General features: G+C 52.3%; 49 protein-coding genes (2 of these 49 only partly in view). 29 read left to right on the forward strand and 20 right to left on the reverse strand.

The window, feature by feature from the left end:
* Nucleotides 1–3,302, reverse strand: the 5' portion of a protein-coding gene (locus BQ6873_RS07085) for a trifunctional serine/threonine-protein kinase/ATP-binding protein/sensor histidine kinase (RefSeq protein WP_231949293.1). Its footprint begins 1,708 nt before the window's first position; only the first 3,302 of its 5,010 coding nucleotides appear in the window; its start codon is at nucleotides 3,300–3,302; its stop codon lies beyond the left edge, outside the window.
* A 247-nt stretch (nucleotides 3,303–3,549) separates the two neighbouring features.
* On the opposite strand from BQ6873_RS07085, the gene BQ6873_RS07090 reads away from it, so the two are divergent.
* On the forward strand, nucleotides 3,550–4,560 hold the full coding sequence (locus BQ6873_RS07090; protein WP_076593995.1) for a catalase family protein: 1,011 nt from the start codon (nucleotides 3,550–3,552) through the stop codon (nucleotides 4,558–4,560).
* 75 nt (nucleotides 4,561–4,635) lie between these two features.
* Here the strand turns inward: BQ6873_RS07090 and BQ6873_RS07095 are convergent, their stop codons facing one another.
* From BQ6873_RS07095 to BQ6873_RS07105, 3 genes are read right to left on the reverse strand one after another with little or no spacing between them, the layout of a single operon-like run.
* Entirely contained in the window at nucleotides 4,636–6,168 is a 1,533-nt protein-coding gene (locus tag BQ6873_RS07095) for a Dyp-type peroxidase (protein WP_083664412.1), read from the reverse strand.
* A gap of 12 nt (nucleotides 6,169–6,180) precedes the next feature.
* Nucleotides 6,181–6,876 (reverse strand): hypothetical protein, encoded by a 696-nt coding sequence (locus BQ6873_RS07100; protein WP_076592021.1) that lies wholly within the window; start codon nucleotides 6,874–6,876, stop codon nucleotides 6,181–6,183.
* A gap of 2 nt (nucleotides 6,877–6,878) precedes the next feature.
* Nucleotides 6,879–7,499 carry a hypothetical protein gene (locus BQ6873_RS07105; protein WP_076592022.1) on the reverse strand — a complete coding sequence of 207 codons (621 nt, stop codon included), beginning with the start codon at nucleotides 7,497–7,499 and terminating at the stop codon, nucleotides 6,879–6,881.
* A 348-nt stretch (nucleotides 7,500–7,847) separates the two neighbouring features.
* Between BQ6873_RS07105 and BQ6873_RS07110 the strand changes: the two genes are divergently transcribed.
* Together BQ6873_RS07110 and BQ6873_RS07115 are read left to right on the forward strand one after the other, a co-directional pair.
* Nucleotides 7,848–9,419 (forward strand): ATP-binding response regulator, encoded by a 1,572-nt coding sequence (locus BQ6873_RS07110; protein ID WP_231949294.1) that lies wholly within the window; start codon nucleotides 7,848–7,850, stop codon nucleotides 9,417–9,419.
* Between the two features lie 105 nt (nucleotides 9,420–9,524).
* Nucleotides 9,525–9,890 carry a hypothetical protein gene (locus BQ6873_RS07115; protein WP_076592023.1) on the forward strand — a complete coding sequence of 122 codons (366 nt, stop codon included), beginning with the start codon at nucleotides 9,525–9,527 and terminating at the stop codon, nucleotides 9,888–9,890.
* A gap of 98 nt (nucleotides 9,891–9,988) precedes the next feature.
* Here BQ6873_RS07115 and BQ6873_RS07120 read toward each other — a convergent pair whose 3' ends face one another.
* From BQ6873_RS07120 to BQ6873_RS07130, 3 genes are all read right to left on the reverse strand, one after another.
* Nucleotides 9,989–11,062: a GGDEF domain-containing protein gene (locus BQ6873_RS07120; RefSeq protein ID WP_076592024.1), complete on the reverse strand. Its 1,074-nt coding sequence runs from the start codon at nucleotides 11,060–11,062 to the stop codon at nucleotides 9,989–9,991.
* 16 nt (nucleotides 11,063–11,078) lie between these two features.
* The gene (locus BQ6873_RS07125; RefSeq protein WP_076593997.1) at nucleotides 11,079–11,822 is read right to left on the reverse strand and encodes a sulfite exporter TauE/SafE family protein; all 744 of its coding nucleotides are present in this window, start codon (nucleotides 11,820–11,822) and stop codon (nucleotides 11,079–11,081) included.
* A gap of 79 nt (nucleotides 11,823–11,901) precedes the next feature.
* Nucleotides 11,902–12,894, reverse strand: coding sequence for a serine/threonine protein kinase (locus BQ6873_RS07130; protein WP_076593998.1), 993 nt, complete (start codon nucleotides 12,892–12,894; stop codon nucleotides 11,902–11,904).
* 131 nt (nucleotides 12,895–13,025) lie between these two features.
* On the opposite strand from BQ6873_RS07130, the gene BQ6873_RS07135 reads away from it, so the two are divergent.
* Nucleotides 13,026–13,724, forward strand: coding sequence for a UPF0149 family protein (locus BQ6873_RS07135; protein ID WP_076592025.1), 699 nt, complete (start codon nucleotides 13,026–13,028; stop codon nucleotides 13,722–13,724).
* Between the two features lie 67 nt (nucleotides 13,725–13,791).
* Here BQ6873_RS07135 and orn read toward each other — a convergent pair whose 3' ends face one another.
* Nucleotides 13,792–14,379, reverse strand: coding sequence for an oligoribonuclease (gene orn, locus BQ6873_RS07140; RefSeq protein WP_076592026.1), 588 nt, complete (start codon nucleotides 14,377–14,379; stop codon nucleotides 13,792–13,794).
* 50 nt (nucleotides 14,380–14,429) lie between these two features.
* Here orn and BQ6873_RS07145 point away from each other — a divergent pair, with 50 nt between their 5' ends.
* From BQ6873_RS07145 to BQ6873_RS07180, 8 genes are all read left to right on the forward strand, one after another.
* The gene (locus BQ6873_RS07145; protein ID WP_076592027.1) at nucleotides 14,430–15,689 is read left to right on the forward strand and encodes a M48 family metallopeptidase; all 1,260 of its coding nucleotides are present in this window, start codon (nucleotides 14,430–14,432) and stop codon (nucleotides 15,687–15,689) included.
* Nucleotides 15,690–15,700: 11 nt separating this feature from the next.
* On the forward strand, nucleotides 15,701–16,051 hold the full coding sequence (locus tag BQ6873_RS07150; protein ID WP_076592028.1) for a 4a-hydroxytetrahydrobiopterin dehydratase: 351 nt from the start codon (nucleotides 15,701–15,703) through the stop codon (nucleotides 16,049–16,051).
* A gap of 3 nt (nucleotides 16,052–16,054) precedes the next feature.
* Nucleotides 16,055–16,945 carry a ribosome small subunit-dependent GTPase A gene (gene rsgA / locus BQ6873_RS07155; RefSeq protein WP_076592029.1) on the forward strand — a complete coding sequence of 297 codons (891 nt, stop codon included), beginning with the start codon at nucleotides 16,055–16,057 and terminating at the stop codon, nucleotides 16,943–16,945.
* Nucleotides 16,946–17,054: 109 nt separating this feature from the next.
* The gene (gene argF / locus BQ6873_RS07160) at nucleotides 17,055–17,969 is read left to right on the forward strand and encodes an ornithine carbamoyltransferase (protein WP_076592030.1); all 915 of its coding nucleotides are present in this window, start codon (nucleotides 17,055–17,057) and stop codon (nucleotides 17,967–17,969) included.
* 85 nt (nucleotides 17,970–18,054) lie between these two features.
* A complete protein-coding gene (gene argG, locus BQ6873_RS07165) occupies nucleotides 18,055–19,392 on the forward strand; it encodes an argininosuccinate synthase (RefSeq protein WP_076592031.1) in 1,338 nt (445 codons plus the stop codon).
* A gap of 26 nt (nucleotides 19,393–19,418) precedes the next feature.
* Complete coding sequence (gene ppnP / locus BQ6873_RS07170; RefSeq protein WP_076592032.1) at nucleotides 19,419–19,733, forward strand: pyrimidine/purine nucleoside phosphorylase; 315 nt, start codon at nucleotides 19,419–19,421, stop codon at nucleotides 19,731–19,733.
* Nucleotides 19,734–19,962: 229 nt separating this feature from the next.
* The gene (locus BQ6873_RS07175) at nucleotides 19,963–21,633 is read left to right on the forward strand and encodes a hydantoinase/oxoprolinase family protein (RefSeq protein ID WP_076592033.1); all 1,671 of its coding nucleotides are present in this window, start codon (nucleotides 19,963–19,965) and stop codon (nucleotides 21,631–21,633) included.
* Nucleotides 21,634–21,653: 20 nt separating this feature from the next.
* On the forward strand, nucleotides 21,654–22,958 hold the full coding sequence (locus BQ6873_RS07180) for a histone deacetylase family protein (protein ID WP_076593999.1): 1,305 nt from the start codon (nucleotides 21,654–21,656) through the stop codon (nucleotides 22,956–22,958).
* Nucleotides 22,959–23,033: 75 nt separating this feature from the next.
* Here BQ6873_RS07180 and BQ6873_RS07185 read toward each other — a convergent pair whose 3' ends face one another.
* The gene (locus BQ6873_RS07185) at nucleotides 23,034–23,351 is read right to left on the reverse strand and encodes a DUF1294 domain-containing protein (RefSeq protein ID WP_076592034.1); all 318 of its coding nucleotides are present in this window, start codon (nucleotides 23,349–23,351) and stop codon (nucleotides 23,034–23,036) included.
* A gap of 55 nt (nucleotides 23,352–23,406) precedes the next feature.
* Nucleotides 23,407–24,435 (reverse strand): UDP-N-acetylmuramate dehydrogenase, encoded by a 1,029-nt coding sequence (gene murB, locus BQ6873_RS07190; RefSeq protein ID WP_076592035.1) that lies wholly within the window; start codon nucleotides 24,433–24,435, stop codon nucleotides 23,407–23,409.
* A gap of 124 nt (nucleotides 24,436–24,559) precedes the next feature.
* Between murB and BQ6873_RS07195 the strand changes: the two genes are divergently transcribed.
* Nucleotides 24,560–25,045 (forward strand): YajQ family cyclic di-GMP-binding protein, encoded by a 486-nt coding sequence (locus tag BQ6873_RS07195; protein ID WP_076592036.1) that lies wholly within the window; start codon nucleotides 24,560–24,562, stop codon nucleotides 25,043–25,045.
* Between the two features lie 43 nt (nucleotides 25,046–25,088).
* Nucleotides 25,089–25,721, forward strand: a complete 633-nt coding sequence (locus tag BQ6873_RS07200) for a TIGR02281 family clan AA aspartic protease (RefSeq protein ID WP_076592037.1) — start codon at nucleotides 25,089–25,091, stop codon at nucleotides 25,719–25,721.
* A gap of 63 nt (nucleotides 25,722–25,784) precedes the next feature.
* On the opposite strand, the gene aroG is transcribed toward BQ6873_RS07200, so the two are convergent.
* The 4 genes from aroG to BQ6873_RS07220 form a co-directional block, all read right to left on the reverse strand.
* Nucleotides 25,785–26,852: a 3-deoxy-7-phosphoheptulonate synthase AroG gene (aroG, locus tag BQ6873_RS07205; RefSeq protein WP_076592038.1), complete on the reverse strand. Its 1,068-nt coding sequence runs from the start codon at nucleotides 26,850–26,852 to the stop codon at nucleotides 25,785–25,787.
* Nucleotides 26,853–27,142: 290 nt separating this feature from the next.
* The gene (gene tldD / locus BQ6873_RS07210) at nucleotides 27,143–28,603 is read right to left on the reverse strand and encodes a metalloprotease TldD (RefSeq protein ID WP_076592039.1); all 1,461 of its coding nucleotides are present in this window, start codon (nucleotides 28,601–28,603) and stop codon (nucleotides 27,143–27,145) included.
* Nucleotides 28,604–28,714: 111 nt separating this feature from the next.
* Nucleotides 28,715–29,524: a carbon-nitrogen hydrolase family protein gene (locus tag BQ6873_RS07215; RefSeq protein ID WP_076592040.1), complete on the reverse strand. Its 810-nt coding sequence runs from the start codon at nucleotides 29,522–29,524 to the stop codon at nucleotides 28,715–28,717.
* 3 nt (nucleotides 29,525–29,527) lie between these two features.
* Nucleotides 29,528–33,733: a YhdP family protein gene (locus BQ6873_RS07220; protein WP_076592041.1), complete on the reverse strand. Its 4,206-nt coding sequence runs from the start codon at nucleotides 33,731–33,733 to the stop codon at nucleotides 29,528–29,530.
* A gap of 132 nt (nucleotides 33,734–33,865) precedes the next feature.
* On the opposite strand from BQ6873_RS07220, the gene glnE reads away from it, so the two are divergent.
* Nucleotides 33,866–36,586: a bifunctional [glutamate--ammonia ligase]-adenylyl-L-tyrosine phosphorylase/[glutamate--ammonia-ligase] adenylyltransferase gene (gene glnE / locus BQ6873_RS07225; RefSeq protein ID WP_076592042.1), complete on the forward strand. Its 2,721-nt coding sequence runs from the start codon at nucleotides 33,866–33,868 to the stop codon at nucleotides 36,584–36,586.
* A gap of 77 nt (nucleotides 36,587–36,663) precedes the next feature.
* Here the strand turns inward: glnE and gap are convergent, their stop codons facing one another.
* The 3 genes from gap to tkt are packed head-to-tail and all read right to left on the reverse strand — an operon-like array spanning nucleotide 36,664 to nucleotide 40,247.
* Complete coding sequence (gap, locus tag BQ6873_RS07230) at nucleotides 36,664–37,674, reverse strand: type I glyceraldehyde-3-phosphate dehydrogenase (protein ID WP_076592043.1); 1,011 nt, start codon at nucleotides 37,672–37,674, stop codon at nucleotides 36,664–36,666.
* A 39-nt stretch (nucleotides 37,675–37,713) separates the two neighbouring features.
* Nucleotides 37,714–38,256, reverse strand: coding sequence for a GNAT family N-acetyltransferase (locus BQ6873_RS07235; protein WP_076592044.1), 543 nt, complete (start codon nucleotides 38,254–38,256; stop codon nucleotides 37,714–37,716).
* Complete coding sequence (tkt, locus tag BQ6873_RS07240; RefSeq protein ID WP_076592045.1) at nucleotides 38,253–40,247, reverse strand: transketolase; 1,995 nt, start codon at nucleotides 40,245–40,247, stop codon at nucleotides 38,253–38,255. The genes BQ6873_RS07235 and tkt overlap by 4 nt, the downstream gene beginning before the upstream one ends.
* A gap of 206 nt (nucleotides 40,248–40,453) precedes the next feature.
* Between tkt and BQ6873_RS07245 the strand changes: the two genes are divergently transcribed.
* From BQ6873_RS07245 to BQ6873_RS07275, 7 genes are all read left to right on the forward strand, one after another.
* Nucleotides 40,454–41,179 carry a 16S rRNA (uracil(1498)-N(3))-methyltransferase gene (locus tag BQ6873_RS07245; protein WP_076592046.1) on the forward strand — a complete coding sequence of 242 codons (726 nt, stop codon included), beginning with the start codon at nucleotides 40,454–40,456 and terminating at the stop codon, nucleotides 41,177–41,179.
* Nucleotides 41,180–41,333: 154 nt separating this feature from the next.
* Complete coding sequence (locus BQ6873_RS07250; RefSeq protein WP_076592047.1) at nucleotides 41,334–42,311, forward strand: bifunctional riboflavin kinase/FAD synthetase; 978 nt, start codon at nucleotides 41,334–41,336, stop codon at nucleotides 42,309–42,311.
* A gap of 58 nt (nucleotides 42,312–42,369) precedes the next feature.
* Complete coding sequence (gene ileS / locus BQ6873_RS07255) at nucleotides 42,370–45,246, forward strand: isoleucine--tRNA ligase (protein WP_076592048.1); 2,877 nt, start codon at nucleotides 42,370–42,372, stop codon at nucleotides 45,244–45,246.
* Nucleotides 45,247–45,339: 93 nt separating this feature from the next.
* Nucleotides 45,340–45,840, forward strand: a complete 501-nt coding sequence (gene lspA, locus BQ6873_RS07260; protein WP_076592049.1) for a signal peptidase II — start codon at nucleotides 45,340–45,342, stop codon at nucleotides 45,838–45,840.
* Between the two features lie 65 nt (nucleotides 45,841–45,905).
* On the forward strand, nucleotides 45,906–47,102 hold the full coding sequence (coaBC, locus tag BQ6873_RS07265) for a bifunctional phosphopantothenoylcysteine decarboxylase/phosphopantothenate--cysteine ligase CoaBC (RefSeq protein WP_076592050.1): 1,197 nt from the start codon (nucleotides 45,906–45,908) through the stop codon (nucleotides 47,100–47,102).
* Between the two features lie 48 nt (nucleotides 47,103–47,150).
* Complete coding sequence (dut, locus tag BQ6873_RS07270) at nucleotides 47,151–47,600, forward strand: dUTP diphosphatase (protein ID WP_076592051.1); 450 nt, start codon at nucleotides 47,151–47,153, stop codon at nucleotides 47,598–47,600.
* An 18-nt stretch (nucleotides 47,601–47,618) separates the two neighbouring features.
* Nucleotides 47,619–48,701, forward strand: coding sequence for a M48 family metallopeptidase (locus BQ6873_RS07275; protein WP_076592052.1), 1,083 nt, complete (start codon nucleotides 47,619–47,621; stop codon nucleotides 48,699–48,701).
* A gap of 104 nt (nucleotides 48,702–48,805) precedes the next feature.
* On the opposite strand, the gene cynR is transcribed toward BQ6873_RS07275, so the two are convergent.
* Complete coding sequence (gene cynR / locus BQ6873_RS07280) at nucleotides 48,806–49,675, reverse strand: transcriptional regulator CynR (RefSeq protein WP_076592053.1); 870 nt, start codon at nucleotides 49,673–49,675, stop codon at nucleotides 48,806–48,808.
* Between the two features lie 223 nt (nucleotides 49,676–49,898).
* Between cynR and BQ6873_RS07285 the strand changes: the two genes are divergently transcribed.
* From BQ6873_RS07285 to BQ6873_RS07315, 7 genes are all read left to right on the forward strand, one after another.
* The gene (locus tag BQ6873_RS07285) at nucleotides 49,899–50,873 is read left to right on the forward strand and encodes a Bug family tripartite tricarboxylate transporter substrate binding protein (protein ID WP_076592054.1); all 975 of its coding nucleotides are present in this window, start codon (nucleotides 49,899–49,901) and stop codon (nucleotides 50,871–50,873) included.
* Nucleotides 50,874–50,923: 50 nt separating this feature from the next.
* Nucleotides 50,924–51,355, forward strand: a complete 432-nt coding sequence (locus BQ6873_RS07290) for a GlcG/HbpS family heme-binding protein (protein ID WP_076592055.1) — start codon at nucleotides 50,924–50,926, stop codon at nucleotides 51,353–51,355.
* A 54-nt stretch (nucleotides 51,356–51,409) separates the two neighbouring features.
* Nucleotides 51,410–51,853, forward strand: a complete 444-nt coding sequence (locus BQ6873_RS07295; RefSeq protein ID WP_076592056.1) for a cupin domain-containing protein — start codon at nucleotides 51,410–51,412, stop codon at nucleotides 51,851–51,853.
* Nucleotides 51,854–51,914: 61 nt separating this feature from the next.
* Nucleotides 51,915–52,811 carry an NAD(P)-dependent oxidoreductase gene (locus BQ6873_RS07300; RefSeq protein ID WP_076592057.1) on the forward strand — a complete coding sequence of 299 codons (897 nt, stop codon included), beginning with the start codon at nucleotides 51,915–51,917 and terminating at the stop codon, nucleotides 52,809–52,811.
* A gap of 62 nt (nucleotides 52,812–52,873) precedes the next feature.
* Nucleotides 52,874–53,812: an alpha/beta hydrolase gene (locus BQ6873_RS07305; protein WP_076592058.1), complete on the forward strand. Its 939-nt coding sequence runs from the start codon at nucleotides 52,874–52,876 to the stop codon at nucleotides 53,810–53,812.
* Between the two features lie 64 nt (nucleotides 53,813–53,876).
* Complete coding sequence (locus BQ6873_RS07310; RefSeq protein WP_076592059.1) at nucleotides 53,877–54,344, forward strand: tripartite tricarboxylate transporter TctB family protein; 468 nt, start codon at nucleotides 53,877–53,879, stop codon at nucleotides 54,342–54,344.
* A 3-nt stretch (nucleotides 54,345–54,347) separates the two neighbouring features.
* Entirely contained in the window at nucleotides 54,348–55,889 is a 1,542-nt protein-coding gene (locus BQ6873_RS07315; RefSeq protein ID WP_076592060.1) for a tripartite tricarboxylate transporter permease, read from the forward strand.
* Nucleotides 55,890–55,990: 101 nt separating this feature from the next.
* Here the strand turns inward: BQ6873_RS07315 and BQ6873_RS07320 are convergent, their stop codons facing one another.
* Nucleotides 55,991–56,917: a CysB family HTH-type transcriptional regulator gene (locus BQ6873_RS07320; RefSeq protein WP_076592061.1), complete on the reverse strand. Its 927-nt coding sequence runs from the start codon at nucleotides 56,915–56,917 to the stop codon at nucleotides 55,991–55,993.
* A gap of 61 nt (nucleotides 56,918–56,978) precedes the next feature.
* Nucleotides 56,979–57,671: the 3' portion of a sulfate/molybdate ABC transporter ATP-binding protein gene (locus tag BQ6873_RS07325; protein ID WP_076592062.1), read on the reverse strand. The gene runs 375 nt beyond the window's last position; the window shows 693 of its 1,068 coding nt (coding positions 376–1,068); the start codon falls outside the window, past its right edge; it ends in the stop codon at nucleotides 56,979–56,981.

The following is a 57,671-nucleotide window of genomic DNA, read 5'->3' on the forward strand; positions in this document are numbered from 1 at the left end:
GCAACACGGAATGATTCAGCTTCGATCAATTGCCATTTATGGCGATAATTCATAGGCGCGTGATCGGCCCATGGTTTGAACTTTCTTTGCATGGCTCTGACTTTGGCCAGCGTATTCGAGGCATGCGAATCATACGGACGGCATAGCGCCAACTCAGAGAGTGAATATACCCACATCAAGAAACCGGACGAAGGTGTACCGAAGTGGAAGCCTGGCAAATCCATCGCTTCTTCCGCATGCAAGCGTGCATTAGCGAATTCACCAAAATAATATTCACCGATAGATTGGATCGTGCGCACGTAAAAAATACCCCACGGATCTATCGCATTTTTACGCGCCTTGACGTAGTCTTCCTGATCCCTGCCTTGTGTAATGTCGCCGATAGGCTCGCCTACCAAACGCGAGAAGAGCAATGCCCACGGAATCATGACACCGAGTAAAGCGGCGTAATCCATCTTCCGATAAATATCCAGATCCTTGCGTATGGTTGCCAAGGCATCCTGCACATTACCGCCGGATTGAAAGCGGATCGCGTCCGAGAACGAAAGTGCCACCATCGCACCTGGCCGGTCACCGATTTCCATGGCCTTGACATAGATGTCCATCAAGGGCTCCAGCGACAAGCGCAAATGCTCTCGATGATGTCGGATAATGCCGTGAAAAATACCAGCGGCACCTAGCGATTGCTTGTCACCACCCAGTTGTGCTGCGACCTTGCCAAACTTGTAGCCTTCAGCAATCCGTCCAAATTTACCAACCAGCGTACGTCCCCACACCGCGTATGCATACGCGCAATTCGGCGACGAACCATAACGAATCGAGCGTCGCACCATTTCCAGCGCGACCCACAGGACAACCGGAGAACCGGCTAAATACGTAAATCCATAACCAAGAAAAGCCATGGTGGCATGCAATTGCAGCAAATACTGAGGATCCGTAGCCGGAGGCAAATGCTCCAGTTCCAAAGGATCTCTACCGCGCAAGGCAATCTTCAATTTCAGACGCGATAGCAGAATATCTTTTTCACTCAAATTTTCTGGCACCTTGATACCGGAAATTTCCAGCATTTCAATGCCGGTTTGCATCAATTCCTGCGGCTTGTAAATCGCACCGTAGCAACGGATCAGATAATTTTTTGCCGCAATCATTTCGTGCGGCGTTTCGCTTCTATCGCAAACGATCTGACACAGACTTTCCATTTCCTTATAGTCGGCGCGAGCGAAAGCAGCATTAATGCGTTCCATGTACAGATCGTGCATGAAGGCCTGCTTATCACGCCAGATATGGACACTGCCGAACGTGCCCGCAATATCGATGCAATCGCGATGCACATCGAAGGCTGCCGACTTACGTGCCTTTTTTGCTGCCTGCAAATTCAACTCAGCCAGTTCATCTTTCTCTATCTGCGACGTCATTAATGCACGTCCCTGATTCAGATGATCGACCAATTCAAAAATGGACTCTTCCTTTTCCTCTTCGCTCAGACTATTGAGCAGAAGACGACCGATCTCCAGATGGATGGCATCGGTTTCATGCTTGGCTATGCCCTCGTATGCAGCTTGCTGTACTTTGTCGTGCTGGAATTGATACACATAAGACACTAGCGCCGCTGCTGCCACCGTATGTTCTGCCGGCAGAATCAATCCCGTTTGTATCGCGTCATGCAATAACTCGCCGATTTCCTGCTTGGATTTTTGGCTGACCGTTTCCAGTGTCTGAATATCGAAACGACTGCCTATACATGCAGCAATCGTGAGCAGACGCTGTGTAGGCTCAGGCAAACGACGCAACTCTTTCATCAGCAGATCAACCACGTTGTCCGTGATGTTCAATGCCTCTATCTCTGCAAAACTCCATTGCCAGCGACCATTCTCAAACTTCAAGTATCCATCGCTGTTCAAACTCTTGATGAACTGGCCTATGAAAAATGGATTGCCCAAGGTTTTGCGATAGATCAGGCTCGCCAGCGAGATCGCTTCAGGCACTGAACACTTCAGCGTATCTGCGACCAATTCGACGATACTTACTTCCGACAAGGGACTGACTTCTATCGTCGTGATAGTCGTCTCTTTGCGGATCAAATCGATGGTCAAATTCAGTGGATGCGTAATATCGACTTCGTTATTGCGATAGGCACCGATCAGCAACAAACATGGCTCATCCAGATTCCGCATCAACAATGTGATGAGCTTCAGCGATGCCGCATCAGCCCATTGCAAATCGTCGAGAAAGAGCACAATAGGATGATCAGCATGGGTAAACACGCTGACGAAATTTTGCATCACATAGTTGAAGCTATTACGCGTGGCACTCGGCAATGGCACTGGCAATTGCTTGCCGATGATGAATTCCAGCTCGGGAATCGCATCAATAATCAGCTGCCCATTCGGCCCCAGCGCTTTCAACAATTTCACACGCCACTCGGCGATCCTGCTTTCGCTCTCGGTCAGAATTTGCCGCATCAATTCACGGAACGCCTGATTGAATGCAGAGTAAGGAATCGTGCGTTTGAACTGGTCGAACTTCCCTGAAATGAAATAGCCACCTTGCGCCACGACCGGTTTATGGATTTCATTTACCAGCGACGATTTTCCAATACCGGAATAACCAGTCACCAGCAACAGCTCTACACCGCCGTCGGTAACGCTCTTGAATGCATTCAGCAGACGCGCATATTCACAATCACGGCCGTACAGCTTTTGAGAAATTTGCAGACGATCGTAGACATCATGCTGAGCCAACGTAAATGGCTCAATCGCACCGACTTCCATCAATCCATGCTGGCATTGCTCAATATCGCTCAGCAAACCATCCAGGCTCTGATAGCGATCCTCTGCATTCTTCGCCAGCAACTTGAGGACGATATTGCCAACGGCCTCTGGGATCGCAGGATTAAAACGGCTAGGCGGTAATGGTTTTTTCGCGATGTGGCTATACACCAGCTCCATCACGTTATCCGACTCGAACGGAAGATGACCACTCAGCAATTCATAGAACACGATACCTAGCGAGTAATAGTCGCTGCGGTAATCGACCTGCCGATTCATACGGCCAGTTTGTTCCGGTGAACTATATGCGAGTGGAATCGTAGCATCACTGCGGAACTCAACCGAGTCGTCTGGTAATAAACGTAAGTTGGCAAGACATATCGCCTGATGCAGATCGATGCGCTTATGTACTTCGCTCAAGCCGCGTATCGTCGCGGCAAATAAAGTGAGAGCGCCGACCAGATCGTAATTGGATACACCGGTACGATCCTGCTCTGGCTCATCCAACGTGGCCGGCAAGTGAAAAAACATCATGCGATGCAAGCCGGTTTTCGCCAGACTCGATCGCTTCAGTAGTGGTGTCCAACCCGGTTGCTGTGGGAATTTGATTTGATGCTCCGGTTTTAATCACAGTCTGACGATTATATGCGTCAGTTTTTCTTGCAAAAAAGTTAATTGCAGTTAATGATAGACAACTATTATCCGGTCACCTGCCCCGCGTAATATAGCTCGAAATGCCAGTTGCGCGGCCATGATGTGGTATCAAATCTACAATAAATTTATGCCCAACAATTTGCTCGCTCAAGAAACCATTCCCGCTCACGAAATCGAATACACCCGCGACCTCGCTGCACGCTTGCAAGCCAAAATCATTCGCGACAATCCTACCGGCATCATGCGCCGCGATGCCCATCCAAAAATGCACGGCGTCGTCAAGGCAGAATTCACTGTCACAGCCGATTTGCCACCTGAATTACGCATCGGAATTTTCGCCGAACCACGTACTTATCAGGCATGGATACGCTACTCCAATCAAGACGGCACGATACAGGCAGATACTGCGCGCGACATTCGCGGCATGGCCATCAAATTGATGGGCGTACCCGGTGACAAGTTACTGGAAGATCAACTCCATGAGCAGACACAAGACTTCATCGTCATCAGTACCAATGTGTTTGTTACCAAGGATGTCGAAGAATTCGACGCGATGATCAAGGCGATGACCAGCAACACGCTGGCAAAAATTCTGTTCTTTGCCACGCATTGGCGTGTCATCTGGAATTTGATCAAATCGCTGAAGAAGTTCGCCAATCCACTACAAATGCGCTACTGGAGCACCACACCTTATTTGTTCGGTGACACTGCGGTCAAATATTCCGCCATCCCGCACGTCACGAATGCTGACGCCATTCCATCCAATCCTGGCCCTGACTATCTACGTCAGGCCATGGTGCGTCAATTGGCACAAGGCGAAGCGATATTCGACTTCACGGTACAACTACAAATCGATCCCGACAGCATGCCGATAGAAGATCCAGGCAAGGAATGGAAAGAAAGTGCATCGCCTTTTCGCAAAGTTGCGACGATTCGTATTCCACAGCAGGAATTTGATAGTGAAGCGCAACGCGTGTTTGGTGAAAATCTGTCTTTCACGCCTTGGCATAGCCTGCCAGCGCATCGCCCGCTCGGCGGCATCAATCGCGCACGTAAAATAGTCTACGATGCGATTTCAAAATTCCGCCACGAATACAACAAAGTGGCGCGCAAAGAACCGACCAGTTGGGAAATCTGACCCGTCGCGCCATCTGTAGGCTGAAATAAAAAAGGGAAGCCAGTTTGGCTTCCCTTTTACTTTCCGGAACCCGTATCAGGTCGGATCGACAATGCCCTTCGCAATCATGCGCAAGGCCGTCATGCTCGGAATAAAGAAGTAATCACCGCCACGTGTTTCCACCAAGCGTGGAATCTTCGATAGAAAATACGGCGCTTCATCCCCATTCGGATCAACTTGCAGCACCGCTTTGCTCGGATATTCATCATCGTGATTGCCGAGGATGATTTCCTTTTCATTGGCAGCCTTGAAATCGTTGCCGTAATTGATCCATTGCTGCTGCACGAATTCAAATTGTCGATTGATGCTGGCGTTGAGCATCATGATGATGATGCCGTGATTGCCGTCATCGCGTGTCGGATCTTTCACCTCACCGTAAGGCAAACCGCGCCGTATCACACGACGTCGATTGGCCAGTGCACCCGGCGTATCGAAAGCGTTGGGCGTCAATTCCAGTGAAGCGCGCGGATTGATGCGACGCATGTGCGAACTGAACGGACACTTCGCACCATCCATATCGCTATCGAAGGTAAAGTCGCTCAGCATCTTGTCGCGCTCGGCCGACGACGTCGCTGCAGCGAACTTGGCATCCCATTCCGCCTTGCTTGCTGCATCCGGTGCCGATACCAAAGGTGCGCCATTGTCACGCCAGCGTCCGACGAATTTGGCTGCCAACAATTCTTTACCGCCCGGATATTTCTGCCCTTCCTGCTCCAGATAGGCATTGAAGGTGCCGACGTTTTCATGCAATTTGCGATATACCATGAAGGTACCGTTGCGTGACAATAGTTGCGGCGCCGGTGCTATCGGATATTCCTCGGCTTCATCTCTATGACCGAGTATGAATTCCCCGGTTGCCAGCGGTGCCCACTTGCCGCCCTTGAGTTGCTTGCCGCGACCGAGGACACGCTCTGCTCTGTCGGGCAAACCTTCAAAATACGGATCGCCGATACCATCGGTGTAACCGAAATGTTCCTTGCTGGTTGCCTTGCCGTTTTCAAACACGGCATGCACATCCTGGAACTCCAGATGTTCTTCGCCATTGTCACCACGATGACCGGACAATATAGCCACGCCGCCAGCAGTGTCGTGCACGATCTTTTGCAGCCACTCATACGTCTCTTGTATGGCTTCACGTGTCTGGCCATTGATCGAGATCCATGCATGCACATCTTTATGGCGATCACGCTCCCGACTTTCTTGCCAGATCGGGTCCCAATGTTCAGGCGCACTGCGCTTATCGTCGCCCAGAATATCGACACGATTTTTCATCCCCATCACGAATTCCATCGGGAAGCCGATCAAGGAAGCACGCGGTAATTCCAGCGTTTTCAAACCGGGATAGGTAAAAGCGATATTCACCGTCGACATCGGCTTTTCAATCGGATTGGGACCTTCGCCCCAATTCACTGCAGTCGTTACCTGCTCGGTCACGCGACGGACGAACTCGCGACCACGCGCACCATCCCGAATATTAAAAAACACGTAACGTGCAAATGGAAAATTGTAGCGACCATAGGCACGGATCACGTTGCCCTGTATATCCATCAAGTCTAGAACTTTGCTCACAAGAAGATCCTTCTACGATAGTTTTTGCACAGTGGATTGTCCGGCAAGCCAAGTCGGCTCTTGCAGATTCGTCGGATCAACACGCTGTATGAATGCCTGATATGCCTGCTGCAATTGCGCCGCAGGCAAGCCTTGATGTTCGGCCACGAAACGCGAGAACTCTTGCTTCAGATAGAGTCCCTTCAATTGTTCTGGCAAGGGTTCGTCGTTGGAGCCGACAAAGAACAAGGCAGCGTTCAATTGGCATTTCTTGATGTAAGCGACAAAGCTGTCGGCATCGGAGACTTGCTCGAAACCGTAGCAAAACGCCCACAGCTGGCGTATGTCGTCACTGATGGCTGCCCACATCCCGCGCAGATAACTGTCGAGATCACCGTGCACATTGCAGCACCACACCAGATACTTGGATTGCAGATGATCTTCTTCCGGTAAGGCGGCACGACGGAAACGGTCGGAGAAGATAGACAGGAAGTCATACCAGGTACCACCGAAGTCGGTGCCAGGCAGCGATTCGTAATACACATCGTCGAGGACGAAAAAGCGGCACAGATAAGTCTGCGGCACCTTCGCCATCGGACTCATCTCGTTCAAGCCCCAATCTTGCAAGCGGCGGCGGACTTCATCACTGTAAGCAGTACCGCCGATATGGCCCTTCTTGATCGGCGACAAACAGGTAAGTGCATAAGCACTGTTGCTGACGTTACCCATGATTATTCTCCCCTCGCCTGATCGGCCAAACTGACAATCGGCGTTGGTTGCATATCGCCGAGATCATGCTGTAGAAAGCGCAACAATGTGTTGTATTGCTTGAGAAATTGCTCGGGCTCTGCGTTACCGAACTTTGTATCGAAAGCGATCAATTCCTCTTTCAATTTTTTCGCAGCTTTCACATCATTAGCGGCCGCCATCGGATAGGCGTTGTAATAGTGATCCGTCTGGATTTGATTGAATTGAATGTAGGAATGGAAAGGCGTCAGTGGAACCGACTTCGGATAACGAATATTCCATTTCCAGAACAGGTCCAAGCCGCTGGGAATGGCAAACGTGAAGGAATCGACGTACTGCGCCCAACTACCGTTGAAATTACTGAAAAACATCATGTAAGCGTAGTTCAGCTTTTCCTTCGGCTGTTCTGCAGACAGATGCGGAAACTGATTCTTGCCGATGATGACCCAACGCGCATAATGAATCAGAGAGAGAGTAATCAAACCCTTGAGAGTGGCGGGCTTCTTCAGTGCTACCCAGAAAATCACCTTATTGATCCAAGTCATATACCAACGGATCGGCGTGATCACGTTCATGGCATATGCTTTTCCAGCAATGTTCGACATGCATTTCCCCTTGTTGCAGCAGCTAAAATAAAAGCGCAGCGGTACGACAATCGCACCGAATGCGCTCGCTTTCCCTTACAAGTTTGTGCATCCGTCGGCGACGGGCTACTTTGGCCCACTCCCCCATGCCTGAATCACGACATGAGTACCGATCCGACACAAACGTTTGCTATCTTTTCCCTCAATAGCATTTCCTCGCGGAAAATAACATTCGCAAGACTACATGAAAAAATGTATTTTTAGCAATTGCTAAAGGTTTATCCTTACCGTGTCGCTTTGATATATTCTTTCATTGCGTCAGCCAGTCCAAGCATTCCACAGAAGATGCAGAACAACACTAGGGAAGCCATGCCTTCATATCTGCCGTTCACCGTAAAAACACTCACCGCTGCACAACGTGCGCGTATCGTGCGACGTCGAGAACATCAGAGCAGCACCATGAGCAACGCACAACTGGATGAGCGCCTCCTTGGTGATCTACAGCGCGCAGTCAATACACAAATGAATGGCATCGTCGGTGCGCTGGAAATGATTCGGCAAAACGATTTAGCACCCGATCAGCGGGAAATGATCCATCTGGCGCAAAGCAGCGCAGACAGCCTTTTGATGAATATCGAGCAGTTGCTGGAATCCAACAGTGATCTAGGTATCGGCGAGGGGTTCAACAGCACACATCATGCGCTGACCGATATACGCATGTTGTTTATCAATACCAATCCTGAGACACGTGCTCACGTTGAAAGAGAACTGAAACAACGCGGCGCGCGTATAGACTGCTTCGACATACCCAAAACTGCCTTAGCCGCATTAGAGAACGCAGCAATCGCCGGCGACCCATATCGTATTGCGCTACTCGACCAAAAAATTCCCGGCATGGATGGCGAAACGCTGGGCACTGCCATCGGCAACTCCCCTTTGTATCGCGATACGCTGGTTGTGCTTATCAGTAGCGAGCACAGCAGAGACGATGCTGATCGTCTGGCGCAAGCAGGATTTTCCGCATGGTTACCCAAACCACTACAACAAACAATGCTGCTCAATACGCTATCGATGTTGTGCAGTTGTATCGCCAAGAAAGATGCGCCCCGCTTTGTCTGCGCAGGCGTGCGTGTGAACGCAGAACATATCATCTCGGATAGCTCCCATGCCTTTGCGCATTGCCGTGTTCTGGCGGTGGACGATAATCCAGTCAATCTGCAAATCGCGGAACACATGCTGGCGCGCTTCGGTTGCCAGGTCGATACGGCATCCGATGGACAACAGGCTTTACGCCTGGTCAATGAACAACATTACGATCTGATTCTGATGGATTGTCAGATGCCACAAATGGATGGTTACCACACCACTGCCTTGCTACGCGCAGCAGAAACTGACGGGTCGCACATGCCCATCATCGGCTGGTCATCCGGCATTAATCGCAGTGAACGGGACACTTGCCTTGCTATCGGCATGGATGATTTCATTTTCAAGCCTATACGCATGCGACCATTAAATGACATGCTGACGCGCTGGCTGAAGCCAGTCGCCAACGACAAGGTACTTATGCCACAAGATGATGAACTGGATGCCACCCAAGAAATGTTTGGCGACGATTTTGCCGAGTTGGTCGATCTTTTCCTGACTGATAGCCCGAAACGTTTTGTACTGTTGCATGAGGCTATCCTGGCAAAAGATGCGCTGACCGTTGCGAAATTTGCACACGTCTTATGCGGCAGCACGGCATCGATAGGCGCCACCACTCTGGCCTCTTTATGCCGGGAACTGGAAATTCGCGCAAAGAACAATATGCTGGACGATGCACCATCGCGTCTGACTGCGATAGAACTTGAGTACGTGAGAATAGACAACAAATTGCGCAGCATGTTGTCACACACAACACCGGACATTGAATCGCCACCTGATTTGCACGATAAGCATTGATGTAAAAATATGAGAAATACGGCGACAATAGCGATTACAGCAACGCGTCATTTCTTGTGACTTGGCGCAAATCATCCTTACCCAACAATACGTCTACCACCCACCATGAACCAAGCTGAAAAGTATCAGGACACGAATCAAATTCCCGAATCGAAAAAGAATCATCTATGGCGCAAAACCATTTGGTACACAGACCCGGAAGAATTTCCGCTCGGCCCGCATCATTCAGTGGAAGTGTATTGCTGTGAAGAGTCGAACGGCTACGCCGTCTGGTATGCGCGTCGCCTGGCTAAAGATGATCCTCGCAATACGCCGCACAGTGAGAACGGTGATTACCTACTGGCTTATTTTGCCCGGACCAAACGCGATGATGCAATTGAACACGCAGTGCTCATTGCCAATAGCGATGCATCGGTCGATAAGGTAATTGTTGCGCTGGATGGTTTGGCGCAGAGTGCGCAAAAGGTATGATTTTTCAGTGAGAACTAATAAATCTCGGAGCTGATCCGAGGATTGATCAGTCGGACCCTCGCTTGTTTCAAGCAAGAAATCGTTGATTGAATCGAAGGCTAAGCTGCAAGACTCCGGAACTGGTGTTTTCCAGCAGCCTTCGCTTCGTACATCAAGCGATCAGCAGCTTTTAATACATCATCATAAGTGTGCAAATCAGGATCTGGCAGCACACAGATGCCGATGCTGGCACCAAGTCGCAAATCATGGCGAGGCACGGCGATCTCTCTCATCGCATTCAATATTTTTTCTGCGACCAATTCGACATTTTTCTCATTGGTAACGTGTCGCAGCAATATGCCAAACTCGTCTCCACCCAAGCGCGCCACTTTGTCCGATATACGTACACAAGCAGATAAGGACATCGCAACTGCCTTTAATATCTCGTCACCCGCAGCATGTCCACAACCGTCGTTAATCGCCTTGAAACCATCCAGATCGAGTAGTAATACAGCGCTCATTTCGCGCTGTTCGGCACCCGACTTGAATAACTCATCAAACACATCGGCAAACCCTGCCCGGTTCAACAAACCAGTCAGATGATCATGTTTGGTTGCTTCTTCAAAATGTGCCGCACGCTGTTCGAAAGCCTGCTTATCCTGTTCCATCCGTTTGACCAGCACGACCACATACAGCGGCACCAGTACATTGATCAGTACGATGCCCGTCGCTACTCCCGGTATGGTTTGCCAATCAGGAGAAAAATAGAACGCCGCGCCCATCAAGGGGCCGCACACTGCTGATGACAACCAGGTATAACGCGTGCCGAAGCGCAGACCATTGCCGATCGCTCCCAAGGTCGGCACCCATGCCACCAAGCCCGCCAGAAATCCTGCCAGATACATGCCCAAGGCTGGTAAAGCCTGATCCAGTATGGTGGCCAAGGTGCGGCGCAAGGTGGTATTCAAAATGGAAAAACGAACGACAGCAACCCAGATCACCGCATAGGCGATATATCCCACGGCACCGATAACGACGCTGACAGGAACTGCTTGCCATTTGAAATACCAGGCCAGAACAAGGTACAAGCAAAAAGGAGTGACGTTAATGACGCGAAACTTGGCCTGACCAAGTTCGGTACCGATCGCGGATGCCTGGGGTGAGAGACTGGATAACCAACTAAAGCTACGCATAGATCAAACAGTCTTTTTACAATAGTTTTGGGAGAGAGGAACTCAATAGTGCAATGCCAGAGAGTGTGAGCAAGCTCAACACCAGCCGCCGGAAAGCCACATCGGAGATGCGATGATACAGCCTAGTTCCCAAGATGGTAGGTATTAACATCGCCGGAACAAGCACGCCAAAATAAGGAAGCATAGAGACCGTGATGATGCCTTTGTACAGATAAGCAAGCATCGTGAATATCAAGGCACCTAAATTAAAGTTTTGAATGATGACGCGCTGCTTGTCTTTAGCCATGCCCTGCAACGTGCACCATAAAGTCGGAACGATCCCGGCAAACCCGCCAAAGCCGCTCATCACGCCACCGATTAAACCAATAGCACCATCTGCGACTCGTCCCTTCGATGTGATCTTGGGAAAACGGGAAACGAACAGCATGCTTGGGCACCAGATGATCAGTATCGCCCCCAACAAGGCCTTGAACATGTCCATATTCAAAAGCGGTAACAGCATAACGCCGATCGGGATACCAACCATGCCACCGACAAAGAATGGCAGTAATAAGCGCCAATCGAATCCGCGCTTTACAGTAAATGCCGCAATGATTTGTCCCGTCAGCGCACCAAATACCGCCAACGACGCAGCAATAACAGGATCCATGCCCCACGCCCAAAATGACATGGCCGTCATGCCAAATGCGAAGCCTGAGAGACCTTGAACGAAGCCGGCAGCAGCGCCACCCATAATGATCAAAATGTAGATTGATTCCATCATGCAGTCATGTTTTCACTATTCCGTAGGGAAAAATTCTCATGCAATGCGAACTGATGTTCTGCACCAAGCTGTCACATCAAGTCGTCCACAACGGCGCTTCATCCATCAGCGCCACTTGTTCACGTAATTCCAGAATCCTGTCTTGCCAGTAACGCTGCGTGTTAAACCACGGGAAGGCAACCGGAAACGCAGGATCATCCCAACGGCGCGCCAACCACGCTGCGTAATGAATCAAGCGCAAGGTGCGCAAGGCTTCAATCAAATGCAATTCACGCGGATCGAATTCGGCGAAGTCTTCATAACCAGCCAGCAAGTCAGACAATTGCCGCACCATATCGCGCCGCTCGCCCGACAACAACATCCACAAATCCTGAATCGCCGGTCCGCTACGACTATCGTCAAAGTCGACAAAGTGCGGGCCCGCATCTGTCCACAACACATTGCCGCAATGACAGTCGCCATGTAGCCGCAAGGTAGGAACATCGCCAGCCCTATCAAAGCAGCGTCGCACGCCATCCAAGGCTTGCGTCACTACGCTGCGATACGCTTCCAGCAAATCAGGCGGGATGAAATTATTCGCCAACAAATAGTCGCGTGGCTCTTCGCCAAAGGTCACAATATTTAATGCAGGTCTATGCTCAAACGTTTTCAGCGCGCCTACTGCATGTATGCGCCCGATGAAACGCCCCATCCACTCCAGCGTTGCAGGATCATCCAATTCCGGCGCACGGCCACCATGTCGCGCAAAGACTGCGAAACGGAAACCGGCAAAATCATGCAAGGTTTTCCCATTTGCCAAAGTCATCGCAGGCACGACCGGGATTTCTCGCTCGACCAATTCCGCGACGAAGGCATGCTCTTCCAGAATCGCCGCATCGCTCCAGCGCGCAGGGCGATAAAACTTTGCCACCAACGGCGGACCATCTTCGATGCCAATTTGATAAACGCGGTTTTCGTAGCTGTTCAAGGCCAGCAAGCGGCCATCGCTATACAAGCCAACGCTTTCCAGCGCATCGAGCACGCAATCAGGCGTGAGTGTAGAAAAAGACAATACAGTGGAATCATTCATCTCTGCATTGTACGGTGCCAGCACTGTTTCCCGGGTGCATGATGCCCACATTTCAACATGGCAAATGCATCGCTTCTGTAAAGTCGTACTGGTACACTGTCGCCCTAATCACCATTGAAGAAAATTCCACCATGCATCTCGACCAGCCTCTCTCCGACAAGGAATTCGACGAACTCGACAAATTCCTGCTTTCCGACCGCACTGCAGACGACTGCATGGCGATGGATTCGCTGCACGGTTATCTGACAGCACTGGTCGTCGGCCCGGAAGAAGTGCCGCTGGCCGAATGGTTGCCACACGTCTGGGGCGAAGATGCAGAAGCGATCCCGAAGTTCAAGAACGATAAAGAATACGAACGCATCGTCGCCCTGATTGCGCGCTTCATGAATGAAATCGCCATCACGCTGGAAGTCGCGCCAAAAGAATACGAACCGCTGTTCTGTGAGCACGAATGGGAAGGCAAGCCGGTACTGGATGGCGAAGCCTGGGCCTGGGGTTTCAATTTAGGAATGAGCTTGCGCGCCGAAGCGTGGGAGCCTATCCATACTTCCAACATCGCACCACTGATGCGCCCTATCTATCTGTTAGGTGCGGAAGAAATCGAAGAAGAAGAAATGGTGCTGGTCGACAATCCAGTCAAATGCCACAAACTGACTATCGAAATCGAATCCGCAATTCCAGAAATCCACAAGTTCTGGTTGCCGCATCGCAAATCTGCAGTGAAAACCGTACAGCGCGAAACACCAAAAGTCGGCCGCAATGACGACTGCTCATGCGGCAGCGGCAAGAAGTACAAGAAATGCTGCGGTGCTGAACCTGCTGCAGAATAAATAAAAGCCGGCATAAGCCGGCTTTTTTACATCTGACGTAACCGGCATTCCACCGGTTTGCGCACTTTTACTCTTTGATGAAATGCTCGCGGTAATAACGCAGCTCTTCAATCGACTCCAGAATATCAGCCAGGGCTGTGTGCTTCTGGTGCTTCTTGAAGCCATTCACCAGCTCAGGTTTCCAGCGACGGCACAGTTCTTTCAGTGTGGACACGTCCAGGTTGCGGTAGTGGAAAAAGTTTTCCAGCTTAGGCATGCCGCGCGCCATAAAACGACGATCCTGGCAAATGGTGTTGCCGCACATAGGCGATTTGCCGTTAGGCACGTATTTTTTCAAGAATTCGATCAATTCCGCTTCGGCTTGCGCCTCGGTCACAGTTGATGCCTTGATACGGTCAATCAGGCCAGAGCGGCCATGCGTACCCTTGTTCCATGCGTCCATGCCGTCCAGAATTTCATCTGGTTGATGAATTGCAAACACCGGACCTTCGCCCAGTATGTTCAAATTGGAATCGGTGACGACAACAGCTACTTCGATAATGCGATCATTGTCTGGATCGAGTCCGGTCATTTCCATATCTACCCAGATGAGATTGAACTCATTCGGGCGCAATGGGGTGGCGGATGACGACTCTAATTCAGTAGCTTGTGACATAATTGTTTTCCTTTAGCCTGCTCAATCCGCCATTTTCTCACAGGAAAAGAATGTCATCCCTCGTGTTTACTGTTTTGTTTGTCACTTTTCTGCTTATCAGCCTAGTAGTTCGCTTCTGGCTGGCGTCACGTCATATTCGGCATATCCTCGCCAATCGTGCTGCCGTGCCTGCGCAATTCGTCGGCAAGATACCGCTGGAAGCACATCAAAAAGCGGCGGATTACTCGATCGCTAAAACAAAATTCGCATTGTTCATCGTCATCTTGAATGCCGCTACCTTGATCGGCTTTACGCTGATGGGCGGTTTGCAATGGCTGGCGGAAGGCTCGCTGTTTGTCTTCGGTCCCGGCTATCGCTATCAATTGGCACTGGTACTGACTTTTGCGTTGATCTCCGGCTTGATTGAATTGCCGTTTGATTACTTCCGTCAATTCGTACTGGAAGCGCGCTTCGGCTTTAACCGCATGTCGCCACGCCTGTTCTTCACCGATTTGTTCAAAAGCACGATCATTTCGCTCGCGCTCGGCCTCGGTTTGGTCTGGATCACCATCATCCTGATGGAAAAATCCGGCGACTTGTGGTGGTTGTACGCATGGATAGTCTGGTGCTCTTTCCAGTTGTTGATGCTGGTATTGGTGCCGCTCTTCATCGCACCTATGTTCAATAAATTCAAACCGCTGGAAGACGAAAACCTGCGTACCCGCATAGAAAACCTGATGCAACGCATAGGCTTTAAAGCCAGTGGCCTGTTCGTAATGGATGGCTCCAAGCGCAGCGCGCATGGCAATGCTTACTTCTCCGGATTCGGCGCTGCCAAACGCATCGTGTTCTTCGACACCTTGCTCGAACGCCTGGCACCGAATGAAATTGAAGCCGTGCTGGCGCATGAACTGGGTCACTTCAAACTCAAGCACATCGTCAAACGCATCGTGATGATGTTTGCCGCTTCGCTCGCCTTCCTGGCGCTGCTCGGCTATCTGAAAAACCAAACATGGTTCTATACCGGTTTGGGTGTGGAACCTATGATGGGTGCCAGCAACGATGCAATGGCCTTGATTCTGTTTGCACTGGTCTTGCCGGTCTTCTCCTTCCTGTTCTCGCCACTGACTTCGCTCAGTTCACGCAAACATGAATTTGAAGCTGACGCCTTTGCTGCGCAACATACCAATTCGCAAGATCTGGTATCCGCACTGGTGAAGCTGTATGAAGACAATGCATCGACACTCACGCCAGATCCATTGCATTCCGCCTTCTATGATTCGCATCCGCCAGCAACCGTGCGTATCAACAAACTTCTGGCCGCCAGTTGAACAAGGACATCATGAGCAACGCTGCCGATTTGCGCGCACAAAAATGCCAGCACCAAGTGACTGCGCTGAGCGCGGATGAGGTTAGCGAACGCCTGCAAGCAATCAACAACTGGAGCCTGCAGGATGGCAAAATTGTTCGTAAATTCTCGTTCAAGAATTATTACGACACCCTCGCCTTCGTCAACGCGATCGCCTATGTCATCCATGCCGAAGATCATCACCCTGAGTTGGTCGTCACCTACAATCAATGCGTGGTCAAGTTCGACACGCATTCAGTCAATGGCGGCAAAGGTGGCTTGTCGCAAAACGATTTCATCTGCGCTGCCAAGCTGGATGCGATTTTTGATCAGTCTTTCGTCTAATTGATGGCAACTATTACAGGCACCGTCATTGCCGCACATGGCCGTCATTATCTGGTTCAGACCGATGCCGCAAAATTGCAATGTGTCACACGCGGCAAAAAGAGCGACGTCGCAGTGGGCGACATCGTCAATCTGCAACTGACTTCCGCCAACCAGGGTGTGATCGAGTCGATCACCGAACGCAAAACCCTGCTGTATCGCTCCGACCAATACAAATCCAAACTGCTGGCAGCCAATGTCACGCAGCTTTTCATCGTGGTCGCCACCGAACCTGGCTTCTCCGACGATCTGGTCTCGCGTTCACTGGTCGCAGCGGAAGCGGCGGGCGTTGCCGTTCATATCATCTTGAACAAGATCGACGTCGTCGCATCGCTGGAAAAAACCCGCAAGCGCGTGGCCTTCTACGCCGGACTCGGTTATCCGGTACATGAAGTGTCCGCAACCACACAGCCGGAAGCAACCTGCGCTGCCTTGATGCCGATATTGGAAGGCCAATCAACAATATTGATCGGCCAATCAGGGATGGGTAAATCATCGATCATCAATTTGATCGTGCCAGATGCAGACATCGCGGTGCGCGAAATTTCCGCTGCGCTCGATACCGGCAAGCACACGACGACCTTCACACGGCTGTATACGATCGACGATCAAACCATGATTATCGATTCACCCGGCTTTCAGGAATTCGGCCTCTATCATTTGACTGAAGGCATGCTGGAGCGCGCTTTCCCTGAGTTCGAGCCGTATCTGGGCAAGTGCAAGTTTTATAATTGTCATCATTCCAATGAGCCTGAATGTGCAATCCGTACTGCGATTGCCGCCGATGCTATTTCACCCATGCGGCATGCGCTCTACCTGCAGTTATTGCATGAATCATCACAAAAGCTGTACTAAAGAAGGGGCCGGCTCAGGCCTTAACGCTGGCTTTTAGATGGAAATCCCTTATAATTGAAGCAGTTACAACAATCGGCGGCAGGCGCCAACCTAGCCGCCGTTTTCAATTATGGCAATCAAACACTTTCTGCAGTTTTCCGATTTAACGCTGGATGAATTCGAGCACGTGATCGAACGCACCCGTGTCATCAAGCGCAAATTCAAGAACTACGAGCCCTACCATCCACTGGCTGACCGCACGCTGGTGATGGTGTTCGAAAAGAATTCCACCCGTACCCGCCTGTCCTTTGAAGCCGGCATGCACCAGCTCGGCGGCGCAGCGATTTATCTGAACACGCGCGACAGCCAGCTTGGTCGTGGCGAGCCGGTAGAAGATGCGGCGCAAGTGATGTCCCGTATGTGCGACGTCATCATGATCCGTACCTTCGGCCAAGACATCATTGAGCGTTTCGCCGCCAATTCGCGCGTACCAGTGATCAATGGTCTGACCAATGAACACCATCCTTGCCAGGTTCTAGCCGACGTATTTACCTTCATTGAGCATCGCGGTTCGATCAAAGGCAAAACCGTGGCCTGGATAGGCGATGCCAACAACATGCTGTACTCGTGGTTACAGGCAGCACAGGTATTCGATTTCCATGTCAATGTTTCCACCCCCAAGGGTTACGAAATCGATCCGACCTTGATCGCTGCCGACAATACGCATTACACGCTGTTTGCAGCACCATCCGATGCATGTGTAGACGCGCATCTGGTCACGACCGATGTCTGGACCAGCATGGGCTTCGAAGAAGAAAACGCAGCACGCCTGAAAGCCTTCGATGGCTGGATCGTCGATGCAGCCAAAATGAAACGTGCACAGCCTGATGCCTTGTTCATGCACTGCCTGCCAGCGCATCGCGGTGAAGAAGTTGCCGCCGAAGTCATCGATGGACCGCAATCTGTCGTCTGGGATGAAGCAGAAAATCGCCTGCATGCACAGAAAGCACTGCTCGAATATCTCGTCCTGGGCAAACTCAATTAATTAAAGACTCAGTTAGTTCAGCTAATTCATCAGCTCAAGTTCCAACTGACCCACAATCACATTCCACGCAAGCGAAGCAAACACCATGTCGAATATTCTCCAATCCGTTCCAGTCAATCAAAAAGTAGGCATCGCCTTTTCCGGCGGCCTCGATACCAGCGCGGCCTTGCACTGGATGCGTCAAAAAGGCGCGATTCCTTATGCCTACACTGCGAATCTGGGTCAGCCTGACGAAACCGACTACAACGCGATTCCTGAAAAAGCGAAAGCATACGGCGCTGAACTGGCACGCCTGATCGATTGCCGTGAACAGTTGGTTGCTGAAGGTATCGCAGCGCTGCAAAGCGGCGCGTTCCACATCTCGACCGCTGGCGTCACCTACTTCAACACGACGCCATTGGGTCGCGCAGTCACCGGCACCATGCTGGTCGCCGCGATGAAAGAAGACAACGTCGACATCTGGGGTGATGGCAGCACATTCAAAGGCAACGACATCGAGCGTTTCTATCGCTACGGTTTGTTGATGAATCCAGCACTGCGCATTTACAAACCTTGGCTGGATGATGCCTTCATCAACGAACTCGGTGGTCGCAAGGAGATGTCAGAATTCCTGATCAAGTCCGGCTTTGACTACAAGATGTCCACCGAGAAAGCGTATTCGACCGACTCCAACATCCTTGGCGCTACGCATGAAGCAAAAGATCTGGAAGAACTGAGCAGCGGCATGCAGATCGTCCAACCTATTATGGGCGTCGCATTCTGGCGTGATGACGTCGAAGTCAAACGCGAAACAGTTACCGTACGTTTCGAAGAAGGTCGTCCAGTCGCATTGAATGGCGTCGTCTATTCCGACATGGTCGAACTGATGCTGGAAGCCAATCGCATCGGCGGTCGTCACGGCCTCGGCATGAGTGATCAAATCGAAAACCGCATCATCGAAGCGAAGAGCCGTGGCATCTACGAAGCTCCGGGTCTGGCACTCTTGTTCATCGCTTACGAACGTTTGGTTACCGGAATCCACAACGAAGACACCATCGAGCAATACCGTGAAAGCGGCCGTCGCTTGGGTCGTCTGTTGTACCAAGGTCGCTGGTTCGATCCGCAAGCCATCATGTTGCGTGAAGCTGCACAACGTTGGGTTGCACGCGCGATCACAGGCGAAGTCACCATCGAACTGCGTCGCGGCAACGATTACTCCATCCTCAATACCGTTTCAGCCAATCTGACCTACGCGCCAGAACGCCTGTCGATGGAAAAAGTGGAAGATGCACCATTCTCGCCAGCTGACCGTATTGGTCAATTGACGATGCGCAATCTGGACATCACAGACACACGTCACAAGCTGGCTATCTACAGCAGTGCTGGTCTGTTGACTGGCAACTCGTCTGTTGCATTGCCTAGCTTTGAAAAAGATAAGAAATAATTCCTTCAACATTAAACATACAGATCATGACTACTCAATTCGATAACGTTTCCGTCGTCAAAAAAGCCAATATCTATTTCGATGGCAAATGCGTGTCACACACCGTGCTGTTCGCTGACGGCACCAAGAAAACCATCGGCATCATTTTCCCATCGACGTTGAAATTCAACACCGGTGCTGCAGAAATCATGGAATTGAATGCAGGCAAATGCCGCATTCGTCTGGCTGGCGCAACTGACTGGAATACCTATGAAGGCGGCCAGCAATTCGAAGTACCGGCAAACTCGAGCTTCGATATTGAAACGGTAGACACACTGGACTACGTTTGCCATTTCATCTGATGCGTTTAATAAGACGTATAAGACTCAAATAAAAAAGCCCGGACTATCCGGGCTTTTTGCTAAGGACAACCTTATTCAGATTAGCGCGCAGGTCTTCTACTTATAATAGATGCTGCATTAAAAATCAGGCGCTAGCCGCTGGTTTGAATTGACGATTTAAATTGATACAGCCAGCGCGATTCTGTCAGCTCGATAGCCTCGCTGGACCTACTTCCCAAGAAAGAAATATATGATCCTTGGCATTGATGTGGGCGGCACCCATACCGATTCGGTATTGATGCACAACCGCAAAATCATCCGCAAGTCCAAAGTATTGACCGACAAGAATGATATTTTAGGTTGCGTGATGCGCGCGACCCAAGCTGTCGCGAATGCTGACGATATTAAGCAGCTGCAGCGCATCGTGCTCAGCACCACGATTTCCACCAATGCCGTGGCACAGAACCAGCTCGATCCAGTCGGCCTGATAGTGATGAACGGACCTGGCGTTTCTCCCAAAGATTTGCCTCTCGCCGACAAGACGCATCTGATTGCCGGCTATATGAACCATCGCGGGATAGAAGCCGAAGCGCTGGAAGACGATGAACTGGAAGCGCTGAAACAGCAATTCCGCGCAGACAAGATTGAAAACCTGGCCGTGATCGGCAAGTTCTCTACCCGCAATCCGGTGCATGAACAAGAAGTCGGTGCCTGGTTCGCGGATCAAGCCAACCATGTTTCGCTCGGCCACCACCAATCCGGCGTACTGAATTTCCCGCGCCGCATAGCTACCACTTATCTGAACGCTGCGATCTGGCGTCTGCACAGCCGCATGGTCGACCAGCTCGCCAGCTATCTGCAAGAACTCGCGGTCGATGTGCCGCTCTTCATCCTAAAGGCGGATGGCGGCACCATAGGCATACAGCAATCCCGTAACTATCCAGTGCAAACCATTCTGTCCGGACCGGCTGCCACCATCATGGGTGTACTACCTTTCGTCTCGTCCACACTGGATTCGGTATCGATAGACGTCGGCGGCACCACGACCGACATCGCGTTATTCGCTGATGGCGCGCCACTGTTGGAGCCGCAAGGCGTAGAGATAGAAGGACACAAAACGCTGATCCGCGGCTTACTCACGCATTCAATGGCACTCGGTGGCGACAGCCATGTGCAGGTTGTGAACAGCGCACTGCAGATAGGCCCAGAACGCAAGGGTTCGGCGATGGCCTTCGATGGCCCGGTACCGACCCCGACCGATGCCCTGATCACCCTCGGCCTGGCCGCTATCGGCGACAAGGCCAAGGCTTTGCAGGCAATGGAAAGCCTGGCCAGCGCATTGAAGCAAACACCGCAGCAAGTAGCGCAAGCCATCGTTGACAGCATGTGCGCCAGCATAGCCGCCAAGGTCACGCAAATGATTGCCGAGGTCAACAGCAAGCCGGTCTACACCATCCATGAACTGCTGGAAGGAAAAGTACTGAACCCGCAGCAATTGATCGCGGTCGGTGGCCCTGCTCCGTATATCGCCACACAGGTAGGCGCATTGCTGGCCATGCCGGCGCTGGTGCCGCAGGATTCCGAAGTGATCAATGCCAGCGGTGCCGCGATGGCGCGTACCACGGTCGAATTGAATCTGCTAGCCGATACCGAATCGCAGCAACTGACCTTTGCCGAAGATGGCCGCAAGATGCAAATCTCCGCGCGCGCCACGGTCGATGACGTATGCGAAATCGGCAAGGAAAGATTGCTGGAAATCGCCAAGGCTGCCGGTGCACGTGACGAAGACCTCGAAGTCGAAGTCGCTGACTGCCAGTCCTTCAACGTCATCCATGGTTATGCAACTACTGGCAAAAACATCCGCGTCCGGCTGCAGATCAAACCCGGTCTGATCAAACAAGTAAATGAGCAAGTGCAATGAACAAGCGTGAGGAAGACATCGTGAAGAAAAAAACAGGATTGGTATTTTTTCCGGCATTTGATTATGCGATTTCACCTACGCATCCGGAGCGTGAAGAACGGCTGTTGTACACGCAGGATCAGGTATTTGAAGAAGGCCTGCTGGACTTCGACAATATCAAGGAATTCAAACCCGGCGTCGCTACCGCGGAAGACATCCAGCGCGTGCACTTTTGCGTGCCTGGTATAGATGAGATCGTCCATGCTTCGCACCTGATCGCCGTCGGCGGCTGCATTACCGCAGCAGACAAGGTGATGACCAAGGAAGTCGACAACGCGTTTGCACTGGTGCGCCCTTGCGGTCACCATTCATTCCGTGTCGTGCATGGCAGCCGTGGCTTTTGCACGCTGAACATGGAAGCGATCATGGTCGAGTACATCCGCCATAAATATGGCGTGAAGAAAATTGCGATCGTCGATACCGATTGCCATCACGGCGATGGCTCACAGGATATTTTCTGGCACGATCCGAATACGCTCTTCATCTCCATGCATCAGGATGGCCGCACACTTTACCCGGGTTCCGGCTTTGCCGACGAGCTAGGTGGCCCGAATGCTTTCGGCACCACCATCAACCTGCCGATGCCACCGGATACCTGCGAAGAGGGCTTCCTCTACGTGCTGGATGAAATCGTCATGCCTATTCTGGACGAATTCAAACCAGACCTGATCATCAACTCGGCCGGGCAAGATAATCATTACTCCGATCCGATCACCAATATGAAATTCACCGCGCATGGTTATGCCGTACTCAACCAGCGCCTGAAGCCGGACCTCGCGGTATTGGAAGGCGGTTACTCGATCGAAACCGCACTGCCCTACATCAATACCGGCATCATCCTGGCGATGGCAGGCATGGATTTCAGCCATATCCAGGAACCGGACTACGACGCGGAAAGCCAGAAGCAGCCGGCCAACATTACTGCCTACTTGGAAAAATTGAAGGATGCGACCTTCCATCACTGGAACAATCGTCACGTGCTACGTGAGCAAGTCTATCCGGAACAGGAATTCCACAAGCGCAGCATGGATGTCTACTACGATACTGATGGTATCCGCGAAACCATCAATGAAACGGTACGTTCCTGTCCGGATTGCGGCGGTACTGTGGTAATTGATTCACGCTGCGACGATACGCACAATCACATCCTCGCGGTACAGATCCCGCGTTATGTCTGCGCACCTTGCCGTGCTTATGGTGAAGAGCAATATGCGAATGCGACCATCGGACGCTACACGCAAGTCTTCCTGCAAGACAAGGACAAGGATATTTATTTGTCCAAGTAAGGGGCTAAGTAAGGCTTCTTAAGCAATACAGATAGAGTGCCGGTTCAGCTTGAACCGGCACTCTTTTTTTTGCAGCTATCCTGCATTTCCCAATGCATGCAGTACATCACTGCCGTAAGGCGACAGCAACCAGCCTACAACAGCGCAATGCAGTAGCACCGTCACCCAGTAAATACGTTGGAAGTTGGCCTTGCCAGTTTTATGCCGCAGGAATTTTTGCGCCAACCAGCCACCAGGCCAACCGCCAAGAAAATCCAGCAAGTGCAGATTGTTTTCGCTGATCCGCCACTCCCCTTTGCGCGCGGCCGATTTATCGATCGCATAAGCGACAAAGCTCAATAAGCTGAGCGCAAAATAGCTACCGACTACCGGCAATAAAATTTTCGTATCCATTCTTTGCTTCTAAAATTTATTGCTGAAGTTTACTTCCGAAGTTTGTTTCGGCAGATCAAAGGAAGATAGGTTCAGGTTCCAGTTGCACATCGAAACGTTGTGCTACATCGGCCTGAATGGCTGCCGCCAATTGCGCGATCTCGGCACCACTGGCACCGCCGCGATTTACCAATACCAGCGCCTGATTTTCATAAACGCCAGCAGCACCAGCAGTCTTGCCCTTCCAGCCGCACTGGTCTATCAACCAGCCCGCCGCCAGTTTGACGCTGCCATCAGGCTGCGCATAATTCACCATCTGCGGATAGCGCTGCAACAAGGCATCACGCTGCGCTGTCGTCACGACAGGATTCTTGAAGAAACTGCCAGCATTACCTATCACTGCTGGATCCGGCAGTTTGCGCGTACGTATCGCAATCACGGCAGCACTAATGTCTTGCGCCGTCGGCTGCGTAATCGAGCGTGCAGCCAATTCATTCGTTACATCGGCGTAACGAAGGTTCGGCTGCCATTGCTTGGGTAAAGCGAAGGTCACATCCAGCACCACGGCTCTATCGCGCAAACGATGCTTGAAGACGCTATCGCGGTAACCAAACATGCACTCTGCTTTGTTCAACGTCGTTTGCTCGCCTGTTTCAAAATCAAACAGCGTCAAGGAATGGAAAAGGTCTTTAATCTCGATTCCATACGCGCCGATATTCTGTATCGGCGCAGCGCCAACGCTACCGGGAATCAGCGACAAGTTTTCCAGACCACCCAAGCCATGTGCCAGCGTCCATTGCACGAACTGATGCCAGTTCTCGCCCGCCGCAGCCCGTACATAGGTCGCATCTGCATCTTCGTCAACGATTTCTATGCCCTTGATGCCGACATGCAGCACCAGCCCAGGAAAATCCCGTGTCAAAAGAATATTGCTGCCGCCACCCAATACCAAGCGCGGCATGGCAACAAGATCGGTATCACGCTTAACGTCTTGCAAGGTATCAACTGACGTAACCGGAAGATAGGCATGCGCGCTCGCCTGCACCCCAAAGGTGTTAAGGTCGCGCAAGGAAAAATTGTACTGAACGGGTAAAGAATGGGTCATAGTGGGCGATTATAATCGTAGCTCTAGCCCCTCGGTTTTTTGTCCGTTAGAATGGCAGCCAAACCGAATAAACAACAGGCTTTCGCCGGCCTCCTGCCGCGAGCCAAGCAAGAAGGAAATCACCATGCCATCATTTGATACCGTGTCCGAAGCCAATATGGTTGAAGTAAAAAATGCCGTCGATCAGGCAGGCAAGGAAATCACGACCCGCTTCGACTTCAAGGGTAGCGATGCCCGCGTCGAACTAAAGGACCGCGACCTGACCGCGTATGCAGATTCCGAATTTCAGTTGAATCAAGTGCTGGACGTCCTGACCAACAAGCTGGTTAAACGCAATGTCGATGTACGCTTCCTTGACCGCGGCAAAATTGAAAAAATCGGTGGCGACAAGGTCAAGCAAGTCATCAAGATCAAAAATGGCATCGAAACCGAAGCTGCCAAGAAAATCGTACGCATCATCAAGGACAGCAAGATGAAAGTACAAGCCAGCATCCAGGGCGACGCCGTACGCGTCACTGGTGCCAAGCGCGACGACTTGCAAGCGGCGATGGCGATGCTGCGCAAGGAAGTGGCTGACCTGCCACTGGAATTCAATAACTTCCGCGACTAATCATCTGCAAGCGGCAAGCAGTTCATTCAAGCCCAGGCTATCCATGAAAACATCACTGCTTGCCGTCCTGCTCTGCCTCAGCGCCTTGCAGGTGCAGGCCGCTGACATCAGCGTAGTGGGCCTGTTCCCCGGCAAAGCCGTGCTAGTCATAGACGGCGGCTCACCGAAAACCTATTCCATCGGGAGCACCGTCAGTTCCGGCATCACGCTGGTCGATGTGAATCAGACCACCGCTACCTTTGATAGCAACGGCAAAAAACAGCGTATCGATATTGGTGGCCACGTCAATCGCGCAACGCCATCCGGTGCCAGCAGCGTTACCTTGCAAGCCGACTCACGCGGTCACTTCCTGGTACAAGGACAAATCAACGGTGGCACCATGCGCATGCTGGTCGATACCGGCGCGTCGATGATTTCACTCTCTGCTTCCGATGCCAGACGGTTGGGTATCGATTACAAGAAAGGCCGCCAAGCCTACGTCAATACAGCGAACGGCACAATTCCCGCCTATCAAGTCATGCTGAACACAGTCAAAGTCGGTGACATCGTGCTCAATCAGGTGGAAGCACTAGTGCAAGAAAACGAGCTAGGCTTCGCCCTGCTCGGCATGTCCTTCTTAAAGCGTACCGAGATGCGACGCGAAGGCGAACAAATGATGTTGACCAAGCGTTTTTAATATTACGGACAATAAAAAATGGGCGCTGAATTCAGCGCCCATTTTCATTTCAGCTCAAGTACATCAAGCGTCTGGATCTTTGACGTGACGACGTTGTTTGACCGCTTCAGCCAAACCTTCCAGCACGCCCAAGCTTTCTTCCCAGCTAATGCAACCATCGGTTACCGACTGGCCATAGGTCAATTCTTTACCTGGAATCAGATCCTGACGACCAGCAACCAGATGCGATTCGACCATCACACCGACGATACGTGTATCGCCGCCTGCAACTTGTTTGGCAATATCGGCACATACCGGGATTTGGTTTTCCGGCTTCTTCGAGCTATTCGCGTGCGAAGTATCGATCATCAGACGCGAAGCCAGTCCGTTCGACGCGATATCCTTGCATGCCTGTTCCACGCTGGCAGCATCGTAGTTAGGCGTTTTACCGCCGCGCAGGATGATGTGGCAATCTTCATTGCCGAGCGTGGAAACAATCGCGGAGTGACCGCCCTTGGTTACTGACAAGAAGTGATGCGGCTGCGAAGCGGCCTTGATTGCATCAACGGCGATCTTCACATTGCCATCGGTACCGTTCTTGAAGCCGACCGGGCACGACAGGCCGGACGCCAGTTCGCGATGAACTTGCGACTCAGTCGTACGTGCACCGATTGCGCCCCAGCTGATCAGATCGGCGATGTATTGCGGGCTGATCACGTCAAGGAATTCGGTACCGGCTGGCAGGCCAAGCTCGTTGATGTTCAACAGCAGTTCACGTGCGATACGCAAGCCATCATTGATGCGGAAGCTATTGTCCATGAAAGGATCGTTGATCAAGCCTTTCCAGCCAACCGTGGTACGTGGTTTTTCGAAATAGACACGCATCACGATTTCCAATTCGCCGGCGAAGCGTGCGCGCTCTTTCACCAGTCGATTTGCATATTCCATCGCAGCTTTGGTGTCGTGTATCGAACATGGTCCGATCACAACCATCAAGCGATCATCTTGTCCGTGCAAAATCCGATGCAGTGCAATGCGCGCATTGGCTGCAGTCGTTTCTGCTTTATCGGAGATGCCGAGCTCACGAATTAAATGGGATGGTGGCGTCAGTTCTTTCATTTCTCGAATCCGTAAATCATCTGTGCGTGGCATGTTTTTCTCCGGTCAAAAATCTGTTCTGCAAAAATAAAAAACCGCCATCGCGGGCGGTTTTTTAAAGAATTTCGGTTTAAGCTTTTTTTACCTGCGCGCTTACCGCTTCTCCACCGCCGTTGGGCTGGAATAGCTAAAGTAAAAATAAAATTGGAAGCGCGAAGAAGTCATGTTTTTTACTGGTAGTACATTTATCTGTCAGTAATAGTGCAATAAATCAGCCGATTTGGCAAGCAAAGTGCTAAAAACGCGTGATAGATATGGCAACTATGGCTTGAATACCAACACTATCAAGCCGTACCGCCCACCGTAACACCGTCGATACGCAAGGTTGGTTGACCAACACCAACCGGCACGCTCTGCCCTTCTTTGCCGCAAACACCGACGCCACTATCGAGACTCATGTCGTTACCTATCATCGACACACGATTCAATACATCAGGACCGTTACCGATCAGAGTTGCACCTTTGACCGGATACGTGACCTTGCCGTTTTCAATCATGTACGCTTCGCTTGCCGAGAAGACGAACTTGCCGTTAGTGATGTCGACCTGACCACCGCCAAAGTTCACTGCATACAAACCGTTCTTTACCGAGGCAAGAATTTCTGCCGGATCCTTGTCGCCACCGAGCATATAAGTATTCGTCATACGCGGCATAGGCAAGTGCGCAAACGACTCACGGCGTGCATTACCGGTGACCGGCATTTTCATCAGACGCGCATTCATCGTGTCTTGAATATAGCCTTTCAGGATGCCGTCCTCGATCAAGGTCGTGCATTGCGTCGGATTACCTTCATCGTCGATATTCAATGAGCCGCGACGATCTGCAATAGTGCCGTCATCGACCACAGTCACGCCTTTAGCCGCTACACGCTCACCGATACGACCGGAGAATGCGCTGGAACCCTTGCGATTGAAATCGCCTTCCAAGCCATGGCCGATCGCTTCATGCAGCAACACGCCTGGCCAACCAGGTCCGAGCACGACTGTCATCGGACCGGCAGGTGCAGGGCGGGCTTCGAGATTCACCAATGCTGAAGCAACTGCTTCGCTCGCATATTTTTCCAGCAACTCATCGCTGAAATAGCCATAGCTGTAGCGACCACCGCCACCGCTGGAGCCCATTTCGCGGCGGCCATTTTGTTCGGCGATCACTGTGATCGATACACGGACCAGTGGACGAATATCAGCCGCCAGCACGCCGTCGCTACGTACCACGAGGACGACATCGTATTCGCCAGCGAGGCCAGCCATCACTTGCACGACGCGTGGATCTTTTGCGCGTGCGATGCGTTCTATTTTTTCCAGCAGTTTTACTTTTTCAGTTGCGTCTAGCGAAGTCAGTGGATCGTTAGGTAAATACAAATCACGGCCACCCACTTGTTGTATCGCTGAAGCGACTTTGATCTTGCCTGCGCCTTGACGCGCAATCGTGCGCGTTGCCAGTGCGGCTTCAGTCAGTGCACGCTCAGAAATTTCATCCGAATACGAGAAAGCTGTCTTATCGCCAGATACTGCACGCACGCCGACACCTTGATCAATGGAGAAGCTACCGGTCTTGACGATGCCTTCTTCCAGACTCCAGCCTTCACTCTTGGTGAATTGAAAATACAAATCTGCATAGTCAACGCGATGCGTAAACATCGTACCCAGTGTTTTGATCAGGATGGATTCATCCAGGCCAAAAGGTGTCAACAACACATCACGGGCAACGGCTAGCGTTTTAAGATTTGGTTCAAATGGAGTCATTGTGTCTTTGCCATTCACGCTTCATGCGCGAAGAAAATTGATTCGAATTAATGCTGATAAGCGAATTGTAGAGCATATGACCGTACTACCCTGCATGTACTGTTACTTGTACTACAACTTGCGATGTTTCAATGCAGGAAGATTTTCGCGAATACCTGATAAATAATGGGGTTCAATATCCCCAATTACAAGGCCCTCTCCCTCTACCAGCACGGTTTTAACCTCGCCCCAAGGGTCGATCAACATGCTGTGGCCCCAGGTCGTACGGCCATTTTGATGACGTCCGCCCTGCGCCGCTGCCAGCACATAGCACTGGTTTTCAATCGCACGGGCGCGCAACAGAATTTCCCAGTGCGCCTTGCCGGTTGTATAAGTAAATGCCGCCGGCACCACGATCAATGTGCAATCGCCCATCGCGCGATATAACTCTGGGAAGCGCAAGTCGTAACAAACCGACAATCCCACTTTGCCGAACGGTGCGTCGAAAGTAGTGACGTCATTGCCATGTACGATGGTGCGCGCTTCGTCGTACGATTCTTCGCCTCGGCTAAAGCTGAACAAATGTATCTTGTCATAGCGCTTCACACGTTCACCAGCCGGGTTGTAGACCATCATCGTATTCAACACCTTGTCAGCTACAGGCGCTGCCATTGGCAAGGTTCCGCCGATTAACCAGATTTGATGTTCACGTGCTGTCTCTGACATGAAGGATTGAATCGGACCGACATCGATCTGTTCTGCCAGACCAACCTTGTCATTCTCGTTCATGCCCATGACTGCCCAGTACTCAGGCAGCAGCACCAGAGTTGCGCCTTGTTGCGCGGCATCTGCAATCAAACGCTTTGCTGTCGCAATATTTTCTTGCACCGATGGCGTGGATACCATCTGTATGGCGGCAACCCGAGAGAGAGAACTTGTCATGACTCAACCTTCTGCTGGAATTGTTTTCTTACTTGAACCCGGCTGCGCTGGAGTTGGCTCAGCTTTATGTTCAACCTTGACGACGTTCGGATCTTTCCATGGTCCGGTAATCGCATACTCAAAAGTAAATGCGCGCATCAAAGGTTCGCGCAAAAAGAGTTGCGCCAGGAAAGTACCCGCACCGATCACAGGATTAATCGCAAGCGCATACGCAACCGATGCAGCTCCCGCATTAATTTCAGGAATCACGACGACGCGCAAATTCTGCGATTCCTTGGCGACATCCGCCGAACCATCGATCAATACCGTAGCACTCACACCGCGCATTTTGAAGTTATCCGTCGTCGCCACACCGTTAGCAATGCGCGCGCTGCCGGTAATGCCATCGAAGGCAAAACCTTCCGAAAACACATCGCGGAAATCCAGCGTCAAGCGACGTGGTATCGATTGCAAGCTCAATACACCCAGCAATTTGGCGGCACCCGGATCGACTTTCAGGAATTGCCCGGATTCCATATTCAGATTGATATTACCGGACAGACTAGGAATATCGAGAGAGAACGGCAAACCCTTCCAGCTGATATCGCCATCCATCTTGCCCTTGCCACCACGTATCACATCAACAAAACCGAAACGATTAAGCAAACTGCCGGCATTGTTAATGTTCAAAGTGTAGTCCAAACTGGAAGTATTGCCACTCTTCTTCGCCAGCCAGCTACCGCTCGCCTTCAGTGTCGCATCGACATTGGTCAGCGCCAGATTCCTGATACGCCATTCCCGTCCTTCTGTTGCACGCACATAGTGAGCAAGCAATTCAAGACGACCGAGTTTTTTACCCATCAATTCAAAATTCTCGGCAACCACATCCAGCGCCGGCATCTCTGTCGCCGTATCTACATCGTCGAGCAAATTCTTGACATCCGTGCTTGCTGTTTTAGGTATGGACAGCGAAGAAAGTCGCGCCGTCACCTTGCCCAAACCACGTCCTGAAGAAGACTCTATCCATGTCAGATAGCCCGACATCTGCGCGGCATCGACGTTCGCCTGCCATGCACCCTTGTCATGCGAGGCACCGACCACCACATCATCGAATTTCTTGTCCATCAAATACATCTCGGTGGCGCGTGCTGCGATCACATTCGGCTCGACGTATTGCGCCATATTGAGTGCATCCAACGGGTCGCCAGCAACTTTCTTTTGCGTATTCGTTGTTGTCGATGACGACATCAGTGCAATCCAGTTATCAACATTCAGCGAACGCATGTTCACGCTCACCATCAAGCCGCTATCGGGTATCGGTGCTGATGTATTGACACCTATCCCGCCGTACAAGACGCGCCAGTTTGCAGTGGGATCATTCGCGCTTTTCTCGCGCAGATAGCTACCCGTGATAGCAGATCCCAGCGATATCTTGATCGTATCGCGCATGGTCGTGGCATTGGCAGACAATCCCGTCTGTTCGAATTTGAGCGGCATCGCATCCTTGGCAGCCTTGTTCAAAGGTGCCGGGAAATCGAGACCCAAGCCACGCAGATTTGATTCCACCACCACATCAGCATGCTTGTTCTTGACGGCTATCGTTGCACCGAAGCGCGTACTGCCGGTAATTTTATCGGCCAGCTTCTGCATCGCCGACGATGGATAATTTTTGCGCAAACCCGCAGCCGTCATGGTGCCGTCGGCCTTGATCAGAATATTGCCGTCTTTTTGCGTACCGCCGCCAACCGTCAGCGGGCCACCGAGGAAAGTGGATTTGATGCCGTTCAGCGTCAACCCTTTTTCGTTGAATTCCAGCTGCCCTGTCACTCCTGACATGAGCGGGATCGCATTTTGCAAAGTCACATTGTTATTGGCGAATTTCAATACACCCTGCACCTTGGCATCGATCAAACGATTCAAGGGCAATTGCAGTTTCAAGCCCAGCGTGCCGTTCCCCGTTGCTTTGGTTTCATCGGTAAAGTGATCAATCCAGGTTGCGACCGGACTATCCACCGTGTACTTCACCAGATTCTGCATCGTGCCGGCTGCATTGCCGTCAATTTCCAGCATAGGATCGTCGGCCAATAAATCGGGAATAACCGCTTTCACATTCGATACGTCTACACCATTCGTCTTGCCGCTTTCACCCTTGATTTCCATACGGGTGCGATCGAACTGGATTGTGCCTTTGACTTTTTCCAGCAGTGGCCACATCGGTGACTTGCCATCCTTGGCGTACAGATCAGGGGCATAGTTCAAGCCGCCATCATCGATCTTGCCGCCAAAGGTAAATTCACCTTTCGGCTTCTCGCCGGGCTTGCTTGTATGGAAAGGGAAATGCGCAAGATCGCCCTTGAGCTTGATACTGCCATCGCGCAAGGTACCGGCGATCAATGCATGCGCCAGCCAGTTGCGGAAGTCGGCATTCATGCCCATAGGCAAATAGTTGCCGACCTTATTCAACTCCAGCCCGGACACGCTACCTGTCATGTCTATCGTGCCCAAAGCATGGCCTGGCTGCTTATGCAAAGGCATCAAATGTGTGCCAGATAAGGATGCGATCAAACCCTGCTTCGCAAAATTCAGATTTTTGATCGTCAACAGCAATTGATCGTTTTTCTGGAATGCCCACTGTGCATCCATATTGAAAGTATCAAACTCAACATCTGGATCGGCAAAATACGCAGGCAACTCCAGCTTGAGTTGGTCAGATGCCAGCACAAAAGAACCGCCTTGATTATTGGCGTCGATACGCCCTGACAAATTCTCAAAGCCGGGAATCGCCGGTACAGCAGCTTGCGCAGGTAACTTCCCACTTGCAGGCCGCGCAGAACGCGCCGCCTGTGCATTCATCGACAATTTCAGGAAATCGCCCTTGAGCTTGTAAGACACGATCTCCGGATAAGTACCCTGCCATTGCGCCGAGAAATTCTTCAATTGGCCGCGCGGTGCAAAGTCATTCAGCAAACGCAATTGATCTGCCGGTAGAGGCAAGCGACCGACAAAGTTTGCCAAGGTCTGCAAATCAAGCAACTTGGCTTGTACTTCCGTGTGTTCCGGCACACCTTTTTTGGCAGGCACATAACGCTCGCTGAGCGTGGTTTTTGGCAAGACCAAACCATCACGTGTCTGCAAGGAAAAATCGACCAGCGAAATTGCATGCCCTTGCGTGCCGAAAGTCAGTGCGCCATTACGCGGACCTGCATCCAAAGGTTCGCTCACCGAAATACGTCCGTTAGCCGTCGTCAATTCCAGCGGAGCCAAATCCTTGCGCAGTTGCACAGCAACATCTGACAAACTCACATCAGCAGTCAGATCCGCGATGCGCGCATGATCGAATGCCAGCCAGGCACGTACCGATCCTTTCGCCTGCTGCAAATCGAATGGGAAATCGATATAAGTTTTCCACGCGGCCAGATCGGTATCACGCAGATCGGCATATAAAGTACCGGTCCAGCGTGCTGCGTCAGATATTCTTTGTGAAAAATAGGGATGATCAAATGTGGCGCGCACATCCAAGGGAGCTGCAATCGTACTTGGTGGTGTTGCCGTCAATGCAAATTGATGACGACGTCCTGCGTTATGCAATACGGCGTCTACGTGACTAAGCACCAGTTCCGGTGCCTGACGCAGATTATCTTTCCAGCTCAGTTGCCCATCGGTAATTCTGATTTCTTCTTGCGACAAGATCCAGTTGGCCGCCTTGCCATCACTTTCTTTTTTCAGATCAAGGAGTAATCCTGCGACATAAAAGTTGCCGTTGGCATCGCGTTCGATATCCATATCCGGCTTATCGATCTCCAGACTGTACAAGCGCAGATCGGCAACCAATACCGACCACCACGACACCGTCGCCGACACTTTAGGCAAACGCAATGCCGGCTGCCCGTCAGGGCCATAGATCGCCACATTGTCGAGCGCCAGATACGGCCGCAAGCCGTGCCACGATGCCGCGATAGCACCAATAGTGACAGGACGTCCTATTGCCTTGGTCGCCACATTCTCGACATCGACGCGATAGTTGGAAATCTGCGGCAACACGACATAACGCAGGGTAAGGAATAAGGCGCAGAAAATGAAATACGCCACCACCAGCAACTTGCCGAGCCAGCACAAGGCGTGGAAACTGACTTCATTAGCGTAACGAAGCGATCCTTTAATCGAACGCCAGCACATCCGCAGCCGATCGGCTGCTTGAGTCTGGTGAGGTTGGCGTTGATCTGTAGGCATCAATCAAAAAAGTTGGTAAGTCGACTTCGCGTAGAATAAAACAGCCGGCAAGCAATAAACTGACAAGAGCCGACAACAGCGCGGACTTACACCGCAATCATCAAGAACCCCTAGGATACTCTCTCCAAGCCCGTGACGAACATACCTTTGACCCAAGTTGCTGCATCCCGGTTCTATACCCGATGGATTAACGCGGATGATACCCGCACACAAAAGGTAGCCGAAGTTGCCAAATTATCCCTGAACCCTGACGTTTTCGCTCGGATTTTACAAAACGAAACAGATAGCGGTGTTCCCTTGCCGGCGGCGATGCGGCGATTACGTAATTTGGTGATCGCCACCCTGATCCGGCGCGACCTCAGCGGCCAGGCCGATCTAGCTGAAGTGGTCGATACCATGACCGCCTTTGGCGACTTCGCCGTGCAGACGCATCTGGCGGCAGTCATGGCTGAGCAGATCGCCATCCACGGCACGCCTATAGGCGCGGAATCAGGCGCCCCGCAGGAAATGATCGTGCTCGGCATGGGCAAACTGGGCGGCGGCGAGCTGAATGTCTCCTCCGATATCGACCTTATTTTTGTCTACCCGGAAGATGGCGAAACTGTCGTTACTACGCCAGAACAGCGCCAATTATCCAATCATGAATTCTTCACGCGCCTCGGCAAGAAGCTGATAGCCGCCCTGTCGGAGATTACCGAAGACGGCTTCACCTTCCGCGTCGACATGGCTTTGCGTCCCAACGGCGCATCCGGCCCACTGGCGGCCAGCTTCAATATGGTCGAGGAATACCTGATCGTGCAAGGCCGCGAATGGGAGCGCTATGCTTGGGTCAAGGCACGCGCGCTGACCGGCAACCCTGCCGATATCGAAGCGCTGGACAAAATCGTCCGCCCCTTTGTCTACCGTCGTTATCTGGATTACGGCTCCATCGATGCCATCCGCAATATGCATGCGCAAATCCGCGCCGAAGTCACACGGCAGGAAGCCCGTCACCCGGATCGCAGCAACAACGTCAAACTGGGACGCGGCGGCATACGCGAAATCGAATTCCTGGCGCAGGTATTCCAGTTGATCCGAGGTGGCCGCGATGCCGCTCTGCGCGATCGCTCGACGCGTCGTACCCTGCACACCTTGGCGGAAAAACAGTTATTCAAGCCTGAAGTAGTCGAGCAATTGCTGCACGCCTACACCTTCCTGCGCAATCTGGAACATCGACTGCAATATCTGGACGATGCACAAACCCATACCCTTCCGGCGAATGAGGCAGATCGCCTGATCGTGGCGCAGATGATGGGTTACAACGATGTCGCGTCGCTGTTGGCGGCACTGGAAGAACAACGCACACTGGTCGCCACGCAATTCGATGAAATCTTCAGCGACAAGACCAGCGATAACGCCAACGATGAAAACGTCGATGCAGAACTGAGCGCGGTATTAAGTGACTCCGATAACGCGGAAGCAATCGAAACCTATCTGACCAGCCTGTCCTTCGACCACGCCGCAGATGGCGCCAAACGTCTGTTGGCAACCTGGCACTCGCCACGCCTGCAATCGCTGCCGGAAGCCAGCCGCAACAAACTGGTCGCACTGGTCAATGCATCCCTGCCCATCATTGCGAAAGTCACGGAAACTCGCTCCGTTGCCTTGAATCGTCTGCTGAATTTCTTTGAAGCAATCGCACGCCGTGCCGCCTATCTTGCGCTGCTGACAGAATATCCGCATGCACTGGAACGCGTCATACGCATGATTGCCGCCAGCGATTGGGCCGCGCAGTATTTAACGCGTCATCCCATCCTGCTCGATGAACTGCTGGATGACAGAACCTTGAAAGCCGCACCGGACTGGAATGCATTCGCACACGACTGCCGCGCCAGACTGGATGAAACGCCGGGCGATACCGAGCGGCAAATGGATGTCCTGCGTGAGATGCATCACGCACAATTGATACGTCTGCTGGCACAGGATCTGGTTGGTGATCTGAGTGTAGAACGTCTGGCAGATCATTTAACCGAACTCGCTGATCGTCTGGTTGCGGAGACCATACACGCGATCTGGAAAATGCTGCCCAACCGGCATCGCGAAGAACCTAAATTCTCTGTCATTGCCTACGGCAAGCTCGGCGGTAAGGAATTAGGTTATGCGTCCGATCTCGACGTGATTTTCCTCTACGATGACGACGATCAAGATGCACCCGCCCTGTACGCCAAACTGGCGCAGCGCTTCATCACATGGATGACTGCGCACACGCCGGCAGGGATTTTATTCGACGTGGATATTGCCTTGCGGCCGGACGGTGCCAGCGGCTTGCTGGTCTCGACCGTTTCTTCCTTCGAGAAATATCAAACCAACTCGGCATGGCCATGGGAGCATCAAGCGTTGACCAGAGCACGCTTCTGCGCCGGCGATAGTGACATCGGCGCGCGTTTCGAAGCGATACGCATCAATGTTTTGCGGCAAACACGCGATCCGGCGAAGTTGAAAAAAGACGTACTGGAAATGCGCAAGAAGCTGCATGATGCGCATCCAAATCGCACTGACCTGTTCGACCTCAAGCACGACGATGGCGGCATGATCGATATCGAATTCATGGTTCAATTTTTGGTATTGCGCGACTCGGCACAACATGCGGGTTTGACTGGCGATATCGGAAATATTGCGCTGTTGAAATTGTGCGGAGAATTGGGCTTGATCGATACAACGTTGGCAGGCAAAGTTGCCGATGCTTATCGTGTCTTCCGCAAGTTACAGCATCAGGTTCGCTTGCAAGGTGCGGAGCGCGCGCGCGTTGATCAGGAACGTGTTGCTAAAGAAATTGCCGCAGTGACTGCTTTATGGGATGCCATATTCGCGTAAATAGATGCCTGTTACTTTGCAAAGCCCATAAAAAAACGCCCCGGATCCGGGGCGTTTTTCATGAAGCCTACAAGTAATTACTTGGCCGACATCAATGCAACTGTCGTGTCCAGCATACGGTTGGAGAAGCCCCACTCGTTGTCGTACCACGACGAGACTTTTACCAAACGACCCGAAACCTTGGTCAAGGTCGCATCGAAATTGCTCGATGCTGGGTTGTGGTTGAAGTCGACCGAAACCAGTGGTTCGGTTTGATAGGTCAAGATACCTTTCAACGCACCTTCTGTTGCTGCCTTCATGATCGCGTTGACTTCTTCAACGGTCGTATCGCGTGCTGCGATGAAGGACAGATCGACGATGGAAACGTTGATCGTTGGAACACGGATCGAATAACCATCCAGACGGCCATTCAGTTCCGGCAAGACCAGACCAACTGCAGCAGCAGCGCCGGTTTTTGTCGGGATCATCGATTGTGTAGCCGAACGCGCACGACGCAAGTCTTCATGCATCACGTCGGTCAATACTTGATCGTTGGTGTAAGCGTGGACTGTTGTCATCAAACCGTTAACCAGACCGATGGTGTCGTTCAATGGTTTAACCAGTGGTGCCAGACAGTTGGTGGTGCACGATGCGTTCGAGATCACGGTGTCAGTCGATTTCAACACGCCGTGATTGACGCCGAACACGATGGTCGCGTCTACATCTTTGCCGCCTGGTGCGGAGATGATGACTTTCTTGGCACCGCCCTTCAAGTGAGCCGATGCTTTTTCCTTGGTGGTGAAGAAGCCTGTGCATTCCAGCACGACGTCTACATTCAACTCACCCCAGCCGATTTGCGCTGGATCACGTTGTGCGAAGACGCGAATCTTGTCGCCATTGACGATCATGTAATCGCCGTCAACTTCAACGGTGCCTGGGAATTTGCCATGCGTCGTGTCGTAACGAGTCAAATGCGCATTCGATTGAGCGTTGCCCAGATCGTTGATGGCAACGATTTGAATGTCATTCTTTTTGCCGCCTTCGTAATGTGCACGAAGGATGTTGCGGCCGATGCGGCCGTAGCCGTTAATTGCGACGCGGATGGTCATCTTTTTCTCCAGAAAAAATTCAACATCAAGTATAAAAAATTATTCAGCGCATGCCTGCTGCAATGCAGCCAGATCACGCCAGCCGTAACCGGTTTCCATCAAATCCAGGCCGTCCCATGTGAACGGCTGTTCGATCAAAAGTTCTGCGCCAAGTTGCTCATAGAACTGACGCGCAACCTGATTACCGGCAATCACCCACACCAGCAAACCGGTCGCACCTTGTTTTTGCAATGCATCTGCAATCAAGGCCAGCAAGCGACGACCTACACCGCCACGCTGTGCAATCGGCTTAAGATAAATAGCCGTCAATTCAGCATTCAACTCAAACTTCTCCGGCATCAACAACATGCCTGCAGCAAAACCGACTAATTCAGAACCAGCTTCAGCCACGAAAATCGAAATCGTCGGCAAGTCAGCCAGCAATACCTGCGACCACATGGCCGCGCTTTCCTCTGCACGCATGCTGTCTAGATAAGCATCTGGCATCACACCGCGATACGTCGTGCGCCAGCTATCTACACGCAAGGCGGCGATCGCCTCGGCATCGTTGGCTGTCGCGCGGCGGAAAGTGATTTCGGTCACGCTAGCGTCTTTTTAACAGCAGCGATGACGTTCTCGACGGTGAAGCCGAAGTGCTTGAACAACACGCCAGCCGGAGCCGATTCGCCAAAGGTATCAATACCGATCACGCCGCCTTCGAGGCCTACATATTTGTACCAGAAGCTGGTCACGCCGGCTTCGATGGCCACGCGTGGCATGCCTTTGGTCAGGACGCTGGCTTTGTAAGCTGCATCTTGACGATCGTAGACATCGGTCGATGGCATCGAGACGATACGCACTGCGACACCATGCTTGGCCAATTCATCGGCTGCTTTAGTTGCCAGTTCGATTTCGGAACCGGTCGCGATCAGGATTGCTTTAACGTTTTCAGCATCACGCAAAACATAGCCGCCGCGTTTGATGTTGGCGATTTGTTCTGCTGTGCGTTCCTGGAACGGCAAGTTCTGACGCGAGAAAATCAGTGTGGTTGGACCGTCTTTGCGTTTAACCGCTTGTTCCCACGCCACAGCAGATTCCACCGTGTCGCATGGACGCCAGTTATCCAGATTAGGAATCAGGCGCAGGCTGGAAACATGTTCTATCGATTGATGGGTCGGACCATCTTCACCCAAACCAATCGAATCATGTGTGAACACGAAGATCGAACGCAGCTTCATCAATGCCGCCATGCGCAAGGCATTACGGCTGTAATCAGAGAAGGTCAGGAAGGTCGCGCCGAACGGGATGTAGCCGCCGTGCAGGGCGATACCATTCATGATCGCGCTCATGCCGAATTCACGCACACCGTAGTTGATGTGGTTACCGGCTTGATCTGCACGCACAGCTACGCATTCTTTCCAGTTGGTCAGGTTGGAACCGGTCAAATCAGCCGAGCCGCCGAGGAATTCCGGCAATACTGGTGCCAGTGCCTGGATCGCATTTTGGCTCGCTTTGCGAGTTGCGATGGTTTCTTTTTTCTCTACGCAGGTAGCGATGTAGGCTTCAACTGCCTTGTTCAGATCGCCCGGCAATTCGCCTGCCATGCGGCGTGCCAATTCAGCTGCTTCTTGCGGGAATTTTTCGCCATACGATTTCAGCAATGCATCCCAGTTGGATTCCAGCGCCTTGCCTTTTTCCTTCGCATCCCATGCGGCATACACATCAGCAGGAACATCGAAAGGTGCATAAGTCCAGCCCATCGCTTCACGGGTAGCTGCGATTTCCTTGTCGCCCAAAGCAGCGCCGTGCACATTGTGCGTGCCTTCCATGTTCGGCGAACCTTTGCCGATGACGGTACGGCAGCAGATCAGAGTTGGCTTGTCGGACGCTTTGGCTTGCTTGATCGCCGCATCAACTGCGCTGACGTCATGACCGTCCACTGCGCGAATGACGTTCCAGCCATAGGATTCAAAACGCTTAGGTGTGTCGTCGGTGAACCAGCCTTCAACGTGGCCGTCGATCGAGATACCGTTATCGTCGTACAAGGCGATCAGCTTAGGCAGGCGCAAAGTGCCGGCCAGCGAACATGCTTCATGCGAAATGCCTTCCATCAGGCAACCGTCGCCGAGGAAAACATAAGTGTGGTGATTGACGACTTCAAAGCCTGGGCGATTGAATTCAGCCGCGAGCAGTTTTTCTGCCAATGCCATACCGACTGCATTGGTCAAACCTTGTCCGAGCGGGCCGGTCGTGGTTTCGATACCTGGTGTGATATCAACTTCCGGATGACCTGGTGTCTTGGAATGCATTTGACGGAAATTGCGCAACTCATCCATCGACAAGTCGTAACCGGTCAAATGCAACAGTGCGTAATGCAACATCGAGCCATGTCCGTTCGACAATACAAAGCGATCACGGTTGACCCATTTTGGATTGGCTGGATTGTGCGAATAGTGATTTGTCCACAAAGCGACGGCAATATCTGCCATCCCCATAGGCATACCGGGGTGACCGGAATTGGCCTTTTGTACTGCATCCATTGCCAGCGCACGGATTGCGTTGGCCATTTTGGTAGTCGGGAGCGTTGAAGTCATGTGATTTGTGTAGATGGCGAGTCGAATGGAATAGAATCAAATGCTGCATGCATGCAAACAAAAAAACTCTTTGCTGCGAAGCCGCATATTTTACCAGAGTGGCGCCATCAGACTAAAATCGAATTCCAGCGATTCCTTTTAATTAATATACGCAGCACCTTAATTTGCCGCGAAACCATGTCGAATAGACAAGCAACGGACCACAGATGCCTCGTTTTTATTGCCCACAGCCGTTTGCCATCGGCGCAGTCGTCGCCTTGCCCGACCATGTTGCACACCACATTCAGGTCGTGCGCTTAAGCGCGGGCGACAACATCACCCTGTTTAATGGCGAAGGCGGCGAATACACCGCCACTATCGCCACTATAGAAAAAAAACGTGCCACCGCAGAAATCAAGCTTTTCACTCCGCGCGAAGTGGAGTTGCCTTACGCCGTCACGGTAGCGCAAGCCTTGCCGGAAGCATCCAAGATGGACTGGATCATAGAAAAAGCGGTTGAACTGGGCGTGCACTCGATACAACCGCTGGCTTCGCAGCGTTGCGTGGTGCGCCTGTCGGCAGAACGTGCCGCTAAAAAGATGCAGCATTGGCAAGGTGTAATCGTCGCCGCATCCGAGCAAAGCGGACGCAATCGTCTGACCGCGCTAGCCGAACCGGTCGATTTCAATCAATGGGTACAGCAAAAGGATTTACACGTACGCATCATGCTCAGCCCGCGTGCCGAGCAATCACTGTCTGACTGGGCACGCCATCATCCGCCGCAATCGGTCGCGCTGATGATAGGTCCAGAAGGCGGCTTTACCGACAAGGAAGAGGATCTGGCGATAGCACAGGGGGCCTTGATGCTGTCGATGGGACCGCGCGTCTTGCGCACGGAAACGGCCGGATTATCAGCATTGGCAGCGCTCAATGCGATTTGGGGCGCGATGTAACAAGAACGTATTGCAGCTCTGACATCCGCCTCCATCAAGCCATCTTGATAACAAAATCTGCTTTCCACAGTCCATTCAGCGATCTTAGTCGCAGGGAAACTGGTCGAAAGCATTTATAATTCAAGGTTTTGCGACAGTTTCTCTTACTCATTCCATGAAGGTATTTCGCGGACTTCCCAATGCTGCTTCCCGTGCGCCGTGCGCGCTGGCGATCGGCAATTTCGACGGTGTGCATCGTGGCCATCAGGCCCTGCTGGCACGCTTGCGCGAAGTCGCGTCGAAAATGGAGCTGGAATCGGCGGTGATGACGTTCGAACCACACCCGCGTGAATTCTTTGCCGCGCGTGCCGGTGACCCATCGAAAGCGCCGACCCGCATTGCCAGCTTGCGCGACAAATTACAATCATTGGCCAAAGCCGGTGTTGATCGTGTCATCGTCGAACATTTCAATGCGCACTTCGCTTCACTCTCGCCGCAGGAATTCGTCGAAAAAATCCTGGTGCAAGGCTTGCACGTCAAATGGCTGATCGTCGGCGATGACTTTTGCTACGGTGCCAAACGCGCCGGCAATGTCGCGACCCTGATCGAAGCCGGCAAGCAATACGGTTTCCACGTGGAGTCACAACCTACGGTCACCAGCAGCGGCACCCGCATCTCCTCATCGGCAGTGCGCGAAGCTTTGCTGCATGGCGACTTTGCTCGCGCCGAAGAATTGCTCGGCCATCCGTATGCGATGTCCGGCCATGTCATCCATGGCAAGAAACTGGGACGCACTATCGGCTTCCCGACCTTGAATGTACGCGTCGCACACAAGCACCCCGCTCTGTCCGGCATATATATAGTGCAAGTGCATGGTCTGGACGAACAACCTTTACCGGGCGTCGCCAGCATAGGCGTGCGCCCGACGGTGGACGACAGCGGCCGCGTGCTGCTGGAAACGCATTTGTTCGACTACTCGCAACAATGCTACGGTCGTCTGATACGCGTGGAATTTTTGAAGAAATTGCGCGACGAAGAAAAATACATAGACTTGCCAACTCTGACCGCTGCCATTGCGCGCGATGCGGTGCAGGCGCGTACCTATTTCAAGCAATTGACCGACGCGGCCACTTCCGCGACCGACCGAATTTGACGATGGCTCGCTGAAGTATCACGACCGTTGTTTCACCGACCACCCTCGAAAAAATATTATGTCTGACAATCAAAACAAACCTGGCAAGCCGGCCGCAAAGCCGCAGAGCAAGTATCCGGTCAACATGACCGATACTCCATTCCCTATGCGCGGTGATCTCGCCAAACGCGAGCCGCAATGGGTCAAGCAATGGCAGGATCAAAAGGTTTACGAAAAAATTCGCAAGGCATCGAAAGGTCGCCCGAAATTCATCCTGCATGACGGCCCACCGTATGCGAATGGCGACATCCATCTGGGTCACGCCGTCAACAAGATCCTGAAAGACATGATCGTCAAAACGCGCCAGTTCGACGGCTTTGACGCACCTTATGTCCCGGGCTGGGATTGCCACGGCATGCCGATCGAAATCCAGATCGAAAAACTGTATGGCAAGAATCTGCCTACCGCAGAAGTCTTGTCGAAAGCACGCGCTTACGCGAACGAACAAGTCGAACGCCAAAAGAAAGATTTCATCCGTCTCGGCGTACTTGGCCAGTGGGACAAGCCATACAAGACCATGGACTTCGGCAATGAAGCCGACGAGTTGCGCGCACTCGGCAGCCTGCTGGAAAAAGGTTATGTCTATCGTGGCCTGAAACCGGTCAACTGGTGTTTCGATTGCGGCTCGGCACTGGCCGAAGCAGAAGTCGAATATCAGGACAAACGCGACCCGGCTATCGACGTCGGCTTCCCGTTTGCAGAACCGGAAAAAGTAGCGAAAGCGTTTGGACTGGCATCACTGCCGACCAATAAAGGTTACGCCATCATCTGGACCACAACACCGTGGACCATCCCGGCCAACCAGGCGCTGAACGTCCATCCGGAATTCACCTACGCGTTGGTGCAAACCGAACGCAATGGCGAAACCATCCTCATCATCCTCGCGGCTGATCTGGTGGAAGCGACACTGCAACGTTACGGCATGACAGGTACTGTCATCGCAACTTGCGTGGGTGAAGCGCTGGCCATGATCAAGTTCAAACATCCGTTTGCAGATATCGATCCTGGCTACAACCGTTTGTCGCCTATCTATCCTGGCGCTTACGTTACAGCCGATAGCGGCACCGGCATCGTGCACTCGGCACCGGCCTACGGTATCGAAGATTTTATTTCCTGCAAATCACACGGCATGCGCGACGACGAAATCATCGCGCCGGTCATGGGCGACGGTAAATACGCATCGTGGTTGCCCTTCTTCGGTGGCATGACGATCTGGGAAGCATCGAAACCGATCTGCGCCAAGCTGGAAGAAGTCGGCTCGCTGTTCAAGCTGCACATGTTCGATCACAGCTATATGCATTGCTGGCGTCACAAGACCCCTATCATCTACCGCGCCACGTCACAGTGGTTTGCCGGTATGGATGTGATGCCTAAGAACCAGGGTACGACCTTGCGTGAAACCGCATTGCAGGCAATCGAAGAAACCGAATTTTTCCCGAGTTGGGGCAAGGCGCGCCTGCACGGCATGATCGCGAATCGTCCAGACTGGACGCTGTCACGTCAACGCCAATGGGGCGTGCCTATGGCTTTCTTTGTACATAAAGAAACCGGTGACCTGCATCCGCGTACGCCAGAGCTGTTGGAGCAAATTGCACAACGTGTCGAGAAAGAAGGCATCGAAGCGTGGCTGACCTTGGACCCGAAAGAGTTGCTCGGCGCTGATGCTGATATGTACCTGAAGAACAAAGACACGCTGGACGTCTGGTTCGATTCTGGTTGTACACATCAAACCGTCTTGCGCGGTTCGCACAAGGAAGAACTGGCTTTCCCGGCTGACTTGTATCTGGAAGGTTCGGATCAGCATCGCGGCTGGTTCCATTCCTCGTTGCTGACTTCTTCGATGATGAATGGTCGCGCACCTTACAAGGCATTGCTGACGCACGGCTTCACGGTCGATGGCGAAGGCAAGAAAATGTCTAAGTCGCTCGGCAATACGCTGGCACCGCAAAAGATTTCCGACACGCTGGGTGCCGACATCCTGCGCCTGTGGATCGCCTCTACCGATTACTCTGGTGAACTGTCAATCTCGGATGAAATCCTCAAGCGCGTGACAGAAAGCTATCGCCGTATCCGTAATACCGTGCGCTTCCTGCTGTCGAACACAACAGATTTCGATGCAAGCAAAGACTTGGTGCCAGTCGCCGATATGCTGGAAATCGATCGCTATGCAGTCGCGCAGATGAATGCCATGCAAGCCGAGATCCTCGCGCATTACAAAGTCTATGAATTCCATCCGGTGGTATCGAAACTGCAGATGTACTGCTCGGAAGATCTCGGCGGCTTCTACCTCGACATCCTGAAAGATCGTCTGTACACCAGCGGCGTGACTTCGCATGCACGTCGTTCGGCACAAAGCGCGATCTGGCACATGACGCATTCGCTGTTGCGCTTGATGGCACCGATACTGTCCTTTACTGCGGAAGAAGCATGGACCGTATTCGCCAGCCCTGACATCAACACCGACGGCACCATCTTCACGCACACCTTCTATCAATTGCCTGAAGTGGCTGATGGTGCGGCATTGCTGGCCAAGTACACGCTGCTGCGCGAAGTACGCAACGACGTCACCAAGCAACTGGAAGAAGTACGCGTTGCCGGTGGCATTGGTTCTTCGCTGCAAGCAGAAGTCGATCTGAAAGCCAGCGGCGACAAGTTTGCCGCACTCGCCAGCCTGGATGATGATTTGAAATTCGTCTTGATCACATCGCAAGCCAGCGTCAGCAAAGTCGCAACTGCCGAAGAAGAATCAGTCGTCGTCACGCCATCCGCGTATCAAAAATGCGAACGCTGCTGGCACTATCGCGCCGATGTAGGCACGCATGCGGAACACGAAGGTTTGTGTGGCCGTTGCGTCTCCAATCTGTTCGGCAAAGGCGAAGCACGTCGTTTTGCATAAACAAGTTTTACGCAAAACAACATCTTTCCAGCATCACCTCGCTCCGGCCGCAACCGGAGCGATTTTCATGACATTTAACAGGCAACCATAACGATGGCCACCAAGAAACATACTACTTACTCCTCACCCAGCAGCATCGTACCGTGGCTAGGTATAGCAACCATCGTGCTGCTGATCGATCAAATTACCAAGCTCACTATCCTGCGCCTGTTCTCTTATGGCGAATCGCACGCAGTCACATCCTTCTTCAATCTGGTTCTGGTCTATAACAAGGGCGCTGCCTTCAGCTTCCTCGCATCAGAAACCGGCTGGCAGCGTTACTTCTTCACCATCGTGGGCGTTGCTGCCTCGATCTTCATCATTTATCTGTTGAAGAAACATTCCGGTCAGCGCCTGTTCAGCTGGGCCTTGTCACTGATACTCGGTGGCGCGATCGGCAATGTAATCGACCGTTTCTTGTACGGCCACGTCGTCGATTTTCTGGATGTGCATGTAGCAGGCTGGCATTGGCCTGCTTTCAACGTCGCCGACAGCGCGATTTGCATAGGCGCAGTATTGTTCATCTATGACGAATTACGCCGGGTTGGCAAATAAGCTCGGAAATTGAGCCAGCAACACTCAAACTGATACACTAGCCCGCACATCTTTCAGGAGTCCTCATGGATCTTGCTGGTAAAAAAATCGTACTGGGATTGACCGGTGGTGTTGCCTGCTACAAAGCAGCAGAATTGACACGCGCCTTGAGCAAGGCTGGTGCATCAGTGCAAGTCGTGATGACGAATGCGGCAACGCACTTCATCACACCCGTAACAATGCAAGCCTTGTCCGGCAATCCTGTCGTCACCGATCAGTGGGATGCGCGCGTGGCCAACAATATGCCGCACATCGATCTGACGCGTGATGCCGATGCCATCGTGATCGCGCCCTGTTCCGCCGATTTCATTTTCAAGCTCGCGCATGGTGCATGCGACGATCTGCTGTCCACTTTATGCGTGGCACGCCCCGATACTCTGCCTTTGCTGGTCGCACCAGCAATGAATGTAGAGATGTGGCAAAACCCGGCGACCAAACGCAACGTTGCACAATTGAAAGCCGATCGTATCGCCGTACTCGGTCCCGATGCCGGTGAGCAAGCTTGCGGCGAAACCGGCATGGGTCGCATGCTGGAACCGGAACAACTGCTGGAAGAAATCATTGCCGTATTTCAACCGAATCTATTGGTTGGTAAAAGCGTGATGATCACCGCCGGCCCGACCTTCGAACCTATCGATCCGGTACGCGGCATCACCAATCTGTCTTCCGGAAAAATGGGATACGCGATTGCACGTGCTGCACGTGAAGCCGGTGCCGACGTGACGCTGATTTCTGGCCCGACTGCATTGGCCACGCCGTATGGCGTACAACGCATCAATGTACAAACCGCAGAACAGATGCACGATGTGGTGATGTCGCGTGTCAGCGCGCAGGATATCTTCATCGCTGTTGCTGCCGTAGCTGATTGGCGCGTCGCCAATGTCAGTGCACAGAAACTGAAGAAAAATGCTGCAGGCGAAGCACCATCGCTCGCCTTCGAACAAAACACCGATATCCTCGCCGCTGTCGCTGCCTTGAAGAAACGACCTTACTGTGTCGGCTTTGCTGCAGAATCGGAAAACCTGCTGGAATACGGTGAAGCCAAGCGCAAGAAAAAGAATATTCCGCTGCTGGTCGGCAACATCGGTCATCAAACTTTCGGCCAGGATCAAAATGAATTGGTGCTGTTCGACGACAAAGGCCACACTGCATTACCACTGGCTGACAAGCAACAACTCGCGCGCCAACTCATCAATGAAATCGTACAACGCCTGAAGGCTTGATCGTTCATAACGACAGCATTCAGATCAATCTATCTCGACACTATTTCCATGAAAACAATTGAAGTAAAAATTCTCGACCCACGCATGAAAGAACAATTGCCTGCATACGCCACCACCGGCAGCGCAGGTCTCGACTTGCGCGCATGCATAGATGCGCCTATCGTCATCAAACCGGGCGAAACGCATCTGGTGCCAACCGGTCTGGCTATCCATATTGCCAATCCAGGTTACGCCGCGATGATTTTGCCGCGCAGTGGCATGGGACACAAACACGGCATCGTTTTGGGGAACTTGGTCGGCTTGATCGACTCCGATTACCAGGGCCAATTGATGGTGTCGACATGGAATCGTGGTCAAACGGAATTCACGTTGAATCCGATGGAACGTCTGGCGCAATTGGTCATCGTCCCGGTCCTGCAAGTCGGCTTCAATGTCGTGGAAGAATTCGATACCAGCGAACGCGGTGTCGGCGGTTTCGGCAGCACCGGGAAGCACTAAATTTTAGGAGAATTTTTTATGCATGACCTGCGGCAACCTGTATTGAACCAAGTAAAGCGTCTATCACCTGCCAACGCAGCCTTATTTCCACTCGCTTTATTGCTGGCTGGTTGCAGCACAGTCTCGCTTGATACACCGACTACTCGCCCTGGCACTGCTGCGCCCGTCACTGAATCGGCGCAAAAGCAAGCCTTGCGCAATATCACGACACAGCAAGATCGTCTGTATCGTGTCGCAGCACCGCTGCTGGTCAGCAATGCACCCTTGTGCAAAGGCAATGCACGCAATCTGATCGGCTTCAGCGCAAAAACAAAATACTCGTTTTCTGAAGATTACGTAGATGCAGCACAATCACTCGGCTTTGAAGATCGCTTGCAAGTCACAGGTGTATTGAACAACAGCGGCGCAGCACGTGCCGGCATCAAACGTGGCGACATTCTGAATAGCGTAGAAGACAAACCTATGCCGCAAGGCCCGAACGCCGAGCGTCAGGCGGCAGCAATACTCGGTCCCTTGGTCAGCTCGCGCTCTTCCGTCAAGCTCGGCTTGATCCGTAGCGGCAACAATTTAAGCGTCACAGTTCCTTTGACTCTGGCTTGCGGCTTTGGCATCGAGTTGGGCAATACCGATAATGTGAACGCCTACGCTGACAGTCGTCGCGTACTCGTCACACGCGGCATGTTGAATTTTGTCCGTAACGATAATGAGCTGGCTTACGTGCTGGCAAAAGAACTCGCGCACAATGCACTCGGCCATCCAGCACAACAAAGAATGAGCGCAACCGTGGGCGGCATTATCGACAATCTGATCCGCATCACGCCAGATACCAGCGCGCTGGGCGGCACTGGTGGCGTCAAAGCCATGCCACAGGAATCGGATGCAGCAGCAGACCGACTCGCGCTCTACATGCTGACACGCGCCGGCTACAACATCGATGGTGCAAACAGTTTCTGGCAACGTCTGGCGAATCAATATCCAGCTAGCGTATCGAACAGCTATACAGCGATACATCCAGCTACCGCTTATCGTTTATCGGCCATCGACAAAACTGTAGCGGAAATCAAAGCGAAACAGGCAGCAAAAAAACCTTTGATGCCTTAACTCAGCTAGTCGTATAAACAATAAAAAAGGAACGCTTTGCGTTCCTTTTTTATTGTGTCTCTCCCTCAATATTTTGATATCCCAGAGTGCCAATTCCAGCAATGTCAAAAGCGCTGCCGTATCGTTTCCACCAGTGCGCGTGCAGCTGCCGATAAGTGGCTATTACGACGAGTAAAGAGAGCGACGGTATGCGTGACCGTCGGCGTCAGTGGAACCTGATGCAGCCCCGGCATTTCCTCGACCAGATTGGCCGAAAGAATTGTTGCGAGTGAGCTATTGCGCACGGTTGCGAGTATCGGTTCTATCGCATTCATTTCCATCACGATGCGCGGCGTGATGCCATTCGCCAGCAGGATCGCATCGATCATTTTTCGCGAATTGTATTCGTTCGACAGCATGATCAGTTCGTGCTCGTTCAATTTTTTCAGCGCAATCCCCGCACATCCCACGAGTGGATGACGATCGCCAACTACCAGTGCAAGCGGCACGGTAAAGAGTGGTTCGACATTGATCTGTTCTGTACTTGACGGTGCGTATGCCACACCGAAATGCAACTCGCCATCCAACAGACGCTCTTCTATCTCCCCCGAGCGCAAACGTAACACCGTAATCTTGATGCCGGGATAAACCTTGTTGAAATCGGCCAGGATAGGCGGCAGGTGAAAAGTACCGAATGAAGACAGCACGCCAAACGTGACCCTCCCGTGCTTGAGATTTTCCAATTCATTCAGCGCATCCATGCCCGCATCGACTTCCAGCAGCGCACGCTTCGCATAAGTCTGGAACAGTTCGCCCGCAGTCGTCAGTTTGACCACACGACCAACCCGATCGAATAACTGTATGCCGAGTTCGTCCTCTATCTGCTTGATCTGATGCGACAGCGTCGGCTGCGTGATGTGCAAACTCTCCGACGCTCGTGTGAAACTCTGCGACTGTGCAGCCGCAAGAAAGTAACGCAAATGTCGCAATTCCATGACTGTATTCGCTCCTAATTTGAGCCCCTTGCACCATCGAATAAGGGGTGGCTTTCCTATGATTCTATCAATGTTATTTATAAATACATAGATGACATCTATAAATTATATAAATTTAAATCATTTGTGCAGACAGATGACGCGGGATTAGTCTGTAAAAAACGCGCAACGACGCGTAAGTAAGCAGGTTTATCCGCTAACACAAAATACCAAGGAGACAAGGATGAAAAAGCTGTTCGCACTAACGGTCGCTACATGCCTGACGCTGACCAGCATAACTGCTCACGCCGATGATACCTATCCGCAGCAGACGATACGGCTAGTTGTTCCAGCATCTCCGGGTGGTGGCGCTGATTCCATTGCTCGCCTGGTGAGTCCCGGCTTGTCGGCAAGTTTGGGACAACCGGTAGTGGTCGATAACAAGGCCGGTGCATCCGGTACTATCGCCGGCGGTCTGGTCGCCAAATCGAAACCGAACGGCTATACCTTGTTGATGGCGCAATCCACCAGCATCGTGATCGCACCACATATCTACGAACAACTGTCCTACAACACGCTTAAGGATCTGGTGCCAGTGACGCAGGTCATCCGCGTACCGAACATTCTGGTCGTTAATCCACAAGTACCAGCGAAAACCGTCGCCGAATTCATCTCTCTGGCGAAGGCTAAGCCAGGCGTATTCAACTTTGGTTCTGCCGGCATAGGCTCGCCTAGTCACGTCGCCGGCGAAATGTTCGACAAGCAGACCAATATCAAAATGATGCATGTGCCCTACCAAGGCTCCGGCCCTGCAGTGATCGCCTTACTCGCCAACCAGATCCAGGTGATGTTCGCACCGATCACCGCAGTGCTACCTCTCATTAAATCCAACAAGTTGCGCGCACTGGGCGTTACCACCATCGCACGCCAGTCCGCATTGCCGGAAATACCGACGATTGCCGAGTCGGGCGTACCCGGTTTTGACATCAATTCGTGGTTCGGAATTTTTGTGCCGGCAGGTACACCACCCGACATCATCGCGCGTCTGAACCGTGACATCGTCCAGGTGCTGAAAGATCCTCGCGTCGCCAGCGCGATTGCCCAACAGGCATCGCAACCGGTCGGCAATACACCACAAGAATTTGCCACATTGGTGCACAACGAAAATCAGCAATTCGCCACCCTCATAAAAGACATCGGCACGCAAGCCCTGAGGTAGGTCTGCTATCTAGCTTTAACTTCACCTTCAACCTGAACGAGGAATCACGCATGTCAGCTCTCACCTTGAAACAAGCAAACAACATTATTGAAAACGCCATCGCACATGCTCACGCAAGCGACATCAAGCCGCTCGCCGTTGTCGTACTCGATCCCAGCGGCAACATCATCGCTGCACAGCGCGAAGACAACGCCAGCATGTTCCGCCTCGATATCGCACTGGGCAAAGCCTGGGGCGCAGCGGCGATGGGTTGTTCCAGTCGCGCACTCGGTCTGCGTGCCAAAGACAATCCTGCGTTTTTCACCACGCTGGCAGCGACGGCAAAAGGCCGCTTCCTGCCGCAAACCGGAGCCGTACTGGTCAAGGCTGAAGACGGCGCAATTCTCGGCGCAGTCGGTGCCAGCGGTGGCACCGGCGATGAAGATGAAGCCTGCTGCGTCAAAGGCATAGAAGCTGCCGGTCTTCGTACCAATGCCGCATAAATAAAAATGCGTGGATGAAGTGCTGAACAACTGCAATCTCAAGGAAAGAACAACATGAACACAAACACCAAAAACAAAGGCGCAGTGAAAGCAGGCGACGGCACATATATCTTCGCCTTGCCCGAGATGGCAGGCATGGAGGCCGGCATCGGTTATTCAACCGCGTTCGGCCCGGTCGTCGAAGGAGAACGCATGCAGGTCGGCTTGATCAGCAAACCTCGTGGTACTGGCGCAAAGCCGCATACCCATCCAAACGAACAATGGAATTACATCGTGCAAGGCACGCTGCGCGTCAGCATAGGCGATCAACCGGAACGTCTGTGCGGCCCGGGAACACTGCTCTACTTCCCTGCCAACATCGTGCATTCGACAGTCGCAACACTAGACGAAGACGTCGTCTTCCTCACCGTCAAGGATTTGTCGCATGGCATACATGGTAAGGCAGTCGATGGGACCATGGATGGCGGTTACTTCGAGCCTGGCTTCGAGAACAAATAAGTTGCACAGGCCTGTCATGCAATGACACCCAGCTTGAGCAGGACACAGGAGAAAGACAGCGATGGCTAACATCAGAAACATCGGCTTTATCGGCATAGGCAATATGGGTGCGCCCATGGCCGGGCAACTTGCCCGCAAGGGTTTTTCCCTGACCGTGTACGACGCGAATGCGACGACCGCCGACGCATTCGCCCGCGAGCATGGTGCACGCGCTGCACGCACTGCAGCCGAAGTTGGAGACGGTGCCGATGCAGTAATTTTCATGTTGCCTAACGATCACGTCGTACAGCAAGTGTTATTCGACGATGGACTCGCAGCACAACTCGCACCCGGCAGCATCGCCATCGATATGGGTACCTCAGCACCGGCTGCAACACGCAGCATCAGCGCCAAACTTGCACCACTCGGCATCGGCTATCTGGATGCACCTGTCATGGGCGGCGTGATATTTGCGAAAGACGCCAGCCTAGACATCATGGTCAGCGGCGACGACGTATCTATAGAGCGCTGCCGACCGCTATTCGATGCGATGGGACGCAAGCTCTGGCCATGCGGCGACATCGGCAGCGCGCATGTACTGAAAGCGATGACTAATTACATCAATGCATGTGCCCTCATCAACACGCTGGAAGCGATGACGATAGGTCGCAAGTTTGGTCTCGACAGCAAAGTCATGGCCGAAGCCATCGATGCAATGTGCAACGGTCGCCAGCATCCGGTCGTCAAAAAAGTGATTCCACATGTACTGACGCGCAAGTTCGGCACCGGCATGGCGATGCAACTGATCGCCAAGGACGTGAAGATCGCAGTCGACAGTGCACACAGTGTGGGCGCAGCGGTACCGCTAGGCGAAGCAACAGAAAAATTATGGCGCGCCGCCTGCGAACAGCTCGGCGGCAGCAGCGATCACTCGGCAATCGTCAAGTACTGGGAAGCAGCAAGCGGCGTGCAACTCTGACGCACACCAATATTAGTTCTGATCACGTAATTCCAATTGAAAAACCACTTTAGGAGAATTGAATGAGCGCAGTACAAAAGACACATGATGACGAAGTACAAGGCGTCGAACACTGGACCAACAAGGGCGACGTGCGACTGTTCATGTGGGAAAAATTTGTCGGTACGCCGGATAACAAACCTGCGGTGCTATTCGTCCACGGTTCGTCGATGGCGTCGCAACCGACCTTCGATCTGACGGTACCAGGCCGCGCCGATTCATCGGTGATGGACTGGTTCGCCAAACGTGGTTTCGTTTGCTGGTGCGTCGATATGGAAGGCTATGGCCGCTCCGACAAGACACGCGACATTACCTGCGATATTTCCAACGGCGCCGACGATCTAGCTGCTGCGACCGACTATATCCGTCGCACACGCGGCATAGCAAGCTTTTTGACCTACGGCATTTCTTCCGGTGCGTTGCGCGCGGCCTTGTTCGCACAACGCTATCCCGATCGCGTGTCACGGCTGGCGCTCGATGCTTTCGTCTGGACCGGCGAAGGTGCGCACACACTGGAACAACGACGCAAGAAACTGCCGGAATTCCTGTCATCCAATCGTCGCGCTATCGATAGAGCGTATGTCTATTCGATCTTCGAACGCGATCACGCCGACTGTGCAGAAAAACGTGTAGTCGAAGCTTTCGCAGATGCGATTCTGGCGCTCGATGATTCGATGCCGAACGGCACTTATATCGATATGTGCTCCAAGTTGCCGCTGGTCGATCCAGAAAAAATTACCGTCCCGACCGTCGTGTTGCGCGGCCAGTTCGACGGCATTGCGGCATTCGACGATTTGATTGAATTCTTCAAGCTCCTGCCGCACCCGGACAAACAATTCACCATGTTGAACGGAATTTCTCACGCCAGCTTTCAGCAGAAAAACTACATGATGGTTTATCAAATACTGCACGCCTACTTTACTCAGCCTGCACCAGTGTATGTATCAGCAGGAGCACACTGAAGTAAACGTTGCATCCGAATCCCCGTCTACATGACGGGGATTCGACCACAAGAAGGAGACAAAAATGATTTTCAGTAAGTGGTTCAATAAATACAACAAGGACTACTACGGCGGCGCACTGATGATGTTGATCGGACTCGCTGCAGCCGCACGTGGAATCGACTACAAGGTCGGCACACTGGAAAACATGGGTTCCGGCTTTGTCCCTGTGGCGGAAGGCGTGCTGCTCGCGCTGGTCGGTGCCACCATCGCATTACAAGCTACACGCACTGCACCTGCAGCAAAAAAAACCGGCACGCCACAATGGCGCGGCTGGCTGTGCATCGTGTCTGGATTGATTGCGTTTGTGATCCTCGGTGAACATGGCGGCCTGCTGCCAGCAAGTTTTGCAATTGTGTTCATCTCGGCGCTCGGTGATCGCAACAACAGCCTGAAGGATGCATTCGTCCTCGCACTGGCTTTAATGATAGTTAGCGTGGTGGTATTCCGCTGGGCGCTCGGTGTGCAGTTTCCATTACTGCAGTGGGGTTGAACAATGCTGCAATCTCTGATGGACTTGCAGCACGGCTTTGGTATTGCGCTGCAGCCACACAATCTAATGTGGTCTTTCTTCGGCGTGTTGATCGGTAATCTGATCGGTGTGCTACCGGGAATGGGTGCCTTGTCGGCGATCTCCATCCTGCTGCCACTCACTTACGCGATGCATCCCATCCCTGCGACCTTGATGCTGGCTGGTATTTTCTACGGCTCGCAATATGGCGGCGCAATAGGTGCCATCCTGCTGAATCTGCCCTGCCACCCACCGCATGCAGTCACTTGTCTGGACGGTTATCCGCTCACGCAACAAGGCAAGGGAGGAACCGCACTTGGCATCACGATGATCTCTTCCTTCTTCGCAGCCTCGGTCGGCATCATCGTGATGATCATCGCATCGCCGCTGCTGGTCAGCATCGCGTTCGAGTTCGGTCCCGCGGAAATATTTTCCATCATGCTACTCGGACTGCTATGCGGTGGCACCATGTCGCGCGGTTCTGCACTCAAGGGTGTGGCGATGACGTTGGTCGGTTTGTTGATAGGCACGGCAGGCACCGATGTGAACAGCGGCACCATGCGCTTTACCTTTGGCTTTCTGGAGCTGTCGAACAAGGTCGAGTTGGTAGCGCTTGCGCTGGGTCTATTTGGCGTGACCGAATTCTTGCGTAACGTAAATCAGATACAGGTAGTCAGCGCACATAGCACCAAGGTCAGCCTGCGCGATATGCGTCCCAGCAAAGCGGACCTCAAGCGCTCCTTCATGCCCATGTTGCGTGGCACATTCATCGGTACGCTATTCGGTTGCATGCCAGGTACCGGTCCGACGATCACGACTTTCATCGCGTATGCGTTCGAACGCAAGATATCGAAAACGCCTGAGCTGTTCGGCACCGGAATGATAGAAGGCGTCGCAGCGCCGGAAGCTGCTTCGCACTCGAAGACGCAAGTTGACTTCGTGCCGACGATGAGTCTGGGCATACCGGGCGATGCAGTCATGGCGCTGATACTCGGTGCGCTGCTGATACAAGGCATACAACCAGGACCGCAACTGATCACCGAACATGCTGATCTCTTCTGGGGATTAGTCGCCAGCTTCTGGATCGGCAATGTATTGCTCATCATACTGAACGTACCCTTGATCGGCATCTGGGTGAAACTCTTGCGTGTGCCGTATCGCTTCCTGTTTCCATCGGCGCTCTTCTTCATCGCAGTCGGCGTGTACAGCGTCAATAACAGTTTGTTTGAAGTGGGTGAAGTGCTGGTATTCGGATTGATCGGTGCACTGTTCGTCGCGCTTGATTTCTCTGTTGCGCCGATACTGCTAGGTTATGTGTTGGGCCCGATGATAGAAGAAAACTTCCGCCGCGCAGTACTGCTGTCACGCGGCGACATGATGGTGTTTCTGCAGCACCCTATCAGTTGCGCGTTTCTTACCCTGTGCGCCTCCATGATAGCGGTACAAGTTTTCTTTTCATGGCGAAAATCTCACCGCGCAAAGCAGGCTACACACAATGAGTTATCGGAAATAGCGCCCTTGCCTTGAGCTACTGATTGCGGTGAGGTTGTAAAAAAGCGTGCTGTCTCATGTAGACAGCACGCTTTATTTTTTCATCGCATCAAGTGATGCAGATAACGCCAAACTATTTACGCATGCGCCTTCATTGCTTCATCGATATCAGCACGCGACAACTCCGGTGCAAATTGCTGAATAAAGTCATACGCATATTGACGCAAATACGCACCACGCCGCACGGCCAATCGCGTCACATTTTCTGCAAACAGATGCGAAGCATCAATGACCTTCAAACCATTGCTGCCATTCTGCTTAACCGCCATCGACGCCACGATGCCAACACCAAGATCGAGTGACACGTATTGCTGAATAACGTCCGAATCCATCGCTGTTAAGACGATGTCAGTCGTAATGTCAGCCTTCTTGAATGCATCGTCGATATGGCCACGACCGGTAAAGCCCAGGTCATACGTAATCAATGAATACTGCGCCAGATCTGCCAGCGTGATCAGTTTCTTTTCCAATAAAGGATGACCATCCGGCACGACTACCGAGTGATGCCAGCGATAGCAAGGGAAGGAAACCAGATCTTCAAACTGGCTCAAACCTTCCGTCGCGATACCGATATCTGCCTTGCCCGACAACACCCACTCTGCAATGTGTTCAGGTGTACTTTGCTGCAAGGCGATACGTACTTTAGGGAATTCCTTACGAAACACCTGCACGACCTTAGGCAGCATGTAACGTGCTTGCGTATGGGTCGTTGCGACGGCCAGCGTACCGATTTCCTGTCCTGCGTATTCCTGGCTGGCGCGCTGCAGATTTTCCGCTTCCAGCAGCAAGCGATCGATGATCTGCAAGATGCCACGACCAGGATCGGTCAAACCCGTCAGACGTTTACCATTACGCTCAAAGATATCGACGCCCAGCTCTTCCTCCAACTCGCGTATCTGCCGGCTGACGCCAGGCTGCGATGTGAACAGCACATTCGCCACCTCGGTCAGGTTGTAACCGCAACGCGCGGTCTCGCGGATCGATCGTAGTTGTTGAAAATTCATATCCAGGCACCTCTCTCTACTTGCTCAATAGTGCGCTGACTATCGGTGTGCGTTATTCCGCTTACACCGATTCGTCAACGAACACTTGCAAACGTTTAGGGCGAACGATCAGTGTTTCGCCATCTTTCAATTTCAATTGGCTGAAACGCTCATTCGAGATCACGGCTTCAATCAATTCACCGTTATCGTCACGTTCCAGCTCCAGTTGTGCCAACGGGCCTATCGCATGTGAGCGACGCAGTTGCACCACGATACCTTCTGCACCAGTCGTGTAGCGATCCACTTCCAGATCGTGCGGACGCACATAGCCGATACCCTTGGCATCTTGTGTTTCTGCATGCTCAGGCGCATCGAAAGCGATACCGGACGATTGCAAAATGCCTTCATGCACGCGGCCGTGGAACAAGTTCACATTGCCGAGGAAGCCGTAGACAAATGGCGAAGCCGGGTTGTTATACACATCCTTAGGCGCACCGATCTGCTCGACGTTACCTTTGTTCATCAACACGATCTGATCGGCGACTTCCAGCGCTTCTTCCTGATCATGCGTGACGAAAATACTGGTGACATGCAGATCGTCATGCAGACGACGCAACCAGCGACGCAATTCCTTACGCACTTTTGCATCCAGCGCGCCGAACGGTTCATCCAGCAGCAACACACGTGGTTCCACTGCCAAGGCACGCGCCAAGGCGATACGCTGACGCTGACCACCCGACAATTGCGGTGGATAGCGATCTGCCAGCCAATCCAG

The organism is Herminiimonas arsenitoxidans, from assembly GCF_900130075.1.
GTDB lineage: Bacteria > Pseudomonadota > Gammaproteobacteria > Burkholderiales > Burkholderiaceae_D > Oxalicibacterium > Oxalicibacterium arsenitoxidans.

Bases quoted from the DNA above. Each gene is read 5' to 3' on its own strand.
- BQ6873_RS07090 (WP_076593995.1), top strand. From the start codon at position 3,550: ATGCCCAACAATTTGCTCGCTCAAGAAACCATTCCCGCTCACGAAATC.
- BQ6873_RS07100 (WP_076592021.1), bottom strand. From the start codon at position 6,876: ATGGGTAACGTCAGCAACAGTGCTTATGCACTTACCTGTTTGTCGCCG.
- BQ6873_RS07105 (WP_076592022.1), bottom strand. From the start codon at position 7,499: ATGTCGAACATTGCTGGAAAAGCATATGCCATGAACGTGATCACGCCG.
- BQ6873_RS07110 (WP_231949294.1), top strand. From the start codon at position 7,848: ATGCCTTCATATCTGCCGTTCACCGTAAAAACACTCACCGCTGCACAA.
- BQ6873_RS07115 (WP_076592023.1), top strand. From the start codon at position 9,525: ATGAACCAAGCTGAAAAGTATCAGGACACGAATCAAATTCCCGAATCG.
- BQ6873_RS07120 (WP_076592024.1), bottom strand. From the start codon at position 11,062: ATGCGTAGCTTTAGTTGGTTATCCAGTCTCTCACCCCAGGCATCCGCG.
- BQ6873_RS07125 (WP_076593997.1), bottom strand. From the start codon at position 11,822: ATGGAATCAATCTACATTTTGATCATTATGGGTGGCGCTGCTGCCGGC.
- BQ6873_RS07130 (WP_076593998.1), bottom strand. From the start codon at position 12,894: ATGAATGATTCCACTGTATTGTCTTTTTCTACACTCACGCCTGATTGC.
- BQ6873_RS07135 (WP_076592025.1), top strand. From the start codon at position 13,026: ATGCATCTCGACCAGCCTCTCTCCGACAAGGAATTCGACGAACTCGAC.
- orn (WP_076592026.1), bottom strand. From the start codon at position 14,379: ATGTCACAAGCTACTGAATTAGAGTCGTCATCCGCCACCCCATTGCGC.
- BQ6873_RS07145 (WP_076592027.1), top strand. From the start codon at position 14,430: ATGTCATCCCTCGTGTTTACTGTTTTGTTTGTCACTTTTCTGCTTATC.
- BQ6873_RS07150 (WP_076592028.1), top strand. From the start codon at position 15,701: ATGAGCAACGCTGCCGATTTGCGCGCACAAAAATGCCAGCACCAAGTG.
- rsgA (WP_076592029.1), top strand. From the start codon at position 16,055: ATGGCAACTATTACAGGCACCGTCATTGCCGCACATGGCCGTCATTAT.
- argF (WP_076592030.1), top strand. From the start codon at position 17,055: ATGGCAATCAAACACTTTCTGCAGTTTTCCGATTTAACGCTGGATGAA.
- argG (WP_076592031.1), top strand. From the start codon at position 18,055: ATGTCGAATATTCTCCAATCCGTTCCAGTCAATCAAAAAGTAGGCATC.
- ppnP (WP_076592032.1), top strand. From the start codon at position 19,419: ATGACTACTCAATTCGATAACGTTTCCGTCGTCAAAAAAGCCAATATC.
- BQ6873_RS07175 (WP_076592033.1), top strand. From the start codon at position 19,963: ATGATCCTTGGCATTGATGTGGGCGGCACCCATACCGATTCGGTATTG.
- BQ6873_RS07185 (WP_076592034.1), bottom strand. From the start codon at position 23,351: ATGGATACGAAAATTTTATTGCCGGTAGTCGGTAGCTATTTTGCGCTC.
- murB (WP_076592035.1), bottom strand. From the start codon at position 24,435: ATGACCCATTCTTTACCCGTTCAGTACAATTTTTCCTTGCGCGACCTT.
- BQ6873_RS07195 (WP_076592036.1), top strand. From the start codon at position 24,560: ATGCCATCATTTGATACCGTGTCCGAAGCCAATATGGTTGAAGTAAAA.
- BQ6873_RS07200 (WP_076592037.1), top strand. From the start codon at position 25,089: ATGAAAACATCACTGCTTGCCGTCCTGCTCTGCCTCAGCGCCTTGCAG.
- aroG (WP_076592038.1), bottom strand. From the start codon at position 26,852: ATGCCACGCACAGATGATTTACGGATTCGAGAAATGAAAGAACTGACG.
- tldD (WP_076592039.1), bottom strand. From the start codon at position 28,603: ATGACTCCATTTGAACCAAATCTTAAAACGCTAGCCGTTGCCCGTGAT.
- BQ6873_RS07215 (WP_076592040.1), bottom strand. From the start codon at position 29,524: ATGACAAGTTCTCTCTCTCGGGTTGCCGCCATACAGATGGTATCCACG.
- BQ6873_RS07220 (WP_076592041.1), bottom strand. From the start codon at position 33,733: ATGCCTACAGATCAACGCCAACCTCACCAGACTCAAGCAGCCGATCGG.
- gap (WP_076592043.1), bottom strand. From the start codon at position 37,674: ATGACCATCCGCGTCGCAATTAACGGCTACGGCCGCATCGGCCGCAAC.
- tkt (WP_076592045.1), bottom strand. From the start codon at position 40,247: ATGACTTCAACGCTCCCGACTACCAAAATGGCCAACGCAATCCGTGCG.
- BQ6873_RS07245 (WP_076592046.1), top strand. From the start codon at position 40,454: ATGCCTCGTTTTTATTGCCCACAGCCGTTTGCCATCGGCGCAGTCGTC.
- BQ6873_RS07250 (WP_076592047.1), top strand. From the start codon at position 41,334: ATGAAGGTATTTCGCGGACTTCCCAATGCTGCTTCCCGTGCGCCGTGC.
- ileS (WP_076592048.1), top strand. From the start codon at position 42,370: ATGTCTGACAATCAAAACAAACCTGGCAAGCCGGCCGCAAAGCCGCAG.
- lspA (WP_076592049.1), top strand. From the start codon at position 45,340: ATGGCCACCAAGAAACATACTACTTACTCCTCACCCAGCAGCATCGTA.
- coaBC (WP_076592050.1), top strand. From the start codon at position 45,906: ATGGATCTTGCTGGTAAAAAAATCGTACTGGGATTGACCGGTGGTGTT.
- dut (WP_076592051.1), top strand. From the start codon at position 47,151: ATGAAAACAATTGAAGTAAAAATTCTCGACCCACGCATGAAAGAACAA.
- BQ6873_RS07275 (WP_076592052.1), top strand. From the start codon at position 47,619: ATGCATGACCTGCGGCAACCTGTATTGAACCAAGTAAAGCGTCTATCA.
- cynR (WP_076592053.1), bottom strand. From the start codon at position 49,675: ATGGAATTGCGACATTTGCGTTACTTTCTTGCGGCTGCACAGTCGCAG.
- BQ6873_RS07285 (WP_076592054.1), top strand. From the start codon at position 49,899: ATGAAAAAGCTGTTCGCACTAACGGTCGCTACATGCCTGACGCTGACC.
- BQ6873_RS07290 (WP_076592055.1), top strand. From the start codon at position 50,924: ATGTCAGCTCTCACCTTGAAACAAGCAAACAACATTATTGAAAACGCC.
- BQ6873_RS07295 (WP_076592056.1), top strand. From the start codon at position 51,410: ATGAACACAAACACCAAAAACAAAGGCGCAGTGAAAGCAGGCGACGGC.
- BQ6873_RS07300 (WP_076592057.1), top strand. From the start codon at position 51,915: ATGGCTAACATCAGAAACATCGGCTTTATCGGCATAGGCAATATGGGT.
- BQ6873_RS07305 (WP_076592058.1), top strand. From the start codon at position 52,874: ATGAGCGCAGTACAAAAGACACATGATGACGAAGTACAAGGCGTCGAA.
- BQ6873_RS07310 (WP_076592059.1), top strand. From the start codon at position 53,877: ATGATTTTCAGTAAGTGGTTCAATAAATACAACAAGGACTACTACGGC.
- BQ6873_RS07315 (WP_076592060.1), top strand. From the start codon at position 54,348: ATGCTGCAATCTCTGATGGACTTGCAGCACGGCTTTGGTATTGCGCTG.
- BQ6873_RS07320 (WP_076592061.1), bottom strand. From the start codon at position 56,917: ATGAATTTTCAACAACTACGATCGATCCGCGAGACCGCGCGTTGCGGT.